At 58.4% G+C, this 57255-nt stretch carries 53 protein-coding genes and 1 tRNA gene (2 of these 54 running past the window's edge); 35 read left to right on the plus strand and 19 right to left on the minus strand.

Translation table 11 applies throughout. The features are described from left to right. The 3 genes from moaA to mobB form a co-directional block, all read left to right on the plus strand. Positions 1 to 882: the 3' portion of a GTP 3',8-cyclase MoaA gene (moaA, locus tag HMPREF1985_RS04590; protein ID WP_021771326.1), read on the plus strand. The gene continues 111 nt to the left of window position 1, outside the view; 882 of the gene's 993 nt are visible here — the last part of the coding sequence; its start codon lies off the left edge, out of view; the stop codon is at positions 880 to 882. Between the two features lie 64 nt (positions 883 to 946). Further along, a complete protein-coding gene (locus HMPREF1985_RS04595; RefSeq protein ID WP_021771327.1) occupies positions 947 to 1873 on the plus strand; it encodes an MOSC domain-containing protein in 927 nt (308 codons plus the stop codon). A 7-nt stretch (positions 1874 to 1880) separates the two neighbouring features. Then, positions 1881 to 2984, plus strand: coding sequence for a molybdopterin-guanine dinucleotide biosynthesis protein B (mobB, locus tag HMPREF1985_RS04600; RefSeq protein WP_021771328.1), 1104 nt, complete (start codon positions 1881 to 1883; stop codon positions 2982 to 2984). A gap of 235 nt (positions 2985 to 3219) precedes the next feature. Here mobB and HMPREF1985_RS04605 read toward each other — a convergent pair whose 3' ends face one another. The 5 genes from HMPREF1985_RS04605 to HMPREF1985_RS04625 are packed head-to-tail and all read right to left on the minus strand — an operon-like array spanning position 3220 to position 7418. Continuing rightward, the gene (locus HMPREF1985_RS04605) at positions 3220 to 3987 is read right to left on the minus strand and encodes an amino acid ABC transporter ATP-binding protein (RefSeq protein ID WP_021771329.1); all 768 of its coding nucleotides are present in this window, start codon (positions 3985 to 3987) and stop codon (positions 3220 to 3222) included. 12 nt (positions 3988 to 3999) lie between these two features. Continuing rightward, on the minus strand, positions 4000 to 4713 hold the full coding sequence (locus HMPREF1985_RS04610; protein WP_021771330.1) for an amino acid ABC transporter permease: 714 nt from the start codon (positions 4711 to 4713) through the stop codon (positions 4000 to 4002). Next, a complete protein-coding gene (locus HMPREF1985_RS04615; RefSeq protein WP_021771331.1) occupies positions 4703 to 5476 on the minus strand; it encodes an amino acid ABC transporter permease in 774 nt (257 codons plus the stop codon). The genes HMPREF1985_RS04610 and HMPREF1985_RS04615 overlap by 11 nt, the downstream gene beginning before the upstream one ends. A 56-nt stretch (positions 5477 to 5532) precedes the next feature. Continuing rightward, entirely contained in the window at positions 5533 to 6390 is an 858-nt protein-coding gene (locus HMPREF1985_RS04620) for a transporter substrate-binding domain-containing protein (RefSeq protein ID WP_040637103.1), read from the minus strand. A 26-nt stretch (positions 6391 to 6416) separates the two neighbouring features. After that, the gene (locus tag HMPREF1985_RS04625; protein ID WP_021771333.1) at positions 6417 to 7418 is read right to left on the minus strand and encodes a uroporphyrinogen decarboxylase family protein; all 1002 of its coding nucleotides are present in this window, start codon (positions 7416 to 7418) and stop codon (positions 6417 to 6419) included. 462 nt (positions 7419 to 7880) lie between these two features. Between HMPREF1985_RS04625 and fdhD the strand changes: the two genes are divergently transcribed. The 9 genes from fdhD (at position 7881) to HMPREF1985_RS04670 (ending at position 18870) form a co-directional block, all read left to right on the plus strand. Further along, on the plus strand, positions 7881 to 8678 hold the full coding sequence (gene fdhD, locus HMPREF1985_RS04630) for a formate dehydrogenase accessory sulfurtransferase FdhD (protein ID WP_021771335.1): 798 nt from the start codon (positions 7881 to 7883) through the stop codon (positions 8676 to 8678). Between the two features lie 130 nt (positions 8679 to 8808). Beyond that, complete coding sequence (gene fdnG / locus HMPREF1985_RS04635; protein ID WP_040637104.1) at positions 8809 to 11823, plus strand: formate dehydrogenase-N subunit alpha; 3015 nt, start codon at positions 8809 to 8811, stop codon at positions 11821 to 11823. A gap of 34 nt (positions 11824 to 11857) precedes the next feature. Then, positions 11858 to 12718 carry a formate dehydrogenase accessory protein FdhE gene (locus HMPREF1985_RS04640; RefSeq protein WP_021771337.1) on the plus strand — a complete coding sequence of 287 codons (861 nt, stop codon included), beginning with the start codon at positions 11858 to 11860 and terminating at the stop codon, positions 12716 to 12718. 40 nt (positions 12719 to 12758) lie between these two features. Then, positions 12759 to 13547 carry a 4Fe-4S dicluster domain-containing protein gene (locus tag HMPREF1985_RS04645; protein WP_040637106.1) on the plus strand — a complete coding sequence of 263 codons (789 nt, stop codon included), beginning with the start codon at positions 12759 to 12761 and terminating at the stop codon, positions 13545 to 13547. Position 13548: 1 nt separating this feature from the next. Next, positions 13549 to 14247, plus strand: coding sequence for a formate dehydrogenase subunit gamma (locus HMPREF1985_RS04650; RefSeq protein WP_021771339.1), 699 nt, complete (start codon positions 13549 to 13551; stop codon positions 14245 to 14247). A 147-nt stretch (positions 14248 to 14394) separates the two neighbouring features. Further along, positions 14395 to 15033 (plus strand): zinc ribbon domain-containing protein, encoded by a 639-nt coding sequence (locus tag HMPREF1985_RS04655; RefSeq protein WP_040637107.1) that lies wholly within the window; start codon positions 14395 to 14397, stop codon positions 15031 to 15033. A 93-nt stretch (positions 15034 to 15126) separates the two neighbouring features. Then, positions 15127 to 17058 (plus strand): methionine--tRNA ligase, encoded by a 1932-nt coding sequence (metG, locus tag HMPREF1985_RS04660; protein WP_021771343.1) that lies wholly within the window; start codon positions 15127 to 15129, stop codon positions 17056 to 17058. Next, on the plus strand, positions 17055 to 17840 hold the full coding sequence (locus HMPREF1985_RS04665; RefSeq protein ID WP_021771344.1) for a TatD family hydrolase: 786 nt from the start codon (positions 17055 to 17057) through the stop codon (positions 17838 to 17840). The genes metG and HMPREF1985_RS04665 overlap by 4 nt, the downstream gene beginning before the upstream one ends. A 202-nt stretch (positions 17841 to 18042) precedes the next feature. Next, positions 18043 to 18870: a 3D domain-containing protein gene (locus HMPREF1985_RS04670; RefSeq protein WP_021771345.1), complete on the plus strand. Its 828-nt coding sequence runs from the start codon at positions 18043 to 18045 to the stop codon at positions 18868 to 18870. A 48-nt stretch (positions 18871 to 18918) separates the two neighbouring features. On the opposite strand, the gene HMPREF1985_RS04675 is transcribed toward HMPREF1985_RS04670, so the two are convergent. Next, positions 18919 to 19359 carry a hypothetical protein gene (locus tag HMPREF1985_RS04675; RefSeq protein ID WP_021771346.1) on the minus strand — a complete coding sequence of 147 codons (441 nt, stop codon included), beginning with the start codon at positions 19357 to 19359 and terminating at the stop codon, positions 18919 to 18921. 229 nt (positions 19360 to 19588) lie between these two features. On the opposite strand from HMPREF1985_RS04675, the gene HMPREF1985_RS04680 reads away from it, so the two are divergent. Both HMPREF1985_RS04680 and HMPREF1985_RS04685 read left to right on the plus strand, forming a co-directional pair. Continuing rightward, complete coding sequence (locus HMPREF1985_RS04680) at positions 19589 to 20779, plus strand: MFS transporter (RefSeq protein WP_021771347.1); 1191 nt, start codon at positions 19589 to 19591, stop codon at positions 20777 to 20779. Further along, positions 20776 to 21207, plus strand: a complete 432-nt coding sequence (locus tag HMPREF1985_RS04685) for a very short patch repair endonuclease (RefSeq protein WP_021771348.1) — start codon at positions 20776 to 20778, stop codon at positions 21205 to 21207. The genes HMPREF1985_RS04680 and HMPREF1985_RS04685 overlap by 4 nt, the downstream gene beginning before the upstream one ends. Positions 21208 to 21348: 141 nt before the next feature. Here the strand turns inward: HMPREF1985_RS04685 and HMPREF1985_RS04690 are convergent, their stop codons facing one another. From HMPREF1985_RS04690 to gltX, 3 genes are all read right to left on the minus strand, one after another. After that, a complete protein-coding gene (locus HMPREF1985_RS04690) occupies positions 21349 to 22107 on the minus strand; it encodes a sulfite exporter TauE/SafE family protein (RefSeq protein ID WP_040637249.1) in 759 nt (252 codons plus the stop codon). 62 nt (positions 22108 to 22169) lie between these two features. Then, positions 22170 to 22244 (minus strand) — tRNA-Glu (locus HMPREF1985_RS04695). 27 nt (positions 22245 to 22271) lie between these two features. Beyond that, positions 22272 to 23729 carry a glutamate--tRNA ligase gene (gene gltX, locus HMPREF1985_RS04700; protein WP_040637108.1) on the minus strand — a complete coding sequence of 486 codons (1458 nt, stop codon included), beginning with the start codon at positions 23727 to 23729 and terminating at the stop codon, positions 22272 to 22274. Between the two features lie 189 nt (positions 23730 to 23918). On the opposite strand from gltX, the gene HMPREF1985_RS04705 reads away from it, so the two are divergent. The 5 genes from HMPREF1985_RS04705 (at position 23919) to HMPREF1985_RS04725 (ending at position 28870) form a co-directional block, all read left to right on the plus strand. Beyond that, the gene (locus HMPREF1985_RS04705; protein ID WP_021771351.1) at positions 23919 to 24806 is read left to right on the plus strand and encodes a LysR family transcriptional regulator; all 888 of its coding nucleotides are present in this window, start codon (positions 23919 to 23921) and stop codon (positions 24804 to 24806) included. A 144-nt stretch (positions 24807 to 24950) separates the two neighbouring features. After that, entirely contained in the window at positions 24951 to 25640 is a 690-nt protein-coding gene (locus HMPREF1985_RS04710) for a response regulator transcription factor (RefSeq protein ID WP_040637109.1), read from the plus strand. A 46-nt stretch (positions 25641 to 25686) separates the two neighbouring features. Further along, the gene (locus HMPREF1985_RS04715; protein ID WP_040637250.1) at positions 25687 to 27123 is read left to right on the plus strand and encodes a sensor histidine kinase; all 1437 of its coding nucleotides are present in this window, start codon (positions 25687 to 25689) and stop codon (positions 27121 to 27123) included. 92 nt (positions 27124 to 27215) lie between these two features. After that, positions 27216 to 28022, plus strand: coding sequence for a Cof-type HAD-IIB family hydrolase (locus tag HMPREF1985_RS04720; RefSeq protein ID WP_021771354.1), 807 nt, complete (start codon positions 27216 to 27218; stop codon positions 28020 to 28022). Further along, on the plus strand, positions 28019 to 28870 hold the full coding sequence (locus HMPREF1985_RS04725; RefSeq protein WP_021771355.1) for a histidinol-phosphatase: 852 nt from the start codon (positions 28019 to 28021) through the stop codon (positions 28868 to 28870). Before HMPREF1985_RS04720 ends, HMPREF1985_RS04725 begins: the two co-directional genes overlap by 4 nt. Before the next feature lie 615 nt (positions 28871 to 29485). Here the strand turns inward: HMPREF1985_RS04725 and HMPREF1985_RS04730 are convergent. Next, a complete protein-coding gene (locus HMPREF1985_RS04730) occupies positions 29486 to 30058 on the minus strand; it encodes a hypothetical protein (RefSeq protein ID WP_021771356.1) in 573 nt (190 codons plus the stop codon). An 8-nt stretch (positions 30059 to 30066) separates the two neighbouring features. Beyond that, positions 30067 to 30261, minus strand: coding sequence for a hypothetical protein (locus HMPREF1985_RS04735; protein ID WP_040637110.1), 195 nt, complete (start codon positions 30259 to 30261; stop codon positions 30067 to 30069). 165 nt (positions 30262 to 30426) lie between these two features. On the opposite strand from HMPREF1985_RS04735, the gene rfbD reads away from it, so the two are divergent. The 7 genes from rfbD to HMPREF1985_RS04770 all read left to right on the plus strand — a co-directional run bounded on the left by rfbD (position 30427) and on the right by HMPREF1985_RS04770 (position 37755). Next, positions 30427 to 31296, plus strand: coding sequence for a dTDP-4-dehydrorhamnose reductase (rfbD, locus tag HMPREF1985_RS04740; protein ID WP_021771358.1), 870 nt, complete (start codon positions 30427 to 30429; stop codon positions 31294 to 31296). 174 nt (positions 31297 to 31470) lie between these two features. Further along, a complete protein-coding gene (gene sstT / locus HMPREF1985_RS04745; RefSeq protein ID WP_021771359.1) occupies positions 31471 to 32718 on the plus strand; it encodes a serine/threonine transporter SstT in 1248 nt (415 codons plus the stop codon). A gap of 289 nt (positions 32719 to 33007) precedes the next feature. Next, on the plus strand, positions 33008 to 33985 hold the full coding sequence (locus HMPREF1985_RS04750; protein ID WP_021771361.1) for a hypothetical protein: 978 nt from the start codon (positions 33008 to 33010) through the stop codon (positions 33983 to 33985). Beyond that, entirely contained in the window at positions 33969 to 34679 is a 711-nt protein-coding gene (locus HMPREF1985_RS04755; protein ID WP_021771362.1) for a glycosyltransferase family protein, read from the plus strand. Before HMPREF1985_RS04750 ends, HMPREF1985_RS04755 begins: the two co-directional genes overlap by 17 nt. Positions 34680 to 34719: 40 nt before the next feature. Continuing rightward, complete coding sequence (locus tag HMPREF1985_RS04760) at positions 34720 to 36441, plus strand: O-linked N-acetylglucosamine transferase, SPINDLY family protein (RefSeq protein WP_021771363.1); 1722 nt, start codon at positions 34720 to 34722, stop codon at positions 36439 to 36441. 128 nt (positions 36442 to 36569) lie between these two features. Continuing rightward, complete coding sequence (locus HMPREF1985_RS04765; protein WP_021771364.1) at positions 36570 to 36851, plus strand: zinc-ribbon domain containing protein; 282 nt, start codon at positions 36570 to 36572, stop codon at positions 36849 to 36851. A gap of 115 nt (positions 36852 to 36966) precedes the next feature. Then, on the plus strand, positions 36967 to 37755 hold the full coding sequence (locus HMPREF1985_RS04770; RefSeq protein ID WP_021771365.1) for a basic amino acid ABC transporter substrate-binding protein: 789 nt from the start codon (positions 36967 to 36969) through the stop codon (positions 37753 to 37755). 93 nt (positions 37756 to 37848) lie between these two features. Here HMPREF1985_RS04770 and moaC read toward each other — a convergent pair whose 3' ends face one another. The 7 genes from moaC to HMPREF1985_RS04805 form a co-directional block, all read right to left on the minus strand. Next, the gene (gene moaC, locus HMPREF1985_RS04775; RefSeq protein WP_021771366.1) at positions 37849 to 38331 is read right to left on the minus strand and encodes a cyclic pyranopterin monophosphate synthase MoaC; all 483 of its coding nucleotides are present in this window, start codon (positions 38329 to 38331) and stop codon (positions 37849 to 37851) included. Between the two features lie 85 nt (positions 38332 to 38416). Beyond that, entirely contained in the window at positions 38417 to 39052 is a 636-nt protein-coding gene (locus tag HMPREF1985_RS04780) for an HAD family hydrolase (RefSeq protein ID WP_021771367.1), read from the minus strand. Beyond that, positions 39049 to 40428, minus strand: a complete 1380-nt coding sequence (locus HMPREF1985_RS04785) for a PTS transporter subunit EIIC (protein ID WP_021771368.1) — start codon at positions 40426 to 40428, stop codon at positions 39049 to 39051. Before HMPREF1985_RS04785 ends, HMPREF1985_RS04780 begins: the two co-directional genes overlap by 4 nt. Positions 40429 to 40439: 11 nt before the next feature. Beyond that, entirely contained in the window at positions 40440 to 41270 is an 831-nt protein-coding gene (locus HMPREF1985_RS04790) for a PRD domain-containing protein (protein WP_040637111.1), read from the minus strand. 24 nt (positions 41271 to 41294) lie between these two features. After that, complete coding sequence (locus HMPREF1985_RS11570) at positions 41295 to 41915, minus strand: PTS sugar transporter subunit IIA (protein WP_081695805.1); 621 nt, start codon at positions 41913 to 41915, stop codon at positions 41295 to 41297. 163 nt (positions 41916 to 42078) lie between these two features. Then, a complete protein-coding gene (locus HMPREF1985_RS04800; protein ID WP_021771371.1) occupies positions 42079 to 42858 on the minus strand; it encodes a cyclase family protein in 780 nt (259 codons plus the stop codon). 152 nt (positions 42859 to 43010) lie between these two features. Continuing rightward, positions 43011 to 44348: an MFS transporter gene (locus HMPREF1985_RS04805; RefSeq protein ID WP_021771373.1), complete on the minus strand. Its 1338-nt coding sequence runs from the start codon at positions 44346 to 44348 to the stop codon at positions 43011 to 43013. Positions 44349 to 44588: 240 nt separating this feature from the next. Here HMPREF1985_RS04805 and HMPREF1985_RS04810 point away from each other — a divergent pair, with 240 nt between their 5' ends. The 5 genes from HMPREF1985_RS04810 to narI all read left to right on the plus strand — a co-directional run bounded on the left by HMPREF1985_RS04810 (position 44589) and on the right by narI (position 51710). Continuing rightward, positions 44589 to 45269, plus strand: a complete 681-nt coding sequence (locus HMPREF1985_RS04810) for a Crp/Fnr family transcriptional regulator (protein ID WP_040637252.1) — start codon at positions 44589 to 44591, stop codon at positions 45267 to 45269. 157 nt (positions 45270 to 45426) lie between these two features. After that, complete coding sequence (locus tag HMPREF1985_RS04815; RefSeq protein ID WP_021771375.1) at positions 45427 to 49107, plus strand: nitrate reductase subunit alpha; 3681 nt, start codon at positions 45427 to 45429, stop codon at positions 49105 to 49107. Next, positions 49097 to 50521, plus strand: coding sequence for a nitrate reductase subunit beta (narH, locus tag HMPREF1985_RS04820; protein WP_040637112.1), 1425 nt, complete (start codon positions 49097 to 49099; stop codon positions 50519 to 50521). Before HMPREF1985_RS04815 ends, narH begins: the two co-directional genes overlap by 11 nt. Before the next feature lie 2 nt (positions 50522 to 50523). Beyond that, entirely contained in the window at positions 50524 to 51051 is a 528-nt protein-coding gene (gene narJ, locus HMPREF1985_RS04825) for a nitrate reductase molybdenum cofactor assembly chaperone (RefSeq protein WP_040637114.1), read from the plus strand. Further along, positions 51048 to 51710, plus strand: coding sequence for a respiratory nitrate reductase subunit gamma (gene narI, locus HMPREF1985_RS04830; RefSeq protein WP_021771378.1), 663 nt, complete (start codon positions 51048 to 51050; stop codon positions 51708 to 51710). The genes narJ and narI overlap by 4 nt, the downstream gene beginning before the upstream one ends. 220 nt (positions 51711 to 51930) lie before the next feature. Here narI and HMPREF1985_RS04835 read toward each other — a convergent pair whose 3' ends face one another. Continuing rightward, on the minus strand, positions 51931 to 52812 hold the full coding sequence (locus tag HMPREF1985_RS04835) for a helix-turn-helix transcriptional regulator (RefSeq protein ID WP_021771379.1): 882 nt from the start codon (positions 52810 to 52812) through the stop codon (positions 51931 to 51933). Positions 52813 to 53084: 272 nt separating this feature from the next. Here HMPREF1985_RS04835 and HMPREF1985_RS04840 point away from each other — a divergent pair, with 272 nt between their 5' ends. The 4 genes in view from HMPREF1985_RS04840 to HMPREF1985_RS04855 are tightly spaced (at most 23 nt apart) and all read left to right on the plus strand, a layout consistent with a single transcriptional unit that may run on beyond the window. Beyond that, complete coding sequence (locus HMPREF1985_RS04840; RefSeq protein WP_021771381.1) at positions 53085 to 54878, plus strand: L-fucose isomerase; 1794 nt, start codon at positions 53085 to 53087, stop codon at positions 54876 to 54878. A gap of 23 nt (positions 54879 to 54901) precedes the next feature. Then, positions 54902 to 56380 (plus strand): rhamnulokinase, encoded by a 1479-nt coding sequence (locus tag HMPREF1985_RS04845; protein WP_021771382.1) that lies wholly within the window; start codon positions 54902 to 54904, stop codon positions 56378 to 56380. Next, a complete protein-coding gene (locus HMPREF1985_RS04850; protein WP_021771383.1) occupies positions 56374 to 56814 on the plus strand; it encodes an RbsD/FucU family protein in 441 nt (146 codons plus the stop codon). The genes HMPREF1985_RS04845 and HMPREF1985_RS04850 overlap by 7 nt, the downstream gene beginning before the upstream one ends. Positions 56815 to 56835: 21 nt before the next feature. Next, on the plus strand, positions 56836 to 57255 hold the 5' portion of the coding sequence (locus tag HMPREF1985_RS04855) for a class II aldolase/adducin family protein (protein ID WP_021771384.1). It continues 267 nt past the right edge of the window; only the first 420 of its 687 coding nucleotides appear in the window; the start codon lies at positions 56836 to 56838; its stop codon lies off the right edge, out of view.

A 57255-nucleotide genomic window follows, 5' to 3' on the forward strand; every position in this document is an offset into this window, starting at 1 on the left:
CATGACGATATCCTGCGGTTTGACGAAATCGTCCGCGTCGTGCGCCAGCTCGCGCGCCTCGGCGTCAGGAAGGTGCGGCTGACGGGCGGCGAGCCGCTCATCCGGCGTGACATCACGAAGCTCGTCGCATCGATTCGCGCGGTCAGCGGCATCGAGAGCGTCGCCGTCACGACGAACGGCGTGCTGCTGCAAGAGCTCGCGGAGGGACTCGTGCAGGCGGGGCTTTCCGCCTGCAACATCAGTCTCGACACGCTAAGGCCGGAGACGTTTGCCTCGATCACGAGGCGCGATGCCTTTTCGCGCGTTGCGGCGGGCATCGAGGCGCTCGAAGCGGCAGGGCTTCGCGACATCAAGTTCAACTGCGTGCCCATCAAGGGCGTCAATGAGGAGGAGCTTCCCGCGCTCGTCGCGAAGCTTGTGAAGGATCGTCCGTACAAGTTCCGCTTCATCGAGCTCATGCCGATCGGCTGTGCCTGCGAGGCGGGCTTTGCGGGCGTGCCGATGGCGGACGTAGCGTTGCAGCTCATGCGTGCATTCGGCGCGCTGACGCCTGCGCCCGCACCGAAGGGCGTACATGGTCCCGCGCGCTATTACCGCATGGCGGGGTTTTGCGGCGAGGTCGGATTCATCGACGCGATGGAGCATAAATTCTGTGCCGCGTGCAACCGCGTGCGCCTCACGGCGGAGGGTTTCCTGAAGCTTTGCCTCAATGCGAGCACGGGACTCGACCTTCGGACGCTCCTGCGCGGCGGCATCACAGACGAGAATCTCGCACTCGCGCTAAGGAGCGCGATCTACAAAAAGCCGGAGGAACATTTTTTTGAAGAGGCGGGACACTACGCGAAGCGCGACAGCCGCGCCATGTACCAAGTCGGCGGCTGAGGCATGCGGAAAGACGGTTTGTGCGCACGGCATATGCGCATGTAGGATAAAGGGAGGATTCGCGATGGGACAGATCAAGGCCATTTGCACGAGTGAGACAAAGGGCACGCTGAAACATGTCGTACACAAGGCACTCTTTCATACGGAATGGGGCATTGTCGGCGACGCGCACGCGGGCGACTGGCATCGTCAGGTCAGCTTTCTCGGCCATGAGGAAATCAAGGCGTTTCGCCGCCGCGGCGTTCTCGTGAAGTTCGGTGCGTTCGGCGAGAACATCGTCGCGGATGGCTTCGATTTCAAGACGCTGCCCGTTGGAACGCGCCTTCGCTCCGGCGACGTCTGGTTTGAGATCACACAGATCGGCAAGGCGTGCCACAAGGCGTGCGCGATCCGCGAGCAGGTCGGCGACTGCATCATGCCGCGCGAGGGCATCTTTGGCCGCGTGCTGCACGGCGGCTGGATCGAGGAAGGCGATATGCTGGAGATCACCGAAGAGCCGATGCCGCTGGACGCCGCGATCATCACGGCGAGTGACAAGGGAAGCCGCGGCGAGCGCGAGGACAAGAGCGGCGGGAAGCTGAAGGAAATGCTTGAGGCGGCAGGCTACGCGGTCCTGGAGAAGGCGATCCTGCCCGACGAACAGGATGCGCTCGAACATAAGCTCAAGGAGTTTGCGGCGCTCGGCTTCGGCCTTATCGCGACGACGGGCGGCACGGGGTTTTCCGTGCGCGACGTGACGCCGGAGGCAACGCGCGCCGTCTGCACGCGCCTTGCTCCGGGCATCGCGGAGGCAATGCGCGCGTTCTCGATGGGGATCACACACCGCGCGATGCTTTCGCGCGCCGAGGCGGGCATCTGCAAGCGTTCCCTCATCGTCAACCTGCCCGGCAGCGAGAAAGCCGTCGAGGAGTGCCTCGGCTTCATCCTGCCTGAGCTCAGGCACGGCATCGAGATCCTGCGTGGCGAAGCGGGCGAGTGTGCAAGAAAGTAAGAGTGCCATGGATTTTTCGGATATAGCCCTGCTCCTCGTCGCGGGCGGCAAGAGCAGCCGCATGGGGCAGGACAAGCGGTGGGCCGCGCTCGGCGATACGGCACTTCTCGCACGGCTGGCGCAAAAGGCGGATCGGATCCCGTTTGCGGAGCGGCTCCTCTGCGTCGAGCGGGAAACGCCGGCGCTTCTTCGCCTCGCCGGGCAGCATGGCATGCGTCTCGTATGCGACGAACGGCAGGAAGCTGGCCCGATGGAAGGGCTGCGGCGCGGCCTTTCGGCGATGGGGACGGACTGGGGACTCGCGGTTTCCTGCGACATGCCGTTCTTTGCGTTTGAAGCAGCCTGCGATCTGCTGAGCGCGGCGCAGGAGAGCCCCGCCGCCCGTGCCGTACTGCCCGTGCAGGGGCGCAGGTGGCAGCCGCTCGCCGCACTCTATCACCGTGGGCTCGCCGCCGTGTTTTTGGCGGCACTCGCGCGCGGCGAGCGAAAGATCCGCGCGGCGGCAAGTGGCGCGGCGCACGTGCTCGTGCCGTTTGACGAAGCGCGCGAAAGCCTCTTTTTCAACGTCAACACGCCCGCCGACCTGCGCCTTGCCGCAGGCCGTATTGCAAACGAGGGGCGGCGCGTTCCGCTCGTGACGGTTTCGGCGCCGCAGTCGGGTACGGGCAAGACGACGTTCATCGAGCGCGTCCTGCCGATTCTCGCGGCGGCGGGGATTCGCGCTGGAGTCGTCAAGGGCGACGCCCACGGCTACCATCTCGACCGCAAGGGCAAGGACAGCGACCGGTTCCGCGCAGCGGGGGCGCGCGCGACGGCTGTCGTCTCGCCCAGCGGCTACTTCATCGAGCAGCGGACGGAGACGCGCGAGAGCCTTGCAGCGGTCGCCGCGCGTCTGAAGGATGTCGACCTCGTGCTCATCGAGAGCCGCAATCACGGTACGGCGCCGATTCTCTCCCTCTTCCGCGGCAAGGGCGAACCCATCGTCACGGACGAGGTGGCAGCGGCTTTCGCCAAGAGCGAGCGGCAGATCCCCATAGAAGGCGTCCGGGTATTCGACCTCGACGACAGGGAAGCGGCGGCGCGCACGATCCGCTTTCTCGCGTGCCGCTGAACCGCTGGACGCATCGGTTTTGGGCGATCTTTTGAAATGGCATGGAAGAGGCTCTGCCATTCGACTTGCGTCGAGGCAGAGCCTCTTTTTTCGGACCTACGTCAAGCACTGCGGACAGCGCGCCTCAGCATCCATCCGCAGCATTTGGAATCGCTCCTCTTTTTTCCCTGCATGCCGTTATGATACGCCAACCGAGCGTGCGGGGCGATGCCCATGCGCGTCTCTTTCGAGGGGATCAGATGAAGAGAGCTCCCTCCTCGTAGTCCTCCGGCAGGACGCGCTTTAGGAATCGCTTCGTACGTTCTTCTTTCGGACGCGTGAAGATTTCTTCGCTCGAACCCTCCTCGACGACGACGCCATCCGCCATGAAGATGACGTGCGTCGCGACGTCGCGTGCGAACTTCATCTCGTGCGTGACGACGATCATCGTCACGCCCTCCTCGGCGAGCTGCTTCATGACGGCGAGGACTTCGCCGACGAGCTCAGGGTCGAGCGCCGACGTCGGCTCATCGAAGAGGATGACGTCAGGCGCCGCCGCGACGGCGCGCGCGATGCCGACGCGCTGCTGCTGCCCGCCCGAGAGCTGCGCAGGGTAGTAGCCGGCGCGCTCCAGCAGTCCGACCTTTTCCAGCGCCTTGCGCCCGATCTCTTCCGCCTTTGCCTTATCCATGCCGCGCCCTGCCGTGAGGCCGAGCGTGACGTTCTCAAGTGCCGTCTTGTTCGCGAAGAGGTTGTAGTTCTGAAAGACGAATGCCGTCTTCTTGCGCACGGAGGCGATTTCCTTCTTGCTCGCCGAGGCGAGATTGATCTTGTCGCCCGCAAGCTCCATCGTGCCCCCATCCGCCTGCTCGAGAAAGTTCAGGCAGCGCAGGAACGTCGTCTTTCCCGAGCCCGACGGTCCGAGTATCGTGATGACGTCGCCGCGGTCGAGCTCCATGTTGACGTCGCGCAGGACTTCGTGATCGCCGAACGACTTGCGCACGCCCCGTATTTGCATTAGCATGAAACATTCCTCCTAATTCCAGTCATTCCCGCGGAATGCGCCGAGGCGAAGCTCGGCGAAGCGGTAGAGCACCTGCACGATGGAGCAGAGCACGAGGTAGACGACGAAGACGTCGACGTATGCCTCGATGTAGTTGTAGCCGTACGATGCCGAGACTTTGCCGATCGCCATGACATCTTTTACCGTCATGAGGAAGGCGAGCGACGTTCCCTTGATGAGGTTCACGGTCACATTGCAGATGTTCGGCAGCGCGACGACGAGTGCCTGCGGGATGATGACGCGGACGTACGTCGTGAGCTCGGAAAGCCCGATCGAAAGCCCTGCCTCAAGCTGCCCTTTCGGGATGGCAAGGAGCGCGGAGCGGAAGACTTCTGCGAGGAGCGCCGTCGTATTGAGCGAAAAGACGACGACGGCGTACCAGAAGGGCGAGACGCTTTCGAAGATGTTGAAGTCGAGCCCTGCCGCCTTGACGAGCACATTCAGGATGCTCGGCAGGAGGCTGTAGAGCAGGAGAATTTGCAGGATGATCGGCGTGCCGCGCACGAAGGAAACGTAGAGCCGTGCGATGCTGCGCGAGGCGGTGCTGCCGCGCAGGCGCAGGACCGCGAGGTAGAAAGCGGGGGCCGTCGCGATGAGCAGGGAAAGCGCCGTAAGCGAAAGTGTGACGCCTGCGCCCTGCCAGACTTCGAAGAAGGTCTTTTGCATGAATTCGTAGTCAAGCTCCATGCGCTTCGCCTCCTTTCATCCAATTCGGCAGGAACCCCGGTTTCTTTGCCGCATCGCGGACGGCAAACGACTGTCCCTTGTCCAAACGGCGCTCGAGCCGCGCGAATGCCTGCTCGATGAGCAGCGTCAGGATCCAATAGATCAGCATGCAGGCCGTGTAGGTTTCGATGCCGTACGCGCCGAAATTCTGCGCGATGATGAGGCTGCCCTGCCCGATGAGGTCGATGAGGCCGATCGTGTAGGCGAGCGCGCCCTCTTTCATGAGGTTGATCGTCGCGTTCCCGAAGTTCGGCAGCGCGATGACGGCGGCCTGTGGCAGGACGACGCGAAAGACTGCCTGCCAGGGCGAGAGCCCGATGCTGACGGCCGCCTCGTACTGCCCCTTCGGCACGGCGAGGTACGCCGCGCGGAAGACTTCGGAGATGTAGGCGGAAAAGAGAAGCGTGAACGTGAGGATCGCGAAGACGGCGCGGTGCACGGTGTTCGCGTTGAAACCGAAGAAAGAGAAGAGCAGCTCCGGCAGGCCGTAGAACACGATGAAGAGCAGGACGATGGACGGCGTGCAGCGCATGATGTAGATGTAGGCCTCGGCGATCGCGAAGAGCACGCGTTTTTTCGAAAGCTTCATCCATGCGAGTGCGATGCCGCCGAGCGAGCCGAGCACGATGCTCGTGATGGCGACGAGAAGCGTCACGTCCAAAAAGCGCAGCAAATCGGGAATGACCGCAACGATCATTGCGGGGTCAAACGCTCTGGTATCCATGCTTCCTTCCTCCTTTGCTGGCGGATAAAATCGGTGGTCGTGTCACTGGATATAGGTCACTGGATATAGTTCGAAAGGCTCTCGCCGAAATACTTCTGCTCGAGCTCCGCAATCTTGCCTTCGGCACGGAGCTCCTCGATTGCCTTGTCGTACGCATCCGCGAACTTCTGCTCTTTCTTGTTGAAGATCGGGTACGTCGGGATGCCCTTGTAGCGGATGTAGGTGAGCCTGTCGTTGAACTGATGATAGGGGGCGCTGTCCTTTTGGATGTTGTTCTTGTAGCTGAGTTCGACTTCGAGGTATCCGTCGTAGCGGCCTTCCATGACCCAGCTGTAGGCGTCGGAGACCTGGAATGATTCGGATGACGTCAGCTTGATCGGCGTATCTGCGTGTTCCTTGTTGAAGTCGTCGATGACCATGTAGCGCGCGTCCTGCGGCGCGATCGGTACGAGCTTGCCGCTGAACTGTGCGAAAGAGGGGAGGTCATGGATCTCGTTTTCCGTGTCCTTGCGTATGACGAGACCGATGACGCTTGCGCCGATGTTGTTTTTGGGGAAGACGTACTTCTTCTTGCGCGCATCCGTGATCCAGATGCCCTTCGTGCCGACGTCGTACTTGCCGGACTCGACGCCGATCAAAAGGTCGTCGTCGGAGGTCGGCGTGAATTCGAACTCGTACTGCGGAAGCTTTTTGGCGACTTCCTTCATGACGGCAACTTCGAATCCGTCGGACTCGCCGTTCTCATTGACGAAGTCGTAGGGGACGTAGTAGTTCGTGTGTGCGACGTGGATGACGCGCTTGCCGCCGTCTCCGCTGCCGCTGTCCTTTGCGCTGGAGCCGCAGCCCGCTGCGATGGCGAGCGCGCCCGTGAGCACTGCGAGAGCGAGTGCCTTGCCGAGGTTTTTGCGTTTCATGATGCTTCCTCCCATGATTTTTTAACTTATGTGCGGGCTGCTTCGCGCACCCATTCCAAATGCTTCCAGTCCATGTCGCGCGGCACGGTGCAGTCCGCGCCGAGAATCACGCCGCGTCGTCCTGCCGCCGCGAGCAGGCGATGCGTTTCCGCTGTGATCGCTTCCTTCGTGCCCTTGTAGAGCACTTCGCTTGCGAGGTTGCCGAAACCGCCGAGCACGGCGCGCCCCGCGAAGCGTTTCTGCCCCTCTTCGAGCGGGATGCCCTCGACGACGGCAGCCCAGTTGATCGTCTTGGCATCGTAGTCTTCGTACCACGAGAGATCGTTGCGATGGCCGGCATAGCCGCAGATGTGCAGGATGTTGTAGTCGCTCGCCGCGTTTGCCGCCGCGAGGATTTTCTTTTCGCCCGGCGCGAGCACCTCGTCGTAGACCGCACGCGTGATGCCGTCGCCGAGAAGGTTTTGCAGGCTGAAGTAGATGCCCGTCACGCCGGCTTCTTTGATGAGGCGGGTCGATAGGCGCGCGAGATCCGTGGAGAGGACGTCGAATGCTTCTTTGACGGTCTCCTTGTCTTCCTGGATGAAGGAGACGAGGAGCGCTTCGCCCTGTTCCCAGACGGGCTGCATGAAACGGAAGGTTGTATTTGCGGCGAAAATATTATAGAACATGGCGACGTCGTCGCCGTACGATCGGGTCAGCTCTTTTGCGTATGCGAGCTGTGCCGTAAACCACGGATCGTCGTCTGCGAGAGGCTTCAGTCCTCTGAGCTGGCGCACCTCGCGTGCCTGTTCGACCTGCTCGCTGCGATAGTGGAAGAATCCGTCCGTCATGATCTTGACGAAATCCGGGCGGAATCCTTCGATGTACGTTTTCTCGCCTGCGAGGAGATGTTTCGTGAGGGAGGGGTCACGAAACGCGTCCGCCCCGACCTCGTCGTCGAGAAAGTGAAACCAAAAGCCCGAGGGGACGCGGGCGACGTCTTTTCCGTCCATAGCCGCGAGGACGAGCTGTTTTTTGTTCTCTGCCATAATCAAGCCTCCGTAAGTTATAACATATAGAATAAATATGTTTCATTGGAATTATTCTACACGGGAAATACATTCTTGTCAACTAGGAAAAGGTCGGATTTATTTTTGAAGAAGAAAAGGCAGTAATTCATATATGATATCAGTAAAATCTATACAAAATGACTTCTTGAATAAATAAGGTTTGCATTTGTGATTAAAATCATATAAAATGCAAGAGAGAAAGGTGATACTATAAAAGTGTATATACGCTTTGTCTGAGCATCGTATACTGATGGGAGCATGGATACATTCAGCGCCTCCATCTTGAGGCAGCTTTTTGCCCGCACTTCGGTGAAAACCTCTGCGGCGCACCGCCATAGGGACGAAAAATCCACGCCAATCGGAAGGACTTCATTCTATCCGCGATTTCTTCTATTCTTCTATATTTGAAAGCACCGTGAGTCGTTGCGTGGAGGTATCCGCATGCAGGCAAGAGAACACGAACTCGTCGATTATCCCGTCCTTCGCTACGTCCGTGAGAAGGATTCGTTTGAGAAACATCACAAGTACACGTCAATCGAGTGCGCGCTTGACATCCGTCTGAACGGCAAGCCGTTCACGACGTCGTTCTGTTCACCTGGAGACCATGCGGATCTCGTTACGGGCATTCTCGCGCAGATGGGGCAGATCCGCACCTATGCGGATATCGTTTCCATGCAGATCGATGAAGCGGCGCTGCGGGCGGACGTCGTGACGACGGGAGAGGCGCAGGAATGGGCAAGGGGCAGTGCGGAGAATCCGCGCTATTTCCGCGCGCGTCAGATTTTAACCTGTGATCCCAAAACGATTTTCGAGCGTCCGAAGGACGTTCGCTTTCGCGCGCGCGACATTCTCGCCTGCGCCGACAAGCTGCTTTCGGAGCTCGCGGCGACGCACGAGAAGACGAATGGCGTCCACAGCGGCGTGATATGGGATCAGAAGGCAGAGCGGATCCTCGTCTTCCGCGAGGACATCGGTCGGCACAACGTCTTCGACAAGCTCTACGGCTGGTCGCTTAAAGCGGGCGTCGACATTCAGGATAAGATCATCATCTTCAGTGGGCGCTGCTCGTCCGAGATGATGATGAAGCTTGGGCGGATGGGGATTTCGACGGTCGCGGCAAAGTCCGTGCCGACGACACTTTCGCTCGCCCTTGCCAAGAAGCTCGGCATTACGCTCGTCGCGCGCATGGCGCCGGGGAGCTTCTGCATTTACACGAACCCGGAGCGCATCGTCCGCTGATGCCTTCGGGCTTTTGGCGTGCCTTGGACGAAGAGAAAGACAGAAGGGGACGCCAAACCATGCCATTGGGTATAATCATATTTTATGGTTATAGATAAATCCTGTGTATTTTGGAAAAGGAGGAATCATGATGGATCTGAGCAGACGTGACTTTCTGAAAGCCACTGGACTCAGCGGTCTCGCCGTGGCGCTCTCTGGACTCGGCCTCAACATGGCAAAGGTCCAGGCAGCAGCCAAGGAGTTCAAGCTCAAAGGGGCGCGCGAGTTTACCTCGATCTGCCACTTCTGTGCCTGTGGCTGCGGCGTCATTGGCTATGTCAAGGACGAAAAGCTCATCAACCTCGAAGGCGCGGTAGATAGTCCGATCAACCGCGGCGCACTCTGCAGCAAGGGTCTCGGCTACGGGCAGATCCCGAACTCGGACCAGCGCGCGACAAAGCCGCTCTACCGCGCACCGGGCAGCGACCACTGGGAGGAGATCTCGTGGGAAGAGGCCATCGATCGGAGCGCACGTGCGCTCAAGAAGGCGCGTGACGAGGGCTGGAAGCAGACGGAAGTCATCGACGGAAAGACCGTTGACGTGCACCGCACGGATGCAATCGGATTCGTCGGCGGCTCGCAGATCAACAATGAGGAGTGCTATCAGAACATCAAGATGGCGCGCGCACTCGGTGTCATCTACATCGACAATCAGACGCGCGTCTGTCACGCGACGACGCCGCCTGCGATGAATGCAGCGTTCGGCCGCGGCGCGATGACGAATCCGTGGGGCGACCTCAAGAACTCCAAGCTCATTTGGATCGAGGGTTCGAACCTCGCCGAATGTCATCCGATGGGGCTCAAGAACGTCATGAAGGCGAAGGAGAACGGCGCGACGATCGTTCACGTCGACATTCGCTACACGCGCACGTCGAAGATCGCTGATCACTTCTTCCAGCTTCGTCCGGGCACGGATATTGCCTTCCTCGGCGCACTCATCAACTATATCATCACGAACAAGAAGTACAACGAGGACTACATCCGCCGCAATACGAATGCCTGCTGCATCCTGCGCGACGACTACAAGCTGGAGGACGGCATTTTCTCCGGCTATGATCCGGAAAACCGCACCTACAACATGGAGACGTGGGGCTATGCGCTCGGACCTGACGGCAAGCCGCAGAAGGCGCAGGATCTCTTCGCGCCGAACACGGTCATGAGCCGCCTCAAGGAGCACTATTCGCGCTACACGCCGGAGCAGGCGTCTGCCATCACGGGCATGCCCGCCGAGGACATTCAAAAGGCGGCGGAGATCTTCTCCTCGCACAGCCCGACGGTCATGATGTACGCACTCGGCATGACGCAGCATACGATTGGCGTGCAGAACATCCGCTGCTTCACGATCCTGCAGCTCCTCATGGGCAATATCGGCGTGCCGGGCGGAGGCGTTGACGCGATGCGCGGGCAGCCGAACGTGCAGGCCTCGACGGACTTCGGCATCATGTACCAGTACTTCCCGGGCTACATCGCGTATCCGACGGAGAAGACGAACACGATGGAGTCGTGGACGAAGGTCTCGGGCACGCAGAATCGCCGGTGGCTCATCAACATGCTCAAGGCGTGGTTTGGCGACTACGCGACGGCGGAGAACGACTATGGATTTGGGCTCATCGGCGTCCGCAACAGCCACCACAACGATTCGATCTACGGCATGTTCGAGGACGCGTACCGCGGCACGGTCAAGTGCCTCTATCTCTGCGGACAGAACCCGCACGTCACGAACGCGAACGCGGGCATGGTGCACGACGGCATGTGCAAGATGGATACGGTCATCGCACAGGATATCTTCATCAATGAGACCGCCGAGTTCTGGAACCGTCCCGGCGACAATCCGAAGGACATCCAGACGGAGGTCATCTTTCTGCCGGCCTGCTCCTACCTCGAGCGCCGCGGCACGATCACGAACTCGATGCGCCTCATCCAGTGGCGCATGGAAGGGCCAAAGCCGCTCGGCGACTCGAAGCCGGACTACGAGATCAACAACCTGCTATGGCGCCGCATCGCCGAGCTATACAAGGATTCGACCGATCCGAAGGACGCGATCATCAAGCGCATCGACGCGACGTGGAACTACTCCGACGATCAGACGGTCGAGGATATCCTAAAGGAAATCAATGGCCGGGATCTTGCGACGGGACGCCTGCTCGCAGGCATTGGCGAGCTCAAGGACGACGGTTCGACGAGCGCCGGCATGTGGATCTACACGGGCGTCTACGGAAACGGCGAGCACCTCGCGCAGCGCCGCGGGCAGGAAGACGAAGGCGACATGGGGATCTACCCGAAGTTCGCCTTCGCTTGGCCGGACAACATCCGTATGATCTACAACCGCGCGTCGTGCGACGAGAACGGTCAGCCGGTCGATCCCGCGCATAAGATCGTTTGGTGGGATGCGGCGGAGAACCGTTGGAAGGGCTATGACCGCCCCGACGTCGGGAGCCTCACGGCTGCGCCTGGCACGCCGGGCGGCAACAGCCCATTCCGCATGACGGGCGAGGGCTACGCGCGTCTTTTTGCAGCGGACTACGCCGACCATAACCCGGACGGCACGACGCGCCTGCACTCCTACACGCCGGTCGATGGGCCTGTCCCCGAGTTCTACGAGCCGGTCGAGAGCCCGACGAAGAACGCGCTGCACCAAAACGAGCGCGCGCAGTTCAACCCGTGCGTCATCTATCCGCGCATGCCGGAGCGTCAGCGCATCGGCACGCCGGACGAATTCCCGTACGTGCTTTGCTCCTCAGGCATTGCCGAGCATTGGTGCGGCGGCACGGTCACGCGCAACATCCCGTGGCTCAACGAGCTCGTCAAGGAGCCGTTTGTCGAGATGAGCACCCAGCTTGCCGGCAAGCTCGGCGTCAAGGCGGGGGACAAGGTCAAGGTCAGCTCCGCGCGCAGCGAGGTCGTCGTCAAGGCGATGGTTACGGACCGCGCGAAGCCGCTTACGGTCAACGGTGCGGAGACGCACACGGTCTGGATGCCGTATAGTTGGGGATTCAAGGGACTCTCGAAGGGACCGAGCACGAATTACCTGACGATCGACGCGCTCGACCCGAATGTCAACGAGCAGGAGTTCAAGGCCTGCCTCGTCAACATCCAAAAGGCATGACAGCGTATCACTAGGTGATTTTTAGGAGACTTTTATGAAACAAGCCAGGAAATCCCCGATGGAGTCGTATTTGAAGGCGCATCCGTACTTGAAGGAAACGGCAGAGCTCTACCTCGCGATGGGGAAGGCAATCAAGGCGGCAGCAAAGCCGCTCGCGTTTCCCGCGCGCAAGGCGCTCGCCGAATTGGCAAAGGGAGCTTTCCCTGTCCTGCAGCAGTTTGGACTGCAGGCAGAGACCGTCAGGACGGCAGCTTCTACGCTTCCTGCAGCACTTGCGGCGCTTGCGAGGATTCCCGCGCCCTCTAAGATGCAGGACGCGCTCGCTGCGTGGGCGATTTGGGCAAAGCGTGCGAAGGCGGAAGAAAGGCAAGCGTTCTTCGACAATCTCCTGCGCCAAGAGGATCAGGAGATTCGGGATTTCGCTTCACGTGAGAAGCTCAGCGAGCCCATCCTTCGGACGGTCGGCTGGGCGATTCTCGCGGCGCTCGTGCCGGACGACGTGAAGTCGGCAGAGCTTTGGGAAGAAGTCGGTTGGCAGCATAACTACTGCCCCGTCTGTGGGCGAAAGCCCGTCATGGCACAGCTTCGCAAGGAAAAAGAGGGACGCGCACGCTTCCTCGCCTGCGACGGCTGCCATACGGTATGGCCGTATGCCCGCATCGGCTGCGCCTACTGCGGCAACAAGGATCTGAGGAAGATGCACATTCTTGAGCCGGAGGGCGAGGAATCGATGCGCCTCGACGTCTGCGACGTATGTCGTACGTACCTCAAAACCTATCAGAAAGAGGGCGAGGAGGACGTCTACCTGCACGACTGGGCCACGCTCCACCTCGATATGATTGGCGAAGAAAAAGGTCTCCGCAAAGAAGGAAGCGTCTTGCTCCCCAGTGAGTGAGCACGCGCCAGTTTCGTAACACCACGAAAGGAGAACAACCATGGCACAAGAAATTGCTATGTTGCACGATGTTGCACGGTGCAGCGCTTGCCGCGCGTGCATGGTCGCCTGCAAACAGTGGCATGACCTGCCTGCGGATATGTCGACCCCCTTCGAGGGGCAGTACCAGTCCCATAAAACGCTCACGCCGACGACATGGAACCTCATTCAGATGAATGAGCGTGTCGACAAGGAGGGAAAGCTCCACTGGGACTTCTCGAAGATCCAGTGCATGCACTGCGGCGATCCTGCCTGTGCGGACGGCTGCCCCGAGGATGCGATCGAGCGTCAGGACAACGGCTGCGTCGTCATCCATCAGGACAAGTGCGTCGGCTGCGGCTACTGCGCGATCAACTGCCCGTTCGGCGTCCCGAAGATCAACAAGGAAACGAACAAGTCGACGAAGTGCGACCTCTGCTACGACCGCATTGCAGAGGGCATGGAACCTGCCTGCTCAAAGACCTGCACGGCAGACGCCATCAACTTCGGCACGAAGGAAGAGATGCTCGCGCTCGCCCAGAAGCGACTGGATGGCCTGAAGCCCAATCATCCCGATGCGAACATCTACAACCCGGAAGGCGTCGGCGGCGTCCACATGCTCTACGTGCTTCCCGAAAAGCCAGAAGTCTACGGCTTCTTCAAGCCCGATGCGAAGACGCCGGCATCGATCGACGTCTGGAAGGATGTCGTGAAGCCGGTCGGACAGGTTGCGGCAGCCGCCGCCGTCGTCGGCGTGCTCGGCCTCGCTGCCATAAAAGGCATGTCGGGCGGCAAGAAAGGGGGAGAATGAGATGAGTGAAATTGTAAACAAGAAATACATCAAGCGCCACAAAAAGGGCTTTATCTATTTCCACTGGATCAACGCGATTTGCTTTGGCGTTCTCTTCCTCACGGGCCTTCCGCTTTGGGTGCACGCCCTAAAGCCTGTCTACGAGGCACTCGGTCCCGCGCACTTGCAGATCATCCACCGCATCTTTGCGGTCATCTTCATCGCAAACCCGATCATCGCATTGCTCTTCACGGCGCGTGAGGGCGTCGGCACGCTGATCCGCGAGATATTCCGCTTCGACGGCGACGATGTGAAATTCCTCGTGAAGTTCCCCGGCGAGCTCCTTGGCAAAGAGCCGGAGGGCATGCCGAAGCAAGGGTTCTACAACGGCGGCGAGCGCATGAACATCGCGCTTCAGATGCTCATTTGGCTCTGCCTCGTCGCTTCGGGACTCGTCATGTGGCTCGGCGGCGGCTTGATCGACAACAGCATCCGCGCTTGGATGATCCCGCTTCACAGCATTGCGGCGGGCATCGGCTTTGCTGCAGCGATCGGCCATATCTACCTCGCCATCGGCGTCAACCCGGATTCCTTCCAAGGCATGAAAGACGGCACGGTCAAGGCGAGCTACGCTGAGCACCATCATACGAAGTGGTGCGATGCGCTCGTCCGGAGCGGCAAGGTCTCGCAGGCCGAGCTCGATGAGGCGGTCAGGCACTGAGCCGACGGAGACAGCCACAGCGTATTTTCTGAGGAAATCCCTGCTTCGGCAGGGATTTTTTTTTATGCGCCGAATATTCTACATGGAATATAGTCCTTGATTTCGATGGTTCTTATCGTTTCGGTGCGAGGAAAGGAGGGAAGGCGTATGATTTGCAGGAAATGCGGCTGCCTCATTGAAAGGGGCGCGAAGACGTGCATGTTCTGCGGCGAGCCGGCAGAGGCCGGAAAAGAGGATCTCATCACGCGCGCAATGGGCGATGTGGAAGGCGCTTCGCGCGAGCTGCCGCCGCTCGTGCCGCTCGCGCCGCTTGCGCCCGTCCCCGCGACGCGCGAGGAAACGATCACAGAACTCCGGCGGCTGAAAAAATACTTCGCGCAGATCGACGGAACGTACGACGTGCTCGAAGATCTTTGGGCGAAAGAAACGGCTTGGAAAGAGCCGTCGCTGCTCCACTGGCTGATCGGCGGCGGGCTCGGCGCGGCACTTCTTTATGTTCTCATCGGAATCCATCTGCCGTACGCGTTCCTCTCGCTCTTCTTCATCGTTTGGGGCGCGATCACCGTCATGGGGTACGTCCGTGGTGGGCGCAGCTACGAAAAAGGGCGCTTGCAGTACGAACGCGATGTGCGCGTGCTTGAAAACGAGATTCGCGCCTACTACAACCGTGCCGACCGATGCTTCCTGCCGCTCGACTATACGGGGCAGGCCGTCCTGCGGGAGCTCATCGAAGGGCTCGACTCGGGGATGATCGCCTCGTTTGAGGACTATCGAATCAATCATTGAAGCGGAAGCGCGCGAAGTCACGCACAGCTGCGCGATCAGATCCGTTGGCATGGCTTGCCGGCGTTCCATTCGCGCCGGCAAAGGAGGATTTTCATGAGCAAGAAACCATTTTACATCACGACGCCGATCTACTATCCGAGTGCGAAGCTCCATATCGGGCACGCCTACTGCACGACGATTGCCGACAGCATCGCGCGCTACCATCGCCTCGCCGGCGACGACGTCTTCTTCCTGACGGGATCGGACGAGCACGGCCTCAAGATCCAGCAGTCTGCAGAGGCGGCGGGCATTACGCCGATCGCGTACACGGACAGGATCGTGGCGGGCTTTCAGAACCTTTGGAAACGCCTTCATATCAGCAATGACGACTTCATCCGTACGACGGAGGCGCGCCATGCGCGCGTCGTGCAGGAAATCTTCCGCCGCATCTACGAGAAGGGCGACATCTACAAGGGATCGTACAAGGGACTTTACTGCACGCCGTGCGAGAGTTACTGGACGGAGCATCAGCTCGACGAGAACGGCTGCTGCCCCGACTGCCATCGCCCTGTGCAGGAGGTATCGGAAGAGGCGTACTTCTTCAAGATGAGCAAGTACGCGGACCGCGTGCTCGCCCACATCGAGACGCATCCGGATTTCATCCAGCCCGTCTCACGCCGCAACGAGATGATCAATTTCATCAAGCAGGGACTCGAAGATCTCTGCATCTCGCGCACCTCGTTTGACTGGGGCATCCCCGTTCCAGGCGACGAGAAGCACGTCATCTATGTCTGGTTCGATGCGCTCACGAACTATTTGACGCCGATCGGGTTCCTCGATGACGCGGAGAAGTTCGCGAAGTTTTGGCCTGCCGACCTCCATCTCGTCGGCAAGGAAATCGTGCGTTTCCATACGATCATTTGGCCGTGCATCCTGATGGCACTGGATCTGCCGCTGCCGAAGAAAGTCTACGGCCACGGCTGGCTCATCGTCGACGGCGACAAGATGAGCAAGTCGAAGGGGAATGTCGTCGATCCGATTGGGCTCATTGACGAATTCGGCGCGGATGCGATCCGCTACTTCCTGCTGCGCGAAATCAACCTCGGACAGGACGGAAACTTCTCGCGTGATGCGCTCATCGCGCGCATCAATTCCGACCTCGCAAACGATCTCGGCAATCTTCTGCATCGCACGCTGAGCATGGCGCTGAAGTTCCAGGGTGGCATGCTCGCGGCGCCGGAGGGGGAGAGTGCGGCCGACCGAAGCCTCAAGGCCGATGCAGCGGATACGGTCGCGTTCTTCCGTGCGAATATGGAAGAGATGCAGCTTTCGGCAACCATCAAGAAGGTTTGGGCATTCATCAGCCGCGCGAACAAGTACATCGATGAGACGGCGCCGTGGGCGCTCGCGAAGGATCCCGCCAAAAAGCAGGAACTCGCGAACGTGCTCTACAACCTCGCCGAGGCGCTTCGCGTGATCGGCGTCCTCATCTCCCCGTTCATGCCCGAAACGGCAGCGCGCATTTGGAAGCAGCTTGCGCTGAAGGGCTTCGGCTCCGTGCAGCTTGCGGACATCGAGCCGTGGGGCGGCATCCCGGAAGGACATAAGATCGGCGTGCCCGAGCAGCTCTTCCCGCGCATCGAAACGGAAAAGGAGGAGGCTCCTGTGTGGGCAGGAAAAACGGTCGGGAAAGGGAAACAGCCCGAAAAGGGAGAAAGGGAAAGCGCGAGCGAAATCACGTTTGAGGAATTCCACAAGATCCAGCTCCGCGTCGTGCGCGTCCTTGACGCAGAGATCGTGCCAAAGACGGACAAGCTGCTGAAGCTCACCGTCGACCTTGGCGACGAACGCCGCCAGGTCGTTTCCGGCATCGCGCAGCACTACAAGCCGGAAGAACTCATCGGCAAGAACGTCGTCATGGTCGTCAACCTGAAGCCCGCAAAGCTGCGCGGCGTCGTCTCGCAGGGCATGATCCTCGCGGCGGCGCAGGGGGAGGATCTCAAGGTGCTCTCGGTCGATATGCCCATTGGCACGGAGGTGCGATGATGGCAGAGCTCGTCGACAGCCATACGCATCTCAACAGCACGAAGTTCCAAGACGATGTGGGCGAGACGATCGAGCGCGCGCATGCGGCGGGCGTCACGCGTCTCATCAATATGGGCGATACGCTTGCGTCTTCGGCGCGTGCCGTCGAGCTTGCAGCGCAGTACGGCACACGCGGCGTCTACGCCGCCGTCGGCATCCATCCGGAGGAAGCGTTTGAGCTCACTGGGAAGGAAGACGCGCAGCTCGCCGATTGGACGCGCGCGGAACATGTCGTCGCGATCGGCGAGATCGGGCTCGATTACTACTGGGAAAAGGACGAGGAACGGCGCGCGCTCCAGCGCCGCATCTTCGTGCGCCAGCTCGACCTCGCGCGCCAGCTCCACCTGCCTGTCTGCATTCATGACCGTGAGGCGCACGGCGATACGCTCGCGATTCTCAAAAAGGAAGGACGCGGCATCGAAGGCGTGCTTCACTGCTTTTCGGGCAGCCTCGAAATGGCTAAGGAGACGGTGAAGCTCGGCTACCATCTCGGCGTCGACGGACCGCTCACCTACAAAAATGCGGCGAAGCTTCCCGAAATCGTGCAGAAGATACCGCTCGAATGGCTGCTCGTCGAGACGGATGCGCCGTACATGACGCCCGTGCCATTTCGCGGCAAGCGGAATGAGCCCGCCTACGTGCGATACGTCGCAGAGAAGATGGCAGCGTTTCGCGGCATTCCGTTTGAGGCGGTTGCGGAGGCGACGACGGCGAATGCCGTGCGGCTCTATCATCTTGCGTGAAGTTCCGAAAAAGCCAAAAGTGGCGAGAGACTAGCTGAAAATGCCTCTCGCCACTTTTCGTTTCCCATTTTTCCATATAAAATTCAGCTAAAAGTGGGAGAATACCACCAGCAGTTCAAATGGACTGCTATTTGCCGCGTGAGGTTTCGCATGGGGAAAGGCGCGAGACTCTCACAAAATATCTGCCTTTAGGGGGGATTCAATGCGTTTGCAAACGCTTCTGCACGTCAAAAAAGCAAGGCAGGTGACGCTGTGTGCGACACTTTCCGCCATGATGCTTATGACGACGGGCTTTACGAGAGCCGGCGTTCCGACGGGGATGCAGCGCGTCGACGTTCGGGTCGACGGACGCACGATCACGACGACAACCGTATATGGAAATCCAAACGATATACTTGATCGCGTCGGCGTCAGGCTCGGCGCGGACGACACGTACGATCTGAAGAAAGTTGACGACAGGCGATCGGAGATTCTCGTGCATCGAGCCGTTCCCGTCACGATCGACTACGAAGGTACGAAGCGGAACGTCATGACGACGCGCAAGTCCGTCGCACAGGTGCTCCTCGATGCCGGCTATGCGCCGGAGGACATCGAAGTTACGAGCGGCATGGACGCGGACGTCGCAGAAAACATGACGATTGTGGTACGTGACAGCGAGGCGAAGCGGAAGGCTGTCGAGCTCGCGCGCCAGCAGGAACTCGAGCGCCAGCGCGCTGCGATGGTCGAGACTTCGCGCGGCATGCAGCGCTACAGCGCCGCATACATGATGGAAGCGACCGCGTACCTTCCGAATGACGGCGGCGGCAGCGGCGTCACGGCCTCGGGCATGATGGCGCAGCGCGGCGTCGTCGCCGTCGACACGGACGTGATCCCGCTCGGAACGCGCCTCTACATTCCCGGCTACGGCGAGGCGATTGCCGGTGACACGGGCGGCGCGATCAGCGGCAACCGCATCGACCTCTGCATGGAGGACTACGGCGAAGCGATTCAGTTCGGACGCCGCGATGTGACGGTTTACGTTTTGGAATGAATTGACATAGATAAAGGAGGCACCCAGTCGGGGCGCCTCCTTTTGCGTTTAGTTCTTTTTGATGACAGCAGGGGTGCCGTCCGCTTCGGCGCGCTCGATGAGGCGCTTCAGCCGTTCGATGTTTTTCTTATGGCGATCGATGGCAAATCCGATGCGCGTGTGCTCCTCTTCGGTGAAAACCGGATTTTCGTACGATGCCTCGATGCGCGAAAGGCGCGCTTCGACGGTTTTCAGCTCGTCCTCAAGCGGGCGCTTGTGCGCGAGCGCGAAGCCGTAGACACCACGAATCTGATCCTCGACGTAGGTGGCATATCCGGGTTCGCCCGACGCTGCTTCGAGCCACTTCGCGACGTGGTAGATGATATCGTAAGGGCTTTCGGCGCGATGGATCATGTCGAGCATTTCCATTTTGATCTGCTGCTCGCGGCCATGCGGCTCATGGCGCACATCGGGCTGATTCGGTTTCGTTGTTTCTTCGCTCATGCTCATACCTCCTCGTGACCATTATAGCAGAATTTCCCAAGGGGTCTACGCCGAATCGCATGGGCATGCGTGCCATGCGCAAATGCTTGCGGCGCAGCCTTTCGGGCAGAACCGTTTCCAGGCATCGCCTGCCGGTTGAAGGTTTGCGCTTTCCATGCTATAATAGCGTATGGTTTTATCTCGCCCGGCATAGGCTGGGCGTCATTTTTTACCGCGGAAAAGAGGAAGAAAGCACGTGGCAGAGAGCAGGGCCGAGCGCCTTTGGACGCCGGAATTTTTGAGCATGGGCGGGACGAATTTTCTCGTCTTCCTATCACAGTACGTCATGGTCGCGGCACTGCCGGTCTTTATCATGGATTCGCTCGGCGGCGGCGAGATGGAGGCAGGGCTCGCGATGACTTTCTTCCAGGCGGGCACCGTTTTCTGCCGCCCGTTCGCAGGACGTCTCATCGATGGCGTCAACAAGCGGCACCTGATGCGTGCGGCAACGGCGCTCTTCCTGTTCATCATGATCGGTTTTGACCTCTTTCATACGGAAGAGGGACTCTACGGACTGCGCTTTGCGCACGGCGTAGCCTTTGCCATTGTGACGACGGCGGCAGCGGCGATGGCGGCGATGGTCCTGCCGCTCACGAAGAAGGGAACGGGCATCGGATACTTTGCGCTCTCGACGAATCTTGCAATGGTCGTCGGCCCGTTTATCGGGCTCGTGCTCATCGGAAACCTCGGCGCGGAGGCCTTTTTCGCCTTTATGATCGGCATCGGCGTCCTCACGCTCCTCCTTGCCAATGCACGCCGCCTGCCCGATGAGGTCGTCCTGCCCGCCAGAAAACGGGAGGGCGTGCATCTTTCGGATTTCGTCGCAAAGGAGGCGATCCCGCCATCCTTGATCGGCGGTCTTGTGTTCTTCGCCTACGGCGGTATCATCACATTCATTCCACTCTATGCAAAAAGTCTCGGCCTTTCGAGCGAGACGAGTATTTTCTTCGCTGTTTTTGCCGCCGTCATCGTGCTCACGCGCCCCGTTGTCGGACGCATCTTCGACGCGCACGGCGCGGACTTTACGGTATATCCCGGCTATATCTTCTTTGCGGTCGGCATGATTGTTTTCAGCCAGGCTGCGGGCGTCATTGGGCTCCTCGTCGCTGCCGCCATGCTCGGCGTCGGCTTTGGCGCGCTGAGTCCTGCATTTCAGACCATGGCGGTGCGCAGCGTGCCGCTTGCGCGGAGCGGCGTCGCGACGGCGACGTACTTCTGGTCGCTCGACATCAGCGTCGGGCTCGCTGCCGTCCTGCTCGGCTTCGTCGTTTCGGCGCTCGGCTACGCGATGCTCTACGGCATCGTGGGCGTTGCCGTCATCGTCTTCTCTGCGCTCTGCTACTTCCTGTGGCGCCGATTGCGTGCGGGCGGGACGAAAGCCGCATGAAACAAAGGAAAAATGTGGTGCGGCGAAGCAAGGAAGAGCAGCGGAGCTATACGATGTCGCGCATACGCGGCGCGGACACCCGCCCGGAGAAGCTGCTCCGCAAAGCCCTTTGGCACGCAGGGCTGCGCTATCGGAAAAATTGGCGTGCGCTTCCCGGAACGCCGGACATTGCACTGACGAGACAAAAAATCGCCATCTTCGTCGATGGCGATTTTTGGCACGCGCACGGGCATGAAAAAAATCCCGGCGAGCAGGTGAAAGGGAACGCTCCTTACTGGAAAAAGAAGCTCACACGCAACGTCGAGCGCGACCGCGAGACGAAGGACGCGCTCACCGAGCTGGGCTGGCTCGTCCTGCGCTTTTGGGAGAGCGAGGTGAAGAAGGACCTTGACGCCTGCGTCGCGCGCGTGCTCGCCTATGCGAGGTGAAGGGCGGAGCATCCTGCGAGCCTTTGCCCGTCTTGGGCGATTGGGTGGACTGCTTTGGCAAATGAGGAGAGCAAGATGAGCATGATAAATGGAACTTGCGAATCGGATGCGCAGGATATTGCGATTGGCAAAGTAACCGTCTCACCGCATGGCGAGCATGATGATGCCGCCGATGGTGGGCAGGGCGACGATGGCGGCTTTCAGCACGGGGCGCGGCGCGAGGTGCGTGGCCTTCGCGCCGAACCATGCGCCGATCATGAGGCCGAGGAGTGTCTGGAAGAAGATCGCCATGTCGAGGCGGCCGTTTGCGAGGTAGCCGAGGCCGCCTGCGGCGGAGATCGGCAGGATGACCATCATGCAGGTGCCGATGGTCTCAAGGAGCGGCACGCCGAAGACGACCATGAGCGCAAGCTGGATGTAGGCGGCGGCGCCGATGCCGAATGCGCCGGCTAGAAAGCCGTTTGCGATACCGATGAGGATGCCGTAGACCCAAAGCTTTTGCCCCGTGAGCAGGGTATGGCGCACGGGAAAGTGCGCGCTGAGCCATGCGCTGTGGTAGATTTTGACGTAGAGGATGACGGCGCTTGATAGGATCATAATCGCCGTCATGAGACTCAGGATCCGTGCGGGCATGATGTTCGAGACGTTCGCGCCGAGGATCGAGCCGATTGCGCCGCCCGCGCCGAGGATCGCGCCTGTTTTTACGATGACTTCGTGCTGACGGAAGTGGCTGATGGCACCTGAGAGCGTCGTGAAGACCATCGAGGCGAGCGCGACGGCGAGCGCCGTATGGATCGGAACGCCGAAGCCGACGGTCAGAAGCGTGATGACGACGCCCGCGCCGCCTGCGCCGACAAAGCCGATGAACGCGCCGAGTGCGAGCATGGATAAAAACAGCATGACAGGCTCCTTTCCGAGCATCAAACAGAAAAAGCCAAGACAAAGTCTTGGCTCAAATTGCATGGTGACACCTATGGGATTCGAACCCATGAACCCGGCGTGAGAGGCCGGTGTCTTAACCGCTTGACGAAGGCGCCAAAGTCTTAGCAACGACATCTATTATATTATATCTCGTTGAGGTTGGCAAGACTTTTTTTGAGGCGTTCAAGGGAGACGTTCCTGCCGAGCAGCGTGAGGATTTCCGTTGCGCCGCCGGGGGTCACGGCCTTTCCTGCTGCTGCAATGCGCAGCACCCACATCGCAAGCCCTTTCTTGATGCCCGTCTTCTCGATGTAGGCGTTGAGCTTTTCGTAGAGTGCGGCATTGTTCCAGTCGTCGTCGCTGACCGTCTCGAGCAGGCCGATCATGGCGGGGAGAAGCTCCTTCGCCTTTTCCGGCGTGGCTTTGTTGCGCTTGTTCGTGTAAAGCGCGGCGTCGAATGCGGGCTGGCTGGTGAGAAACGCGATTTCCTGCGGCAGCTCAGAAAGGTGCGTGATGCGCGTCTTCAGGAGCGTGCAGAGCGTCGCGTAAGCCGATTCGAGATATTCGGGCAGGTCGCCGAAGTAGGGGCGCGCGAGCTTTTGGAATGCCTCGTCCTCCATCGCCTTCAGGTACTCGCCGTTGATCCAGCCGAGCTTTGCGTAGTCGAATACCGCTGGCGACTTCGAGAGCCCATCGAGGCGGAATGCTTCGATGAGTTCGTTCATCGAGAAGATCTCCTGGTTCGTCGTTTTTGGATTCCAACCGAGGAGTGCGACGTAGTTCGTGATGGCCTCGGGGAGGTAGCCTGCCTTTACGAGGTCTTCAAAGCTCGTCGCGCCGTGGCGCTTCGATAGCTTCGAGATGCTGCCGTCCTCGTTCTTGCCCATGACGGGCGCGAGGTGGATGAAGGTCGGCACATCCCAGCCAAAGCTTTCGTAGAGCAGGATGTACTTCGGGGTCGAGGTGATGAACTCCGCGCCGCGCATGATGTGCGTGATGCCCATGAGGTGATCGTCGATGACGTTGGCGAAATTGTACGTCGGCATGCCGTCGCGCTTTAAGAGGACTTGATCCTCAAGCTCCGCGTTTTGGATCGTGATGCTGCCGTGGAGCACGTCGAAGAACGTCGTCGCGCCTGTCAGCGGCATTTTTTGGCGGATGACGTAAGGGTCGCCTGCCGCGAGGTGCGCGTCGATGACGTCCTGCGGGAGATCGCGGCACGTGCGGTCATAGCCGCTGAATTCGCCTGCTGTGTGATCCTCCTCTGCGCAGAAGCAGTAGTAAGCGTGCCCGCTTTTTACGAGCTCCTCTGCGTATTTCTTGTAGAGATCCGTGCGCTCGCTCTGCACGTACGGCCCGCAGTCGCCGCCGAAGCCCGGCCCTTCGTCGGGATGGATGTGCGCGAGATCGAGCGTGCGGCGGATGAAGTCGACGGCATCCGCGACGTAGCGGCTGCGGTCGGTGTCCTCGATGCGCAGGATGAAGTCACCATGCTGCGCCTTCGCGTAGAGGTAGCCGTAAAGCGCCGTGCGCAGGTTTCCGATGTGCATGTAGCCCGTCGGGCTCGGAGCGAAACGGGTGCGAACTTTCTGCTCTGCCAAGATAAGATTCCTCCTAATAGACCAATACGATTTTCTTCATTATAGCGCGGTTGTTCGAAATTAGCTACAGGCAAGCAGGAAAAGAAAAGGTTGCCTAGACCTTTGAAATATGTATAATAAGGGATAGGACATATAGGAAATATGTGAATCTGATATAGGAAAGTCATATCCGAAGAGAGAGGATCGTTCATGGAAATCAAAGACATGCGCGCGTTTTATGCGATTGTCGAAGAAGGAAATATCAGCCATGCGGCGCAGCGGCTCGATATCGCGCAGCCGGCGCTCTCGCGGCAGATGAAGCGGCTTGAGATGTCGCTCGGCGTGCAGCTCTTCGAGCGCGGCAGCAGGCGCATCCGCCTGACGGACGCAGGAAGCGCGCTCTACGCGCGCGTCGAGCACATTCTCGGCATGGTCGACGGCACGGTGCGCGAGATCACGGAAATCGGCTCCGGTGTCGCAGGCTCGGTGCGCATCGGCACGATCACGACGTCGGGGGCAATGCTCCTGCCGGAACTCATCACGGAGTTTCACAACCGCTACCCGCGCGTGACGTACCAGATTTGGGAAGCGGAAGGCGCGCGCATCATGGAACTCCTCGACAACCATGTCATCGAGATCGGCATTACGCGCACGCAGGTCGATGCAAAGGGCTACGACTCTATCGTGCTGCCGAATGAGCCGCTCGTCGTCATCATGGACCGCACACACGAGATTGGGCGTGCAGCGGATACGGTGCGGCTCACGGAACTCATGGATGCATCGCTCATTATCCCGCTTCGCTGGAAGAGCGTTTTCGTCACAAATTGCCGCAAGGCGGGCTTCGATCCGAACGTGGTCTGCGTCAGTGACAGCATCGTGCAGGATCTCCTGCTCGTGAAGATGGGCGTCGGGGCGGCGCTCCTGCCTGTTTCCTCGAAGACGCTCTTGACGGACGGCAACCTCATCTGCAAGCGCCTCGTCGAGCCGGAGATGCGCACGCATACGGTCGTCGCGTGGCTCAAGAACCACACGCTCTCCTCGTCGTGCGAGCGCCTCATACGCCTCTTTCGCGAGCTTTATATACAAAGAAAACCATGAAAGAACCAATAAAAAAACGCAAAAAAATACGTAAAAATCAGAGGCTTTTAATATTTTCATGATAATATGGATGCGATACAACGGATTTTGTTTTTTATCGTATATCCTTATCGTATATATTGTATGTTTAGGAGGAATTATTCGATGTCAGAACCCATTCGGATTTTTATTGTGGAGGATGAACGCCGCATCGCCCGTTTTTTGCAGATCGAGCTGGAGCATGAGGGCTTTTCGACGGAGATCGAGGAGGACGGGGCACGCGCATTTGAACGTCTCATGCAGGAGAGCTACGATCTCATCCTGCTCGATGTCATGCTGCCCGGCATGGATGGCATCACGATCTGCAAGCGCGTGCGCGAGGTATCGGATGTGCCGATCATCATGCTGACGGCAAAGGATGAGGTCGAAGACAAGGTCAACGGACTCGACTGCGGCGCGGATGACTACATGACGAAGCCGTTTGCGATGCAGGAGCTTCTCGCGCGCATCCGCAATGCGATGCGCCGCCATACGACGACGGATCATCTGCCGATCGATGAGAAGCTGCAGATCAGCGATCTCATCATGTACCCGGCACGCTACGAAGTGCAGGTCGGCACGGAACCCGTGCAGCTCACGCGCAAGGAGTTCTCCCTCCTCGAATTCATGCTGCGCAACAAGCGGCGCGTGCTTTCGCGCGATCAGATCCTTCAGCAGGTTTGGGGCTACGACTACAGCGGGGACACGAATGTCGTCGACGTTTATATTCGCTATCTGCGCGCTAAGATCGACGAACGTTTCCAAAAGAAATACATCTACACGATCCGCGGCGTAGGCTATGCGGTCAAGGATTGAGACGATCGGGCGCAGGGCTTGGATCTTTTTCGATCACGTGACGCAGATGCGCATCTCGGTCAAGATCACGCTTCTCTACGCCGCGATTCTCTTTATCGTGCTCCTGATCACGAGCGGCATTATGGGACTCGGGATCTACTTCTCGTTTTACCATCAGGCCGAGGTCGATATCACGTTCTGCATGGAGCGTATGAACGAGCGCCTTAAGACACAGCCGAACCTTCGCGATGTGCTGTCGCAGGACGATGCGCTCCTGCCGGGCGTCGTGCTGCGCGTGACGGATATGACGGGAAAGGTCGTCATGGAAAATGACATCATCTACCCGACGCTTCAGTCCATCGCGGAGCACAAGGTCATCAATCCGCCGATTTGGGCGAATCCCAATATGGAGGTCTCGGAATTTCCGCACCTTACGATCTACCATGCACAGGCCGATGTGTGGAGCGAAGGAAGGATGTACCGCGTCCACTTCCTGAAGACGATCACGGCGGATAAAAACTTTCTCGATAACTTGCAAAAGATCCTCTTTATCATCTTGCTGATGGGACTCGTGCTCGCCCTTTTGACAGGCTACGCGATGAGCAAGCGCATCCTGCATCCGATCCGCGCGATGATCCTCGCGACACGCAAGATCGAAGTCGAACGCCTCAATCATCGCATTGCCGTGCCGCCCGTGCACGATGACCTGCGAGAGCTCGCGGAGACGTTCAACCATATGCTCGATCGCCTTGAGACCGGCTTCAAGCAGCAGCAGCGTTTCGTCTCCGATGCCTCGCATGAGCTTCGGACACCGGTCACGGTCATCCTCGGCTACTCCGATATGCTCTCGCGCTGGGGACGCTCGGATGAAAACGTGCTGGAGGAGGGAATCGAATCGATTCGCTCCGAGGCGGAAGACATGCAGCAGCTCATTGAAAAACTGCTTTTCCTCGCGCGTGCCGACCAAAATCGGCAGGTGCTTCATAAGGAGCGCGTCAATCTCGCGAAACTCTTGCGCGATACGGCTCGCAAGCTCCAGCTCGTCACGAAGACGCACGGGATCACGCTCCTCAAAAATGACGAAGGGACAATCTTTGCCGATCGCGTGATGATTCTTCATATGATCCGCATTTTCCTCGAGAACAGCATCAAGTACACGCCGGAAGGCGGCCATATCACGATCGCTTCCGTGCGCTCGGCAGATGGGAAATCGATCGAGGTGACACTTGCCGACGACGGGATCGGCATCGCAAAGGAAGACCAGGAGAAGATCTTCATGCGGTTCTACCGCGTCGATGCGTCGCGGACGAAGAAGGCGGGGAGTCCCGGCGGCACGGGGCTCGGTCTTTCAATCGCCCGCTGGATCGCCGATCAGCACGGCATCGCGATACGCCTCGAAAGCGAGCTCGGCGCGGGCACGAAGATTCATCTCACGGTTCCGCTTGTGGGCGAAGCGGATCGTGCTGCCGCAGATGCGGAAGAAAAAACGGAAAGCAGCGCATAGGGCGTTCCTCTATGCGCTGTTTTTTGTGCCTTGTGGCGAATGGGCGGGATTTGCTATAATGATCTTGTCTTTGGGACTTGTGAGGTGAGGGCATGATCAAAATTATTTTTTCAGACATGGATGGGACGCTGCTCGACGCAAATGGGAACGTGCCGGATGGATTTGCCGAAGTGGCAGCCGATCTGGCGCGGCGCGGCGTGCTTTTCGCCCCGTCTTCCGGTCGGCAGTACGATTCCCTGCGCGACAGTTTCGCGCCGTTTCCGCAGGATTTTCTCTACCTCGCGGAAAATGGGACGGTCGTCAAGCACAAGGATAAGCTCGTATTTCGCAGCCTGATGGATAAGGGCATTGCGGAAGAGATTCTCGCACGCGTCGAGCAGATGCCGGAAATCTACGGCGTCTTTTGCGGCACGAAGAGCGGCTATGTGCGCGAAGATGAATACGTTCCTGGCTTTCGGGACGAACTTCACCAATATTACACGAACACGACGGAGCTCCCCACGCTTCGCGACGTGCCGGACGAACCCGTCAAGGTATCGGTCTACGATCCGACGGGGCATGCCGATACGAGGATCTATCCCTACTTGAAGGAATTTGAGGATCGGGTGCAGGTCGTGCTCGCGAGCAAGAACTGGCTTGATGTCATGCGATTTGGCGCCAATAAGGGGGCAGCGGTGCGCGCCGTGCAGGAACGCTTCGGCATCGCGCCGGACGAATGTGCGGCGTTTGGCGATTACCTCAATGACACGGAAATGATGGGCGCGGTCACGTATAGCTTCGCGATGGCGAACGCACATCCGAAAATCAAGGAAATCGCACGCTACGAAACGGCGAGCAACGTGGACGGCGGCGTGCTGAAAGGCATTCGCCGCCTCATGGAAGAAGGGCTGATCCGATGAGATGTGATTACCACATGCACTTTGAAAAGGGGGCGTATGACGAGAATTGGGCCGAGGGGTTCTTCGATGCGGCGAAGAAGCGCGGGCTCGGCGAGATCGGCATCTCGGAGCACAGCCATACATTCCCCGAGTTCGAGCCGCTCTACTATGAGAATCTGATCCTGGATGACAGCTTTGTCGGCTCCTTTCAGAAGAAGTGGCTCAAGACGAACAAGTTCAAGTATACGATCGACGAATACTTCGCGTTCATGCGTCGCCTGCAAAAGAAGCACGCCGTCAAGATCGGCATCGAGGTCTGCAATTTCCAGGATCAGAAGGCCGTCGCGCAGATCCTTCGCCGCTATCCGTTTGACTACATCATCGGATCGGTTCACTTCCTGCACGGCTGGGCGTACGACTCCGCCGAGATCAAGTCGGAGTGGGCGAATCATCCGCTCGAAGAACTGTACGGCTGGTACGCCGAGGAAGTCGAAAAGCTTGCGGCGTCAGGGCTCTACGACGTGCTCGGACATCCGTTCAACATACGCCTCTTCAAGAATATTCCCGACTTCGATGTGCGTCCGTACCTTGAGCGCGTCGCGAAGGCGATGCGCGCGGCAGACATGGTGGTCGACGTCAATACGGGCACGCGCTACCGCTACCCGATCAAGGAGATTTCGCCCTATGCGGACTTTATGCGGGTCGCGGCGAAGTACGATCTGCCGATCATCACCACGTCCGATGCGCATCAGCCCGAAGACTGCGGTCGATACAACGCGGAAGCGGTCGATTATGCGAAGTCGTTCGGCTACGAGGGAACGATCCGATTCGATGGAAGAAAACGCGCATTTGAGCCGTTCGATCCGTGAGGGAGTTGCGCTCTGCCGGTTTGCTGCATCATGTCGTGCGATAGGATAAAAAATATACGAAACGCTTGACAATAGTAGGACGATTGTCTATACTATAACTAAGGAATGGGAGCAGGATTCAAGAGTTCCTTTCTGAAGGAAGTGTTGGTTCTGTATGAGGCAATAGTGACGTTACGGACGTGGCGTCGCATGATTGTCTAGCTAGACCCCGCAACCGCGCAGGACAAACACAAAACCTGCAGCAGCTCATGCGATGAGACCGCTGGAGAAAACTTGGTTTTCTCGTATATCTTCTTGGTATATCGCTCGAAGCTGTGATCGTGCGAGGAGAGATGATCATGATGGTGCTGCTTCTGCGCGAATGTGTACAGCCGCGTGCTCGCGTATGAAAGACAGCTTGCAAGGGGTAGCGGACTTGATGGTCGTAGATGGCCGCCGCTGCTTGCCATGAGATGGTCGACCTTTCTCAAGCTGACCGCAAGTCGAATGGGTGTAAGGTAGTAGCGATTTAGCTCGATAGCCGTATGAATGTGCGGAGCTGCCGAAATCGCCCGTAACGCATTTATTGCAAAGTAAAGGGCATCGCTTATGCGATGCCCTTTTGCTTGGCCTTTTTTAGTGTTTCATCTGAGACGGCGCTTTCGGGATGTCGAGCTCGACAGCCATGACCGCCTCTGCGCGCTTCCGCATGTCGGCAGACGATATGCGCGACCAAACCTTCTGAACGGTTTTTTTGAATGCGTCGCCGGCCGGTTCGTCGACCGACTCATTCTCGACGTAGTCGCGCAGGACGTACTGGAATCCCTCGTTCATCGGAACGTCGCGCTGGGCAAGCAGGATCCGAAGGTTCGAGTCGACGAGGTAGAGATGCAGGATGCCTTCATCGAGACTCTTGCCCGTCGGCTGATGCTCCGCAGGGATTGCGTGCAGGGAGAGCGGGGCGTCGCCCCAGCCCTCCTTGAATATGCCGTCGATCTGGTAGAGCAGGAAGAGGATGCCGTTCTCCTTGTAGAGCGCAAACTCCATCGCACCCGTACGAAATGCCTCATGTGCGATCACGTCGGTATGGGCGAGCTGCAGGATGAACATCGTGCCGTTCGCGTCGACTTGAAAAAGTCCGCCGTCTCCTTGCTCGTGGATGGCCAAGGGGAATGTTTGTCCGATTTCAAAACGCGTGTAGTTGCTCATGCCTCTCCTTAGCGAGCACAGTAGCTTCCACAGCCGCGGCGTGGGCCGCAGTAACCGTAATCGCTGCCAGAGCTTGTGTAGCAGCTTGCGGACGAATCGCAGTAGCCGCTGTCATTCGGCTGGCAGTACGCATCCGACTGTGCCGCATAAGTCGGCACGGCGATTGCGATGAGAACACCAAGAATAAGCAATACTTTTTTCATTGTAATCTCTCCATTCGATTTTTTTCCTATTATACCATAGTTCGGAATAAAAGAAAATGTACGCATAACTTTTTTTTCTTGGCAGGAAGATTTGCGCAAGAACCGAATAGGATAGGGGAGCAGAGAAGACACAAGGCAATCGATTCAAATGGAGAGGAATGCGATATGAAGATTTTGGTCACGGGCGCTACGGGACAGCTTGGACATGACTGCGTGCTCGCGCTGCGGGAGCGCGGCCATGAAGTGCGCGGCGTATCGAGCCGCGAATGCCCCTTGACAGACGAGCGAGCGGTGCACTCCTGCATCGAGGCATTCCGTCCGAACGCCGTGATCCACGCTGCCGCATATACGGCGGTCGACAAAGCGGAGGATGAGCCTGCGCTTTGCATGGCGGTCAACGCAACGGGCACGGAGCACGTTGCCGCCGCCTGCCGTGCGGCAGGCGCGACGCTTCTCTACATCAGCACGGACTACGTGTTCCCCGGGACGGGCACGGCGGCGTACGAGGTCGGTGCGGAGAAAGGACCGCTGAATGTCTACGGCAAGTCGAAGCTCGCGGGCGAGGAAGCCGTCATGCGCCTTTGCCCGCAGTCGTTCATCGTGCGCATTTCATGGGTTTTTGGCATAGGCGGCAAGAATTTCATTCGCACGATGCTGAAGCTCGCCGAGACGCATGAGGAGGTTTCCGTCGTCGACGACCAGGTCGGATCGCCCACCTACACGCGCGACCTTTCCAATTTGCTCGCCGATATGATCGAGACGCGCCGCTTTGGCATCTACCATGCGACGAATGAAGGCTTTTGTTCGTGGGCGGAGGTCGCGGCAGAGGCCTTCCGGCAGGCGGGCAGGAAGACGCGCGTCATTCCCGTCCCTTCGACGGCGTATCCGACGAAGGCGAAGCGTCCGCGCAATTCGCGCCTCAAGAAGGATTCCCTCGACCGCGCGAATTTTTCGCGGCTGCCGCGATGGAAGGACGCAATCGGGCGCTACCTCATCGAGCTAAGCGAAGCGCGCGGATTGGATGGAGCGGACTGAGCGCATCGCGCGGATCAGGCGTCCGCGCATGGCACGCGTGCCCGCATTTGGCGCATGCCCAGGATCGGGCAGGCCGAAAAATCCAGTGCCACGCTTGCACGGGCAGATTGTTTGGTGTATACTAACAAGCGTACTTTATCCGTATGCAATAGACAGTCTGTAAGGAGGATTCTTATGTTTAGGACCATCGGGCGAAAGTACCGGGAAACCGCTCTCATCAAGCTCATTGCTGTCGGACTCATCGTCGGCATCATCATCGCGCTCGTTTTCCCCGGTGCAGTGCCCGTCATTTCGATTTTCGGCGATCTCTTCGTCCGTGCGCTCAAAGGCGTCGCACCGATTCTCGTCTTCGTGCTCGTCATGAATGCCATGGCGCAGAAGAACGCCGATGCGAGCGCATCGATGAAGCCAATCGTGCGCCTCTATATCGTCGCGACGTTCATCGCGTCGCTCGTCGCCGTCGGTTTCTCGTTCGCGTTTCCGACCATGCTTCACCTGCAGGTTGCGGACGCGCATCTCGCACCGCCGTCCGGCATCGCAGAGGTGCTTCACAACCTCATCATTTCCATCGTCGACAACCCGATCCATGCGATTGCAACGGCGAACTATATCGGCATCCTCGCATGGGCGCTGCTCTCCGGCATCGCGCTCCACGCGGCGAAGGATTCGACGAAGGAAATGATCCTGGATCTTGCGAAGATGGTCACGAAGCTCGTCCACTGGGTCATTCGCTTCGCTCCGTTCGGCATCATGGGACTTGTCGCGAGTTCCATCGAGCAGAACGGCATCGATGCGCTCATCGGCTACGCGCGCATTCTCGGCGTGCTGCTTGGCGCGTTCTTCTCGGTCGCGCTCATCATGAACCCGATCATCGTCTACCTGCACATCCATCGCAACCCGTATCCGCTCGTTTGGGTGACGCTTCGTGAAAGCGGGCTCTACGCGTTCTTTACGCGCAGTTCGGCGGCGAATATCCCCGTCAACCTATCGCTTTGCAAGCGTCTCGGGCTCAATCCGGATACGTACTCGATCTCGATCCCGCTCGGCGCGACGATCAACATGAGCGGTGCCGCGATCACGATCGCGGTGCTCTCGCTCGCTGCTGCGCATACGCTCGGCATTTCCGTCGACTTGCCGACCGCGCTCCTGCTCTGCATCATCGCGACCGTCGGTGCCTGCGGCGCATCGGGCGTTGCGGGCGGCTCGCTGCTGCTCATCCCCGTCGCCTGCGCGTCGTTCGGCATTTCGAACGACATCGCGATGCAGGTCGTCGGCGTCGGCTTCATCATCGGCGTGTTGCAGGATTCGTGCGAGACGGCGCTCAATAGCTCGAGCGACGTTCTCTTCACGGCGACAGCGGAATACGCCGAGCGCGCGAAGGAGGGCACGCTCCGAGCCGAGGACATGGTGCCGCATAATTAAAATCGCCAATCGCTGCATTGGACTATTGAAATGGGAAATGCCCTCCCGTTCCGCTGGAACAGGAGGGTGTTTTGCATGGTGCGTTCGTCCACGCAATAAACGTGGCTCACCTTGTGCGGAACGTGTCCCATGCGTCCTAACCGGCATGCGTTTCTTTCCATTCCTTATAATCAGTCTATATGGCAGCATGATAAAGCTGGATTTTTCCATATTCGGCTGACGCAGGGGCGCGAATGGATGCCATTTTATGGTATAATGAAAAGGATAGCATGATTTAGGAGGCGATTTTGTGGCTGAGGCGATACGGCCGGAGCTGCTGCAGTTCCTTCAGGGCGAAGTCCCGCCTGCACGCGTGCTCGTCATCGAGAGTCTTTCTTACTTGCCCCGGCTCAGGCAGATGTATCCCGAAGCGGCGCTCTTTGCCGTGGCGGCAGATGGCTCCGCCTTTTTGGATCCTGCCTGCGCGAATCTTTCCGTCGTCTTTACGGAACTCAACTACATCGAAGAAGCGCTTCCCTTTGCGCATGAGTCCTTCGATTACATCATCGCCGATCTTGCGCTTGAGCAGGCGGGCAACCCACAGGATATCGCGGCGGGATTTTCCCTCTTTCTCAAGCAAACGGGAAGCCTCCTGACGAGCTTTCGCAACATTCGGCACTGGTCGGTCCTCAAGGACTTGATGGAAGGGCATTACTACCATGTCGTCTCGCGTCTCTTTGCGCGGTGCGAGTTCGAGAATCTCCTATATGCCTCGTTTTACAAGAGCGTTCGCATTATTCCGCAAACGCGTTTTGCGGATGACGGGGACGATGTTGTGGAGCGGCTCATGGCCGCAGGCTTTGAAAATGGCCGCGACGATCTCAATACGGAATTTTGGCTCGTGCGCGCGGATCGCTCCATGCCGGAGATGTCGCTCCTCAAATCGCTTTACACGAAGGGAGATCGAGCGGAGCTGTCGCGCCTCCTGCACCGCATTGAGTATGCGGTCGGCGAGGAGACGGCCGCGCGTGACTTTTGGGCGCTTTATCGAACGCTCGGGCTTTTCCCCGACTACGTTGCACAGTTTGTGCAGGAAGCCGTGTATCATCACGTGCCGTTTTACCGTGTGCTCCTTCGCCACAGCGAAGGTTTTGCATCGGAACTTCTTGCGATTCTCACGGCAGCGCAGGAGGACGCAGGAGAAGCGAACCGAGAGGCATTGAACCTCCTGCACCAGGAGGCCGTGCTTTTAGCGGAAAGGGAAATTGGCGATGGCGGAGCGCAATGACAGCGCGCGCAGGCTTGACGAAGGGAAGGTCGCCTTCGTTACCTGCGTCAATGATGAAGCATGGTACCAAGAGGCGCGCGCTTATATGGAGAGCCTCGATGTGCCTGCCGGCATGAAGACGGAATTCATCCCCGTGCGCCAGGCGGCATCGATGTGTGCGGGCTACGAGGAGGGACGGCTCGCATCGGATGCGAAGTACAAGGTCTACCTGCATCAGGATACGCTCGTCGTCAATAAGTCGCTCATCGCGGATCTCCTCGATCTCTTTGCCGATGCGACGATCGGCGCGGTCGGCGTCATCGGCTGCCGCAGCCTGCCGAAGAGCGGGATATGGTGGGACGGCATGCGCAACTATGGGCGTGTCCTGCACGCCTGCGAGCCGGAAAGCGTCGTCGATTCCGAGTGCATGGAGCCGGACGGCGACTATATGGAAGTCGAGGCGGTCGACGGGCTGTTTATCGCGACGCAGTGTGATATTGCGTGGCGAGCCGATCTCTTTACGGGCTGGCATCTCTACGATACATCGTACTGCAGGGAGCTTCAGCGGCGCGGCTTTCGCGTCGTCGTGCCGAACCAGAGCGCGGATTTTTGGTGCATCCACTGCCCCAAGGAAAAGCCGCTCGCCGCTTCGTATCGGACGTATCAAAAGGTTTTTCTGCGCGAGTACGGCGCAGAGCTGCACCCCGAGGTCTAGCGGGGGAGGATATCGCACAGGAGAAAGGGAATCGATCGATATGGCGGATGAGAAAATGAACTGGCTGACGCTCGCGGATCGTTTTGCGGCGGACGGCGACCTGAAGGGAATGCGTGCCTGTGCGCGGGAACTTTGGGCGAAGGCGGCGACGGCGCTCGACGGCGCGGCACTCATGGCAGAGGCGGCGCTCTACGCAGGCGAATACGACGAGGCGGCGACGCTCGCGGACGAAGTCCTGAAGGCGCGTCCGCGCCATTTGCGCGCGCGCTTCGTCCTTGCGGGGCTGGCGGCGCAGGAATTCCGCCTCGACGATGCGCTGCCGCGCCTTGCAGGGCTTGCGGAAGAAGCCGGCCGAGGACGCATTGCGCTCGACCCAGACGATCCGTATGCGCAGGTGCTCACCCGTCTCCTGCGGCAGGTGTACGGCTGGCTCGCCGACTCGTACTATCTCGCGGCGGAGCCGGAGCAGGCGGCGCAGGCACTCCTTTCCTGCAGCCGGCTGCAGGATACGCCGGAGGGAGAGGCGGACATCTACAGCAAGTACCTCTTCATGCGCAACTATCGCGACCAGTCTCCTGCGGCAGCGAGACGGGAGGCGGAAGCCTATGCGGCGATGCAGAAGGTGACGCCGTATGCGCATCAGAACGTCCGAAAACTGCCCGGAAAGAAGCTCAAGATCGGCTACATCTCGCCTGACTTTCGCCAGCACGCTGTCGCGAGCTTCGTCAGCCCCCTGCTGAAGTGCTTCGACGGGGATCATTTCTCCGTCTATTGTTATGCGCTCGGCAGACAGGATGCGGTGACGAAGCGCCTTCGGACGGGACCTGTCTGCTGGCGCGACCTGCGCGGCAGGAGCCCACGCACGGCGGCGCGCCTCATCGCGGAAGACCATATCGACATTCTCGTTGACTTATCGGGACACAGTCAGGGGAACGCGCTTCCCATCTTGGCGCATCGCCCTGCGCCCGTGCAGGTTTCCGGCATCGGCTACACGAATACGACAGGGCTTTCCGTCATCGATTACTTCCTTTCCGATGAGACGTGCCTGCCGACGGGCGACAGCGCTGCGGCAGGGTTCACGGAGGAGATTCTGCGCCTGCCGCATTCCCACCTTTGCTATCAGCCCGGCGCCGTGCGCGAAATCCCTGCTGCCGGCATGGAAGCGCCTGTCCTGCGGAACCATTACGTGACGTTCGGCAGCTTCAACAACATCGCAAAGGCCACGGACGAAACGCTGCTATTGTGGCGCGGCATTCTCGATCAGGTGAAGGGATCGAGACTCATCCTAAAGGGGAAGATGTGCAGCATACCGTCGGGGCGCGATCTCCTCACGGCGCGGCTCAGGAAGCTCGCGTTCGACCTCTCGCGCGTGGAACTTCGCCCGTACAGTCCAGACTACCTCGAACAGTACCGCGATATCGATATCGCGCTCGATACGTTCCCCTATAACGGCGGCCTCACGACGTGTGAGGCGCTCTACATGGGCGTGCCGGTCATCACGCTGCGCGGGCGCACGCACGGATCGCGGTTCGGCGCGAGCATCCTGAAGAATGCAGGCGTGCGCGAGCTCGTCGTTGAAAATGACCTCAACTACGTGCGCCGCGCCGTCCAGATCGGCACAAGCCCGGAACTTATCGGCGCGTATCATTCGGGCCTCCGCGCCAATCTGTTGAAGTCGGATCTCATGAATGCAAAGCAGTATATGGAAGAGTTGGAAACCTCTTTTCGCTTCGCATGGTGCAAATTCTGCGAAACACGATAAAATGCTTGCTTTTTTGATGAAAGACGGCTATACTGTTATGCGTAGGCGTTCCATTTTCTTGGCATTTTGATTTGCATGGAGAAGCGGACATCTAGGATCAGGATTCATTTAAGTAAGGGGAATAAGGTATGGCTTTTGAAGATCAGACACTCGTGTGCAAAGAATGTGGCAAGGAATTCATCTTCACCGCTGGTGAGCAGGAGTTCTATGCGGAGAAGGGATTTGAGAACAAGCCGGCGCGCTGCCGTGACTGTCGGGACAAGCGCCGCCGCAGCCGCGAAGGCGGCGAGGAGCGCCAGATGTACCGCGTGACGTGCGCGGACTGCGGCAAGGAGACGGAAGTCCCCTTTGAGCCGAAAAACGATCGTCCGGTCTACTGCCGCGATTGCTTCAACAAGAGAAGAGCGTAATCTTACGGTCTTTGCAGCATAACAGCAAGGGAAGCAGAGCTCGGAAGAAATTCCGAGCTTTGTTCCATAGCGGGCGAGCCCTTGCGGTGCGCCGATAGAAGAAAGAGGGATATGCATGAAGAGGAAAAGAATTCTTGCACTCATCGCGGCGATGGCGTTCGCCATGCTCGCACTCGCGGGCTGCGGCGGCAATCCGAATGCGAGCAGCTCGGCTTCGGGTTCGGGCGCGAAGGTGCTCAAGGTCGGTTCGTCGATCGACTTCGCGCCGTTCGAGTTCCAGGACGAGGGGCAGAAGGACTATCAGGGCTTCGATATGGATCTCATTCGTGCCATCGGCAAAGAGATGGGTTATGAGGTCGAGATTCAGAACCTCGGCTTCGACGGGCTCATTCCCGCACTTCAGGCAAAGAACGTCGATGCCGTGATTTCGGGCATGACAATCAACGATGACCGCAAGGCGAACGTGCTCTTCTCCGAGCCGTATTACCAGTCGGGGCTTACGATGGTCGTCCGTGAGGACGAAGAGGGCATCAAGACCTTCAATGACCTCAAGGGCAAGAAAGTCGCCGTCCAGATCGGCACGACGAGTGCCGAGGCAGTCAAGAAGCTCGGCGGCGTCGAGGTCAAGGAACTCAACACGCCGGCGGATTGCTTCATGGAGCTCAAGGGCAAGGGCGTCGATGCCGTCGTCAATGACCGTCCCGTCAACGACTACTTTATCCACAAAAGCGGCACGACGGGCGTCAAGCAGCTTGAGGAGCGTCTGACGAGCGAGGACTACGGCATCGCGATCGCGAAGGACAACGCGGAGCTTCAGAAGAAGATCGACGAGGCACTCAAGAAGGTCAAGGAGAGCGGCGAGTACGACAAGATCTTCGCCAAGTGGTTCGGCGAGAAGAAGTAATCGAATCCGCGCAAATGGAGAAAAGGCGTTATGCAGAATACGTTCCTGCATAACGCCTTTTTTGGATGGCGCGATGCGCCGCTGAATATATCTTCAGCGGACGAACACGCCGCTTTTCCCGCCGCTCTTGCGCTCGAGGTGGATGAGGTCTAGCTCCATGCGCTTGTCGATCGCCTTGCACATGTCATAAATCGTAAGCAGTGCGACGCTCACCGCGTGCAGTGCCTCCATCTCGACGCCCGTCTGTCCCGTGACCTTGACCGTCGCGCGTGCCTCGACGGCGCATTCCGCATCCAGCATCTGAAAGTCCACGCTGCACTTTGCGATCGGCAGCGGGTGGCAGAGCGGGATTACGCTGCTCGTCGCCTTCGCCGCCAGGATGCCTGCAATGCGCGCCGTGCCGAGTACATCGCCCTTCTGCGCCGTGCCCTGCTCGATGGCTTCATATACCTCCGGGCTGACCTTGATGCGCCCTGATGCGGTTGCCTCGCGGTGCGTCTCCGCCTTGCCGCTGACATCGACCATGATGGCATTGCCCGCCGCATCGAAATGGGTGAGTTTGTCCTGTGTGCTCATCCTGAAGACTCCTTTTCTATATCCTTCTGAAGTTAAAGTATAGCAGAAAGGCAAGAAGAAGGAAATAAAACTTGTTCGGTTAGAATTACGGTTCAATCCGATCAAAACTCTCGGCGATCCAATCTGCATGGGAGAGATCTTGATTGCCGGAGTTCGGGTTGTGATAGGCGATGCAGGTCATGCCGGCGGCCTTTGCCGCCGCGATGCCGGCGGTCGCGTCCTCGATTACGGTACAGTGTGCAGGCACAATGCCGAGGGCATCCGCTGCTTTGCGGTAGATCGCGGGATCCGGCTTGCTCCGCGGGAGCTCTGCACCGCTGATGATGGCAGTAAAGTAGTGACGTAGACCGAAACGCCGCAGCACCATTTCGATAATGTTCCGCCCCGTGGAGGAGGCAACGGCGAGCAGATTGCCTTTCGCGTGGAGGCGCGCAATGAGCTGTACGACGCCGGGGATTGGCACGATGTCGGCAGCATGTGTCAATCGGTCGATGTAGAGCTGATGCTTGTAGTCTGCGAGCTCCTTCCATGTCAATTCGGTTGGGCAGTCGGCAAGGGCATCAGAGAACAGCTCCTTGCTTGTGCGCCCGGCGTACTGTTCGAGGCGGCTTTTCTCAAACGGGATGCCAAAATGGTGAAAGGTCTCCATCTTCGTCGCCGTGTGAAGCGGCTCGCTGTCGATGATGACGCCGTCCATGTCAAAGATAAACGCACGCTTCATGCTTCTTCCTCCTCCTTCGGATCCTCAAAGCCGATCACAAGCGCTGCCGCAAAGGTGACAACGGATGAGATGAGCAGGGTGATGAGTGCATATACGATGTAGTTCTCATCCTCGCTGACCCACATTGCCATGCTGAGCAGGCCAGGTGTGACGTAGATGAACGCCTTGAGCTTTACGATCCCCGCAAAGAGCGCCGCCGCACCACTGCCGAGCATACAGGCGTACATGGGACGCTTCAGCTTCAGGTTGACACCGTACATGGCAGGCTCCGTGATGCCGCCGAGATAGGCGGTCATACCGGATGAGAGGGCGAGCGAGCGGAGCTTCTGATTCTTCGTTTTCCACGCGACCGCCATCGCAGCAGCCGCCTGCGCCATGTTCGAGCAGAGTGCCACAACGCGGATGACGGGGTCAAAGCCCTGCTGCGCGACGAGCATGATGCTGATCGGGCTCAGCGCCTTATGCATGCCGATGGATACGAGCCATGGATAGAGGGCTGCGAGTGCCGCGAGTGCAAAGCTGCCCAGCAGGCCGTAGACAAACATGCTGCCGTCCGCAATTGCCTGCGAGATAACGTTGCCGACCGGGCCGATGCAGATGAGTGCGAGCGGCACACTGATGAGCGCGACGAGCATCGGCTCGACAAATATCTTTACCATGGCAGGCGTAATGCGCTTCACCGCACGCTCGATGTAGGACATGATCCAGACAGAGAGCAGCACAGGCACAATCGTCGACGAGTACTTCGCCAGCATAATGGGGATGCCGAGGAACTCCACGGGGTTCCCCTTTGATACCATCGCCACCCATGTCGGATGGATCATGGCGAGACCGATGAATGCGCCCATATACGGATTGCAGCCGAACATTTTTGCCGAGGAGAAGCCGATAAAGACGGGCATGAAGTAGAAGCCCGTATCGAAGATCATGTTGAGAAATACGTAGGAAGAGGACGATTTGTCGAGCAAGCCGGTCATCACCAGAACGAGCAGCAGCACCTTGCCCATACCACAACCGGCAAGGAGGGGCACAACAGGAGCGATAGAGCCTGTGATCGTTCCGAGAATTCTGTTGATGAGTGTTTTCTCCTCGACGGCCTTCGTCTCCGCCTTGGGCGCTTTCTCCTGTTGCAGTGCAGGTACCGCGGCGACCAGTGCGGCATAGACACGATCCACATCGTTGCCGATGACGAGCTGGTACTGCCCGCCCTTCTTCACGAGGCTGAGCACCTCCGGAATCGCTTGTGCCTTCGCATCATCCGCCTTCGCCTCATCCTTCAGCGAAAACCGCAGCCGCGTCGCACAGTGTACAAGCGATGCGACATTTTCCGATCCGCCGACGGCGTCTAGAATCTCCGCAGTCAAATTTTCCCGCATACGATTACCTCCTAGGAATGAATCAAATTGATCAGATGAAGCAGGAGATAGCCCTGCTCACCATTTGTGATGCTCTTGCCCGTCTCCTCTTCGAGATAGGCAGCAATCTGCTGCACGCATGCGTAGGCATCCTTATGCTCGCTCTTGCCCCATGTGAAAAAATAGCTTTTCTCCTGCACCATCGTCTCGGCTGTCACCAATGTCCAAAGAAAGAGCTGCAGGTGCCGCAAAAGGCGATCGTAGGGAAGACCCTTTTTTCGGTAGGCCTCCGGAAAGGCTGCCTCAATAATCGCGAGGATGTTCCGTATCATGCGCGTCACCTTCATCGTATCCACCATGCGATGATTCATATATGCATTGACGATATGAAGCGTGATAAACCCAACCTCATCCTCTGAGATTGTGACATCAAGGAAGCTTTGGATGATAGGCACCGCAAGCTGCGCAAGACGAAATTCCTCGGGATAGAGCAGACGAATTTCAGGCAGCAGCGGATTGACACATCGCACGCCCGCTTTTTCGCGTGCAAGCGATACGCTGATATGATCCGTCAGGGTGAGGTAGATCGTCTCGTCGATCGGCCGCCCCGTATCGTCCTGAATCGCCTTCAGAATGTCCCCTGCGATCTCCAAGTAGACGCTGGGCAGATCGCCGATGATCTCACCGAGCCTATTCTGTACCTGTTTGTCTTTCAGCACGAAGAGTTTCTCCACAGCCGTTTCTGAGATCGTGTCACCGACATGCGCCCCAAAGCCGAGGCCCTTGCCGATGGCCACAACCTCTGCGCCGGTCTCGTCGCTGGCCAAGACCACATTGTTGCTGTATACACGCAAAATCTTCAAAGGCAGCCTCCCTCCTTCGCGCATTTAAAAAGAAAATGCCTCCGCCATCGCCGCGACCGTTCTCGGCGGCCGCATCTGAAACGGCGGAAACTCCTTTTCGTTTCCTGCCACCATGATGACGGTCGAATCGTATCCCGCCTCGCGTATCTTCGCGCGGTCGAACGTCAGGAGCGGGTCCCCCGCCTGTACGGCCTGTCCGGCAAATACGAGCACATGGAAGCCTTTCCCGTTCATCTCGACCGTATTGAGCCCCACGTGGATGAGCAGGTCCATCCCCGCGGCACTGACAATACCGACGGCATGTCCCGTGGGAAATACCATCTTCACCGTTCCGCTCACGGGTGCATAGACTGTGCCGTCCGTGGGACGAACGGCACAGCCGCCCCCGAGGCTGCCCGAAGCAAATGCCTTATCCTCCACTTGTCCCAAAGGGATCAGCTCTCCCTCCACAGGAACATAGACCACATTTTCCTGCACCTCTTTTGGACGCTTTGCCTGCGGTCCCCTTTTGAACATCTGAAGAAAAGACATCTGAAAAACGACCTTTCCATACAACAAAAAACAGACATCACCATACGCCTGCGCTCTGCGCAGAGATCGCGGTAATGCCTGCCGAACAGTAACACCTTTGAACTTTATACTCATTATAACGACTTTCTGTGTTTTGTCAAGGTATTTCGACAGAACCTGTTCACCTAGGTGAATGGCAAAGGCAAATGGCAAAAAGGAATAAAAAAGGAATAAAAGGAAAGAAAACGGAAGGGCGTCCGATTGCCGGTCGGACGCCCTTCTTTTTCTTTTGGTGGGATTACTTCGATTGCTTCTGCTTCGGCGTGATGGCAAAGACGCGGACGGGAAGCCCCGTTGCGCCTTCGATGTTCGGCCATGCGGCGAAGAGGAGCGCGCCGACGGGCGCGACGCGGTCGAGGTTTGCAAGGACTTCGATCTGGAGCTTGCCGCTCTTTAGGACGTAGCGCTCGCAGGCGAGGTCGCCTGCCTTTTCCGCAAGTTTGCTCGCGTCGGTGTCGAGCGTCTCATGCCCGTTTGCCGCCGCGTTTCGCGTCTCGTAGATGTACTTGAGCGCCTCCATCGACCAGCCGGGCGCGTGCTCGGAGCCGTCTGCGCCCGCGCCGGAGAGTTTCTCCATGTTCGGCCAGTTCTTGTACCAGTCCGTGCGCAGGGCGACGAATGCGCCGTCCGGGATCGCGCCATGCGCGGCTTCAAATGCCTTGATGTCGTCTGCGGTGATGGCGTAGTGGACATTTTTTTTGACCTTCTCGCTGATGTCTAAGACGACGAGCGGATAGATCATCTGCTTTGTGCCGTACGCCTCGGAGAGCGATGCGTTTCGGATGAAGTGACCGGGAAAGTCGATATGCGTGCCGAACTGCCCCGGAAACTTGAACGTCTGGATGAGGCAGTCGAGCATCGGATTGCCCCAGTCGAAGACGGTCTTTGAAAGCTCGACCGAGCCTGCGGGGATGCCCGGCCAGTACGGGCTGTCATTGTTGAGCGGGTGGCTGAGATCCACCCATTCGTACGCGTCTGAGTGAAGTTCCTGCAGTACGTTCCAAAGATTGTGTTCCATCGTGAACCGTCCTTTTCTATGAAAATACAGAAAAACGATACGCTCTATTTATGATAGGGAAGTTTTCCTGCTTTGTCAATCCAGTCTGTGCGAATGCGTATATAAGAAAGCCCTGACCACGTCGGCCAGGGCTTTGAATCTGCACAGAGGAGTCAGCACTTGATGCCGGATCCCTTGCGCGCGTAGAAGAACCAAGTGATGAGGATCGTGCTCACGGCGAAGCCGATGATGCAGTAGAACGCCGGAATGACGCTCGAAAAGGTCGCGTACGACCAGCCGAAAATCTTCGGGATGAAGAACGCTCCGTATGCCGCAATCGCCGCCGTGAAGCCTGTGACGAGCGAGGCGTGGAACGGGTTCGTGAAGATGTACGGAATCATGCGGAAGGAAGCGCCGTTGATGAAGCCCGTCGTGAGGAAGAGCAGCAGGAAGGCGCCGAAGAAGAGCGGGAAGCGGTGCGCCTGAAGCCCCAAGAGGACGAGGATCGTCGCGCCGAGCATGATGAAGAGGGAAACGAGCGTGACCTTCGAGCCGCTGTCCAGCTTGTCGGCGAGGAGACCGCCGACGGGACGGATGCCTGCGCCGATGAACGGGCCGAGGAAGGCGGCGTAGGAGAAGGAAACTTCAGGGAACTCTTTCGATACGAGGAGCCCGAGCGCCGCCGAGAATCCGATGAACGAGCCGAAGCCGCAGGTATAGATCCAGCACATGAGCCAGGTGTGCTTGTTGCTGAAGATCGAAAGGATGCTCTTCGGACTCTGTTTCGGCAGAGGCAAATTGTCCATGAATTTCAGGATGAGACCGAGTGTGATGATGGTCGGGATGATCCAAAAGAAGCAGACGTTCTGCACGTACATCATGCCCTCAGGACCCGAGACGCCGGGACCAAAGAACGAGGAGAGGTTCCAGCCAAGCAGGATCGGTGCCGTGAGGTAGATGAGCGAGACGCCGAGGTTGCCGACGCCCGCGTTGACGCCGAGCGCGAATCCCTTGTTCGCCTTCGGGAAGAAGAAGCCGATGTTCGCCATGGACGCGGAGAAGTTTGCGCCCGCGATGCCGATGAAGGAGACGAGCAGGACGAATGTGTCATAGGATGTCGTCGGATCCTGCAGGGCACGGCCAAGGCCGAAGAGCGGGAGGAGGAGGAGCGCCGTCGTGACGAAGCAGCTATTTTTTCCGCCCATGAGGCCGGGCAGGTAGGTGTAGAAGAGACGTCCCGTCGCACCGACGAGACCAGGAAGCGCGGCAAGCGTGAAAATCTGCTCATCGCTGAACGCGAAACCGATGAATTTCAGCTTTGCCGCGACGGTTGCCCAAAGCGTCCACGCTACGAAGGACAGAACCAGCGCCCATGTCGAGGTGTAGAGGTTCTGTGTCGCGATTTTCTTGCCGTAACGCTCCCAAAAATCCTTGTTTTCCGGATCCCAATGCGCGAGGATTTCCTTGCGCGAGGGGTTGGGTCCGAGTGCGGCGAGATGCTGTTCTGCCATATCCAACTCTCCTTAGAAATAGATAAGAACCATACAATCGCGCAATATTATAATAGAAGACGATCCATTTGTATGTAAAAAAAATCACTTTTGTAACATATATTACGGCATAGGAAAAATTTGTACGCTATCCTATTAGAAAGTGTCTCTTTGTATAAAAATACGGATGGAATGACGCGTTCAGAAAAACCAACATTTTGGCGTGAGTAAACGAGGCGGAGGAAATTCGATATGAAGCAGATGGATATGGAGGCGCTCGTGCGCCGTTTCTATGAGCTGCCGGGCAAGATTGTCAAGCTGCACGATGGCGAGTACCTGTTCCGCGAGGGCGATGCGGCGCGCTATTTCTACATCGTGCGGTCGGGGCAGGTGTTCATCACGAAGTATGCGTCGTCGGGACGCGTGCTCTCCCTGCGGCTCGCCTCGCGCGACAGCATCGTCGGGGAACTCGCGCTCTACGAACAGAAGCCGGCTTATATCTTCAATGCCATCGCGCAGAGTGCGGCAGAGGTTTACGCCATCGAGTACCCCGTCCTGCAGGACTACCTCGAAAGGACGCCGAAGCTCGCGACGAATTTGCTCAAAATTGTCGGTGCGCACATGCGCAAGCAGCATTCGAAGTTTCGCGATCTTTTGCTTTACGGCAAGAAGGGCGCGCTTTACTCGACGCTCATTCGTCTTGCGAACAGCTACGGCAGACAGGAGGAAGACGGCATCCTGATTTCGGTTCCGCTGACGAATCAGGAGCTTGCCAACTATTCGGCGACGGCACGCGAGAGCCTCAATCGCATGCTCAGCGAGCTTCGCCGCGCAGGCGTCATCGAGTATCGCGAGCACCTGATCTTCATTCGCGATCTCGACTATCTCAAGGAAGCAATTCAATGCGAGAATTGCGGATGCGAAATTTGCAATATCAAATAATAAATAGGATTAGGGAAATACCGCCAAAGGATCGTTTTGGCGGTATTTTTATGAAGAATCAGCAAATAAATTTGTGATATGCATCCTATATGTGATGTTTATTACATTTCATCGAATTAAAAACCGATAAAATGATAGGCGATTAGGAGGGGATAACGTGAGCAGCGTTTTTACGAAATTCAAGCATCTGATCCCGGTCCAGAAATCCTCGACCGGGCATCAGCAGCTGCATGAAGGCGGCCGCGAGTGGGAGGACACTTACCGCGACCGCTGGTCGTTCGACAAATGCGTCCATTCGACGCATGGCGTCAACTGCACGGGCTCGTGCTGTTGGAATATCTATGTCAAGAACGGTCTCGTCGCATGGGAGAATCAGGAGCACAACTACCCAGAGACGAGCCCGGACATGCCGGACTTCGAGCCGCGCGGCTGTCCGCGCGGTGCGACGTTTTCGTGGTATCTCTACAGCCCGCACCGTGTGAAGTACCCGTACCTGCGCGGCGAGCTTGCAGAGCTTTGGCGCGAGGCGCGCAGGAGCCATAAGACGGCGTATGCCGCATGGCAGAGCATCGCAAACGACCCGGCCAAGACGAAGCGCTATAAGGAGGCGCGCGGCAAGGGCGGCTTCGTGCGCTCCAATTGGGAGGAGGTGTCGGAGCTCATTGCGTCATCGCTTCTCCACACGGCGTACAAGTACGGGCCGGACCGCAACTTCGGCTTCTGCGTCATCCCCGCAAAGGGCATGCTCTCGTATGCCGCAGGCGCGCGCTTCATGCAGCTCATGGGCGGCGCAGGCCTTTCCTTCTACGACTGGTACGCGGATCTTCCGCCTGCGAGCCCGCAGGTCTGGGGGGATCAGACGGACGTGCCGGAGTCGTCGGACTGGTTCAACGCCGGCTATATCATGACGTGGGGCTCGAATGTACCGCTCACGCGCACGCCGGATGCGCATTTCCTCCTCGAGGCGCGCTACCGCGGCACGAAGGTCGTCTCCGTCGCGCCGGACTACGCGGAGTCGACGACGGCCGCCGATGCGTGGATTTCGCTGAAGGTCGGCAGCGACGCGGCTTTCGCGATGGCGATGGGACACGTCATTCTGAAGGAATACTATTGGGGGGAGCCGGCGGAGTTCTTCACGGACTACGCGCGCCGCTACACGGACTTCCCGTTTCTCGTCCGCCTCGACAAAAAGGACGACGGGACGTATCAGCCCGGCCGCTTTCTCAATGCAGAGGATATGGGGCGCAAGGAGAAGCACGCCGGCTTCAAGTATTACGTCATCGACGAGATCACGGGCAAGATGGCCATCCCGAACGGCACGATGGGCGACCGCTGGGACAACAAGAAGAAATGGAACCTCCGCGAGGAGAACCGCGATACGGGCGAGAAAATCGTGCCGCAGCTTTCCGTGCTCGGCGGCTTTGACGAGGTCGTCACGGTGGATTTCCCGTATTTCGGCAACGAGCGCGAGGATCGTGTCCTGAAGCGCTCCGTCCCGGCAAAGTACGTCAGGACGGCAGGCGGCGAGGTACTCGTCACGACGGTCTACGACCTCACGCTTGCGAACTACGCAATCGACCGCGGCATCGGCGGAGACTGCGCGAAGTCGTATGAGGACGACGAGCCGTACACGCCGCACTGGCAGGAGAAGTACACGGGCGTCCCCGCTGCGACGTGCATCCACACGGCGCGCGAGTTTGCCGACAATTCCCTCAAGACGAAGGGGCGCACGATGGTCATCATGGGCGGCGGCATCAATCACTGGTTCCATGCCGATATCGTCTACCGCACGATCTTGAACCTCCTGCTGTTCACGGCTGCTGAAGGACGCAATGGCGGCGGCTGGGCGCACTACGTCGGGCAGGAGAAGCTGCGCCCGGCAGAGGGCTGGGCGCGCATCATGTCGGCATCGGACTGGCAGGCACCGCCGCGCCTCCAGAACGCGACGTCGTTCTACTACTTCGCGACGGATCAGTGGCGCAGCGACGAGGTTGACGTGCGGGACCTCAAGTCGCCGCTTGTGGATGCGCGCTACCGCCATCCTGCTGACTACAACGTGCTCGCGGCGCGCCTCGGCTGGCTGCCGTCGTACCCGACGTTCAAGAAGGGCGGGCAGCAGCTTCACGACGAAGCGGCGGCAAAGGGCATCGACGTCAAGAAGTACATCGTCGAGTCACTGAAGGACAAGAGCCTTGAATTTTGCGTGCAGGATCCAGATGCGCCTGAGAACTTCCCACGCAATCTCTTTGTTTGGGCGGCGAACCTTTTGGGCTCATCTGCAAAGGGCAACGATTTCTTCAATAAGTACTTGCTCGGTACGGAGCACACCGTTTTCGCAGAGGAAGAGGGGCCGACGCGTCCACGGGAAATCCATTGGCGCGAAACGGAAGAAAACGAAAAGCCGGGCGGCGCGGCGGAAGGGAAGCTCGATCTTCTCATCGACATCGATTTCCGCATGGCGGGCACGGCGCTTTACTCCGACGTTGTCCTGCCTGCTGCGACTTGGTACGAGAAGGACGACCTTTCCTCGACCGACATGCATCCCTTCGTCCACCCGTTCCAGGCGGCAGTCGATCCGCTGTGGGAATCGCGTACGGACTGGGACACGTACCGCACGCTCGCAAAGGCGGTCTCGAAGGTCGCGAAGGAAGCCGGGCTCAAGCCGTATCAGGATGTCGTCGCACCGCCGATTGCGCACGACAGCGAGGGCGAGCTCGCGCAGCCCTGCGGCCGTGTCCGCGACTGGTCAAAGGGCGAGTGTGAGCCGATTCCCGGCAAGACGATGCCGGGGCTCGTGACGATCGAGCGCGACTATACGAAAACGTACGAAAAGTGGATCGGGCTCGGCCCAGGCGCCGGCACGCGTCAAGGTGCGCATGGCGTTTCGTGGGATTCTGCCGAGCAGTACGAAGAGGTGCGCCGCCGCAACGGCATGATTGAGAACAAGGACTATGTCTCCTACGGATGCCCGTCCATCTATACGGCGCGGCAGGCATGTGATGCGGTGCTCGGGCTCTCGTCGACGACGACGGGCAAGGCAGCCGTGAAGGCATGGCATACGGTCGAGGAGAACACGGGGCTAAAGGATCTCGCACGCATTTCGGAAAGCCGCGAAAACGAGCGTTTTACGTTTGAGGAAATCGCCGTCCGGCCGAAGGAGTCCATCACGAGCCCGATCTTTACGGGCAGCAACAACGGGCGCCGCTACACGCCTTTTACGACGAACGTCGAGGAGCTCGTGCCGTTCCGTACGATAACGGGACGCCAGTCGTTCTACCTCGACCACGAGACGATGCAGGAGTTCGGCGAGGCGCTCGCGACGTACAAGCCGATCCTCGACTATCGCCCGATCAAGAAGCTGCTCGGCGAGACAAAGGAAATCACGCTGAAGTATCTGACGCCGCACAACAAGTGGAGCATACACTCGATGTACTTCGACAGCCAGCAGATGCTCACGCTCTTTCGAGGTGGGCAGACGGTCTGGATGAACGAGAAAGATGCCGCTGAGATCGGCGTCAAGGACAACGACTGGATCGAGCTTTACAACCATAACGGCGTCGTCACGAGCCGCGTTGCGGTTTCCCCGCGCCTGCCGCAGGGCGTTCTCTTCATGCACCATGCGCAGGACCGCCACATCAACGTCCCCGGCTCGAAGATCACGGGCACGCGCAGCGGCACGCATAACACGCCGACGCGCATCCACATGAAGCCGACGCACATGATCGGCGGCTACGGCCAGCAGAGCTACGGCTTCAATTATTACGGCCCGACGGGCAACCAGCGCGATATTTACGTCGTGGCGCGCAAGATGCAGGAGGTTGATTGGCTTGAAGATTAAAGCGCAAGTATCCATGGTCATGAATCTTGACAAGTGCATTGGCTGCCACACGTGCTCCATCACCTGCAAGAACGTATGGACCAACCGCGAAGGTGCGGAATACATGTATTTCAATAACGTCGAGACGAAGCCGGGCGTCGGCTATCCGAAGCGTTGGGAAGATCAGAAGAAGTGGAAGGGCGGCTGGAAGCTCGACAAAAGCGGCAACCTCGGACTTGCGACGGGCTCGAAGGCGACGCGCCTCGCCAAGCTCTTCTTCCATCCCGAGCAGCCCGAACTCGACGACTACTATGAGCCGTGGACGTATGACTACGAGACGCTCATTCACGCAAAGCGCAGGAACCATCAGCCCATCGCTCGCCCGCGCTCGCTCATCACGGGCGAGCGCATGGAGATCCAATGGGGACCGAACTGGGAAGACGACCTCGCAAGCGGGGAGTCTGCCCGCCGCGACGTCAACCTCGAAGCGATCGGACAGAAGATTTCGCTCGAGTTCCATGACCTTTTCATGAAGTATCTGCCGCGCATCTGCAACCACTGCCTCAATCCGGCGTGCGTTGCGGCGTGCCCATCGGGCGCCATCTACAAGCGCGATGAGGACGGCGTCGTCCTCGTCTCGCAGGACGGCTGCCGCGGCTGGCGCCACTGCGTCCCCGCCTGCCCGTACAAGAAGGTCTACTTCAACTGGAAGACGAACAAGGCGGAAAAGTGCGTCTTCTGCTTCCCGCGCCTTGAGGGCGGGCTTCCGACCGTCTGCGCCGATACGTGTGTCGGCCGCATGCGCTACATGGGCGTCCTGCTCTACGATATGGACAAGGTGCTCGATGCGGCGCAGACGAAAAAAGCGGGCGAAATCTACCACCGCGTCCTCGACCTCCTCGCCGATCCGAGCGATCCCGCTGTCGTCGGGGCGGCGAAGAAAGAGGGCATCACGGACGCATGGATCCGCGCGGCACAGGATTCGCCCGTCTATCGCCTCATCAAGGAGTGGAAGCTCGCGCTGCCGCTTCACCCCGAGTACCGCACGCTGCCGATGGTCTGGTACGTGCCGCCCCTCTCGCCGATCGCACGGCGCGTCGAAGCGGACGTCTACCTGCCGGACGCAGAGGAAATGCGCATCCCCGTCGCTTACCTCGCCCAGCTCTTCACGGCAGGCAATACGGCAGAGATGGCACTCGTCCTGCAGCGCCTCCTCGAAATGCGCTGCGTCATGCGTGCGGAGATGACGGGCGAGGAATTGCCCGCGCATCTCGCCCTGCCGGCTGAGGCATACAAGAAGATGTACCGCCTGCTCGGCATCGCGAAGTACAAGGAGCGCTTCAACATCCCCGCAGGATTGCAGGGCGTTTCGCAGGAAAAGCTCCGCGAGATGCAGGGCGGCGGAAACTACACGTGCCCGATGGGGGGGTGCTGACCATGGCAGTCGCAGGCTATACGAAAACGCTGGCCATCGTTTCGCACCTGCTCGAATACCCGGATCCCGCATGGTGGGATGAGCTGCCGGCGTACAAGGCGGCAGTAGAGGAAATCGAGTCACAGCAGGCGCGCGGGCTCCTCTCTGAGTTCATCGATTACGTCGAGGGTGAAGGGAAAAAGGCGTATGAGGAACAGTATGTCCGATCCTTCGACTTCTCCATGAATACGAACCTATATCTCACGACGCAGGAACGCACGGACTACGGCAAGCAGTCGGAGGAAATGCACCGCTACAAGGTGCTCTTTCTCGAAAACGGCTATGACGTCAACCGCCAGCTCCCGGACTATTTGCCCGCGCTCCTCGAACTCGCGGCATCCCTTCAGGCAGATCACGCGAAGGACGTGCTTACGAGCATCAAGCCGCGCGTGGAGCTTCTTCGCTCGCGCTTCATTGAGGCGAAGCTCGCGCAGTCCTTCCTCATGGATTTGGTGCTGATGGAAACGGCAGGATTGGAGGTAGCATCATGAACACATTTTTCTATGGCGTCCTGCCGTATATCGCGCTCGTCATCCTCGTCGGCGGCACCATCGTCCGCTACACGATGCGCGAGCGCAACTGGACGACGAAGTCGAGCCAGTTCCTTGGCCGCGATGGCATGAAGTGGGCAGGCCCCCTCTTTCACCTCGGCCTCGTCATGGCATTCGGCGGGCATGTCATCGGCGTCTTGATTCCGAAGTTCGTCACGGAGACGGCGGGCATCAACGAGCATTCCTACCATATGATTGCGCTTCTCGGCGGTATCCCCGCTGCCGTGCTCTTTCTCGGCGGCTTCATCGTCCTCTCGCTGCGCCGCTTCGGCAAGGCACGCATGAAGGTCAATACGAGCAACACGGACCGCCTTCTGTACCTCGTGCTCTTTTTGACGATCCTATCGGGCACGCTCGGCACGGTCATGAATATCAGCGGGGCGTTTGATTACCGCGAATCCATTTCGCCGTGGTTCCGCTCCGTCCTCATGCTGCATCCGGACGTCCCGCTCATGGACAAAATCCCCGCGATCTTCCAGATCCACATGCTCATGTGGATGCTCACGGCGATCCTATTCCCGTTCTCGCGCCTCGTGCACTGCCTGAGCGTTCCGTTTGAGTACATCGGCCGCGCGCATATCCTCTATCGCAGAAAGTAAGCAAGTGCGGGCGGCATGAATCCTTCCGGCCCTGCGCCGATGCGTGGACATGGACGACGGAGCGGATCCGTCGCTTGATGCGTTGGCACGAAACGAAATTCCAAAAGAAAAGACGTGTTTTTCTGACCTGGCTCCCAAATGTTAGACGCAGCGGATCTAACGTTTGGGAGCCATTATCATGTTTGCGGGAAAAAGATGCGTCAGGATGGAGGCACGGAATCTATCCGTGCGTTCTAAGATCTGCCTTGCGGAATTTCCCCGGGGATATCTTCTTATAGCGGCGGAAGGTTTTGATGAAGTAGCTGACGTCATGGAAGCCGCAGTCGTAGGCGATCGCCGTAATGGGGGCATCTTCGTTTTTTAGCTTGGTGCACGCCATTTCAATGCGATAGCGCGTGAGGTATTCAATGGGACTGCGATGCGTCATGCGCTTAAAGAATTTGCAGAAGTAGTTCGGGGATAGGCCGGCAGCATCTGCCATATCATCGAGCGAGATGGATTCTGCGTAGCGCTCGTCGATGAGATGCAAAGCGCGTTTGATCTGGATGATATGCTGGCGGTCAACTTGCTGCTCCTGCTCGCTGAATTGCGGCTGATGGAAAAGCCCTTCCTTGAAGATCACGCCGAAAAAGGCATAAAGCATTCCGAGTACGAGAAATTCATAACCGTTTTTTTGCTCGCGAATGGCATGAAAAAGCAACTCTACGATGGATTGGATTCCTGAACGACCATGCGGCAAGTAGTTATTCACGCGAAGTTCGTGCGAGAGGACGGCATCGATTCGGTCTTTCCCGCTGATGTCATTCTTGAGGAATTTTTGCAAGTCGAAAACGACACATTCGTAGAGGCAGTCGGATGAATCAGGATGGCCGCCATGGATGATGCCGTCCCGAATGAACACGACATCGCCGGCTTCCGCGTGGACCGTTTGCTCGTTGAGGGAAAGGACAAAACGGCCTTGTATGATATGGAGTATTTCGAATTCCATGTGCCAATGGTAAGGCATGTAAAAGCGTGGATGCGTGCGGTCCACGTAGTAGAAGGCAATGGGGAAATCGAATCGGCCGCGTTGCTGGATCTCGTTATAGCTATCGTGCTTCATTGGATGCCTCACTTTCTATATAGGATAATATTGTTATACTTTAGAGTAATATTTTTTTATTTCCATTAGATTATGTTATGAGTTGATAAGCATTCCTGCTTAAGATTCTTATTATTGAGAAAATTCATTAGAGTAAAATTCTCCTATTTATTGTGAGTATAACACAAGAACGGAACCTTCTGCAATGCTATACTATACGCAAGAACAAAGGAGAATAAGAAAAAATTCTCCAAATCCCACCAACGGAAGAGAATGGAGAGGAGCGATCTCAAATGGCAAAGAGCAGACTGGTTGGTGCGTATCCGGTTATCGGCATCCGTCCGACGATTGATGGAAGGCGCGGCGTCCTCGATGTACGCGGCTCGCTTGAAGAACAGACGATGGGCATGGCAAAAGCCGCAGCAGAACTTTTTGAGAAGAATCTAAAGTATACGAACGGTGAGCCTGTCCGCGTCGTCCTCGCGGATACGACGATTGGACGCGTTGCCGAAGCGGCGGCGTGCGCGGCAAAGTTCAAGCGGGAATGCGTGGACATCACGCTGACGGTCACGCCGTGCTGGTGCTACGGATCCGAGACGATGGATATGGATCCCATGACGATCAAGGGCGTTTGGGGATTCAATGGGACGGAACGGCCGGGCGCTGTCTACCTCGCGTCGGTTCTCGCGAGCCATGCACAAAAAGGTCTTCCTGCATTTGGCATCTACGGGCATGACGTGCAAGCTGCAGATGCGAAGGGAATCCCCGAGGATGTGCAGGAAAAGCTGCTGCGCTTCGGACGCGCAGCAGTTGCGGCAGCGACAATGCGAGGCAAATCGTACCTGCAGATCGGATCGATCACGATGGGGATAGCAGGCTCCATCATCAACCCGGAATTTTTTGAGGAATACCTCGGAATGCGCGTCGAATCCGTCGATGAAGTCGAGATCATTCGGCGCATGACGGAAGGCATCTACGATGCAAAGGAATACGAGAAGGCTCTCGCATGGACGAAGGAGCATTGCAAGGAAGGCTTTGACAAGAACCCCGATTTCGCGCGCAAGACCGATGCAGAGAAAAAGAAAGCATGGGAGTTCGTCGTCAAGATGATGTGCATCATCAAAGACCTTTACAACGGCAATCCGAATCTCCCGAAGGGCTGCGAAGAGGAGATGGTCGGACACAATGCCATTGCGGGCGGATTCCAAGGACAGCGGCAATGGACGGACTTTTATCCGAATTGCGATTTCCCGGAAGCCTTGCTCAATTCGTCTTTTGACTGGACGGGCGCGCGTGAGAGCTATGTCCTCGCGACGGAAAACGATACGCTGAATGGCGTTTCGATGCTGTTCAATAAGCTGCTCACGAATCGTGCACAGATCTTTGCCGATGTGCGTACGTATTGGAGCCCGAAGGCCGTCAAGGAAGCCACGGGGTATGATCTCGAAGGCGTTGCAAAGGAAGGCAAGGGCTTCATCCATCTGATCAATTCCGGTGCAGCGTGCCTTGATGCCTGCGGCGAAGCAAAGGATAAAGACGGAAATGGCGCCATCAAGCCCTTCTGGGAGATGACGCAAGCCGATCAGGACGCATGTCTCGAAGCGACGGAATGGTGCCCGGCGGATAATGGATACTTCCGTGGGGGCGGATTCTCTTCCCGTTTCCTGACGCGCGCGGAAATGCCTGCCACGATGGTTCGCTTGAATCTCGTCAAAGGGCTTGGCCCCGTCCTTCAGCTCGTTGAAGGCTACACGGTCAATCTGCCGGAAGAGGTGTCGGACAAGCTATGGAAGCGCACCGACTACACTTGGCCCTGCACTTGGTTCACGCCGCGATTGACGGGAAAGGGCGCATTCCGTTCGGCATACGACGTCATGAACAACTGGGGCGCGAATCACGGCGCGATCAGCTACGGGCATATTGGCGCGGATCTCATCACGCTCTGCTCGATCCTTCGCATTCCGGTTTGCATGCACAATGTGCCGGAAGAGAAGATTTTCCGCCCGGCAGCATGGAATGCGTTCGGCGAGGATAAGGAAGGGCAGGATTATCGCGCTTGTGCAGCCTACGGGCCTATGTATAAGTAAGAAAAAGGCAGGGAGGGCTTTTTATGGCAAAGACGAAACGGGTCTTGGCTGTGGATTTCGGCGCTTCCAGCGGGCGGGTCATGTGTGCGGAGTTTGACGGAGCGCGCATCGCGCTCCGCGAGCTTCACCGCTTTTCAAACGATCCCGTTATCGTGCGGGGCACGATGTATTGGGATGTCCTGCGGCTCTTTCACGAGATCAAGCAGGGGCTTTTAAAGGCGAAATCCGTCGGGCCTATCGACAGCATGGCCGTCGACACGTGGGGCGTTGACTTCGCCCTTTTGGATGAGATGGGGAACCTGCTCGAAAATCCGGTCCATTATCGTGACAAGCGAACGAGCGGGATGCTGGAGGAAGTGTTCCGTCATATTTCCGCGGCGGAGCTCTACGCGGCAACGGGCAATCAGCTCATGGAGATCAATACGGCATTTCAATTGCGCGCCGTGCAAAGGCGCAGGCCGGACTTGCTTGCGCGCGCCGAAACCCTGCTCATGATGCCGGATCTGTTCCATTATATGCTGACCGGGGAGGCGTGCGCAGAGGTTTCCATCGCTTCCACGACGCAGCTCATGGACGCGCAGACGCAGGATTGGTCGCAGGAGGTCTTGAAAGCACTGGGACTGCCGCCGTCGCTTTTCCCGCATATCGTTCCGTCAGGGACTCGGATCGGGCGCCTCGATGCTCAAATTGCGGAAGAGCTCGGCATTGAGCGAATCCCGGTCATTGCTGTAGCGGGACATGACACACAGAGTGCGATGGTTTCCGTGCCGACAAAGAAAGAAAATTTTGTCTTTTTGTCCTGCGGGACGTGGTCGCTGCTGGGAACCGAGCTTCGCGATCCGATCCTCACCGAAAAAGCGCGGCTCGCAGACTATACAAATGAGCGCGGCTATGGCGGCAGGGTATCGTTCCTCAAGAACATCATCGGGCTTTGGCTGGTGCAGGAAAGCCGCCGCCAATGGATGCGTGAGGGACGCAGCTATGCGTTTGGCGAGCTCGAACAGATGGCAGGGAAAACGAAGCCGTTTCAGTCGCTTGTCGATCCCGATGCGCCGGAATTTGTGCCATCGGGCGATCTGCCGAAGCGCATCCGCGCCTATTGCGAGCGGACGCATCAGCATATACCGCAGAGCGAGGGCGAAATCATTCGCTGCATAGATGAGAGCCTCGCACTCAAATATCGGGCAGCGCTTGCGCAGTTGGAAGACTGCGTGCCGGAAACGCGGGGAGCAGAAATCCATATCCTCGGCGGAGGCGTGCAGAGCGGTTTGCTTTGCCAAATGACAGCGGATGCTTGTGGGCGAAATATCTTGGCGGGCCCGATCGAGGCGACGGTCATGGGCAATGTGCTCGTACAGCTTTTGGCGTCGGGAGCGCTTGGAAGTCTCGAAGAGGCGCGGCAGGCCGTGCGAGACTCGGAACCGTGCCGCACGTATGTGCCGGCGGATCCGGCTGCGTGGGATGCCGCCTATGAGAAATGGAAGGAGATCGTAGCATGCTGAAAGGAATTCCCAAAATTTTGTCGCCGGAGCTGTTGCGCGTCCTCGCCGAAATGGGGCACAGCGATCGCATCGTGATCGCGGATGGCAATTTTCCGGCGGAGTCCATCGGAAAAAACGCGGTCGTGGTGCGCGCTGACGGCCATGGCGTGCCGGAGCTTTTGGATGCGATCTTGCAGCTTTTTCCGCTCGATTCGTACACCGAGCATCCCGTGAACCTCATGGAGGTCATGCCCGGCGATCCCGCGAAAACGCCGATTTGGGATACGTACCGTGAAATTGTCACACGCCATGACACGCGCGGCGCGAAGGCAATCGGCACGATCGAACGCTTCCAATTTTACGAAGAAGCACGAAAGGCTTATGCGATCGTGACGACGAGCGAGATGGCAATTTACGCGAATATCATGCTGCAAAAAGGCGTCGTTACGGAGTGACGGGAGACGGGAGACAGGAAAATGGCATACGAGAAGATAAAGGATGAAATTTGCGACGTCTGCCACAAGATGTGGCAGCTTGGCTGGGTCGCAGCGAATGACGGCAATGTGTCCGTGAAGCTGCCGGACGGAACGCTGATGGTGACGCCGACCGGTATCAGCAAAAGCTTTATCACGCCGGAGAAGCTCGTCCATATCGATAGGGACGGCAAGATCTTAGAGGCAGAGGAGGGGTATCGTCCGTCATCGGAGATCAAAATGCACCTTCGCTGCTACAAGGAACGTGAGGATGTCGGGGCGGCGCTTCATGCACACCCGCCGACGGCGACAGGATTTGCCGTCGCGCATGTTCCTTTGGATCGCTACGACATGATCGAGACCGTCGCGACGCTTGGCTCGATCCCGATCACGCCGTATGGGACGCCGTCGACGCAGGAAGTG

The organism is Mitsuokella sp. oral taxon 131 str. W9106 (assembly GCF_000469545.1).
Taxonomy (GTDB): Bacteria; Bacillota; Negativicutes; order Selenomonadales; family Selenomonadaceae; genus AWVT01.

Bases quoted from the DNA above. Each gene is read 5' to 3' on its own strand.
- HMPREF1985_RS04765 (WP_021771364.1), top strand. From the start codon at position 36,570: ATGGCTTTTGAAGATCAGACACTCGTGTGCAAAGAATGTGGCAAGGAA.
- HMPREF1985_RS04615 (WP_021771331.1), bottom strand. From the start codon at position 5,476: ATGGATACCAGAGCGTTTGACCCCGCAATGATCGTTGCGGTCATTCCC.
- HMPREF1985_RS04835 (WP_021771379.1), bottom strand. From the start codon at position 52,812: ATGAAGCACGATAGCTATAACGAGATCCAGCAACGCGGCCGATTCGAT.
- HMPREF1985_RS04810 (WP_040637252.1), top strand. From the start codon at position 44,589: ATGGATATGGAGGCGCTCGTGCGCCGTTTCTATGAGCTGCCGGGCAAG.
- HMPREF1985_RS04850 (WP_021771383.1), top strand. From the start codon at position 56,374: ATGCTGAAAGGAATTCCCAAAATTTTGTCGCCGGAGCTGTTGCGCGTC.
- HMPREF1985_RS04670 (WP_021771345.1), top strand. From the start codon at position 18,043: ATGCGTTTGCAAACGCTTCTGCACGTCAAAAAAGCAAGGCAGGTGACG.
- HMPREF1985_RS04605 (WP_021771329.1), bottom strand. From the start codon at position 3,987: ATGCTAATGCAAATACGGGGCGTGCGCAAGTCGTTCGGCGATCACGAA.
- HMPREF1985_RS04640 (WP_021771337.1), top strand. From the start codon at position 11,858: ATGAAACAAGCCAGGAAATCCCCGATGGAGTCGTATTTGAAGGCGCAT.
- HMPREF1985_RS04705 (WP_021771351.1), top strand. From the start codon at position 23,919: ATGGAAATCAAAGACATGCGCGCGTTTTATGCGATTGTCGAAGAAGGA.
- narJ (WP_040637114.1), top strand. From the start codon at position 50,524: ATGGCAGTCGCAGGCTATACGAAAACGCTGGCCATCGTTTCGCACCTG.
- HMPREF1985_RS04780 (WP_021771367.1), bottom strand. From the start codon at position 39,052: ATGAAGCGTGCGTTTATCTTTGACATGGACGGCGTCATCATCGACAGC.
- fdhD (WP_021771335.1), top strand. From the start codon at position 7,881: ATGCAGGCAAGAGAACACGAACTCGTCGATTATCCCGTCCTTCGCTAC.
- HMPREF1985_RS04720 (WP_021771354.1), top strand. From the start codon at position 27,216: ATGATCAAAATTATTTTTTCAGACATGGATGGGACGCTGCTCGACGCA.
- HMPREF1985_RS04805 (WP_021771373.1), bottom strand. From the start codon at position 44,348: ATGGCAGAACAGCATCTCGCCGCACTCGGACCCAACCCCTCGCGCAAG.
- HMPREF1985_RS04655 (WP_040637107.1), top strand. From the start codon at position 14,395: ATGATTTGCAGGAAATGCGGCTGCCTCATTGAAAGGGGCGCGAAGACG.
- HMPREF1985_RS04710 (WP_040637109.1), top strand. From the start codon at position 24,951: ATGTCAGAACCCATTCGGATTTTTATTGTGGAGGATGAACGCCGCATC.
- HMPREF1985_RS11570 (WP_081695805.1), bottom strand. From the start codon at position 41,915: ATGAGTATAAAGTTCAAAGGTGTTACTGTTCGGCAGGCATTACCGCGA.
- HMPREF1985_RS04595 (WP_021771327.1), top strand. From the start codon at position 947: ATGGGACAGATCAAGGCCATTTGCACGAGTGAGACAAAGGGCACGCTG.
- HMPREF1985_RS04785 (WP_021771368.1), bottom strand. From the start codon at position 40,428: ATGCGGGAAAATTTGACTGCGGAGATTCTAGACGCCGTCGGCGGATCG.
- HMPREF1985_RS04675 (WP_021771346.1), bottom strand. From the start codon at position 19,359: ATGAGCATGAGCGAAGAAACAACGAAACCGAATCAGCCCGATGTGCGC.
- HMPREF1985_RS04645 (WP_040637106.1), top strand. From the start codon at position 12,759: ATGGCACAAGAAATTGCTATGTTGCACGATGTTGCACGGTGCAGCGCT.
- HMPREF1985_RS04840 (WP_021771381.1), top strand. From the start codon at position 53,085: ATGGCAAAGAGCAGACTGGTTGGTGCGTATCCGGTTATCGGCATCCGT.
- HMPREF1985_RS04725 (WP_021771355.1), top strand. From the start codon at position 28,019: ATGAGATGTGATTACCACATGCACTTTGAAAAGGGGGCGTATGACGAG.
- fdnG (WP_040637104.1), top strand. From the start codon at position 8,809: ATGGATCTGAGCAGACGTGACTTTCTGAAAGCCACTGGACTCAGCGGT.
- mobB (WP_021771328.1), top strand. From the start codon at position 1,881: ATGGATTTTTCGGATATAGCCCTGCTCCTCGTCGCGGGCGGCAAGAGC.
- HMPREF1985_RS04625 (WP_021771333.1), bottom strand. From the start codon at position 7,418: ATGGCAGAGAACAAAAAACAGCTCGTCCTCGCGGCTATGGACGGAAAA.
- HMPREF1985_RS04760 (WP_021771363.1), top strand. From the start codon at position 34,720: ATGGCGGATGAGAAAATGAACTGGCTGACGCTCGCGGATCGTTTTGCG.
- HMPREF1985_RS04770 (WP_021771365.1), top strand. From the start codon at position 36,967: ATGAAGAGGAAAAGAATTCTTGCACTCATCGCGGCGATGGCGTTCGCC.
- HMPREF1985_RS04845 (WP_021771382.1), top strand. From the start codon at position 54,902: ATGGCAAAGACGAAACGGGTCTTGGCTGTGGATTTCGGCGCTTCCAGC.
- narI (WP_021771378.1), top strand. From the start codon at position 51,048: ATGAACACATTTTTCTATGGCGTCCTGCCGTATATCGCGCTCGTCATC.
- HMPREF1985_RS04665 (WP_021771344.1), top strand. From the start codon at position 17,055: ATGATGGCAGAGCTCGTCGACAGCCATACGCATCTCAACAGCACGAAG.
- HMPREF1985_RS04730 (WP_021771356.1), bottom strand. From the start codon at position 30,058: ATGAGCAACTACACGCGTTTTGAAATCGGACAAACATTCCCCTTGGCC.
- HMPREF1985_RS04690 (WP_040637249.1), bottom strand. From the start codon at position 22,107: ATGCTGTTTTTATCCATGCTCGCACTCGGCGCGTTCATCGGCTTTGTC.
- rfbD (WP_021771358.1), top strand. From the start codon at position 30,427: ATGAAGATTTTGGTCACGGGCGCTACGGGACAGCTTGGACATGACTGC.
- HMPREF1985_RS04685 (WP_021771348.1), top strand. From the start codon at position 20,776: ATGAAACAAAGGAAAAATGTGGTGCGGCGAAGCAAGGAAGAGCAGCGG.
- HMPREF1985_RS04715 (WP_040637250.1), top strand. From the start codon at position 25,687: ATGCGCATCTCGGTCAAGATCACGCTTCTCTACGCCGCGATTCTCTTT.
- HMPREF1985_RS04800 (WP_021771371.1), bottom strand. From the start codon at position 42,858: ATGGAACACAATCTTTGGAACGTACTGCAGGAACTTCACTCAGACGCG.
- HMPREF1985_RS04735 (WP_040637110.1), bottom strand. From the start codon at position 30,261: ATGAAAAAAGTATTGCTTATTCTTGGTGTTCTCATCGCAATCGCCGTG.
- HMPREF1985_RS04620 (WP_040637103.1), bottom strand. From the start codon at position 6,390: ATGAAACGCAAAAACCTCGGCAAGGCACTCGCTCTCGCAGTGCTCACG.
- metG (WP_021771343.1), top strand. From the start codon at position 15,127: ATGAGCAAGAAACCATTTTACATCACGACGCCGATCTACTATCCGAGT.
- HMPREF1985_RS04755 (WP_021771362.1), top strand. From the start codon at position 33,969: ATGGCGGAGCGCAATGACAGCGCGCGCAGGCTTGACGAAGGGAAGGTC.
- sstT (WP_021771359.1), top strand. From the start codon at position 31,471: ATGTTTAGGACCATCGGGCGAAAGTACCGGGAAACCGCTCTCATCAAG.
- moaC (WP_021771366.1), bottom strand. From the start codon at position 38,331: ATGAGCACACAGGACAAACTCACCCATTTCGATGCGGCGGGCAATGCC.
- HMPREF1985_RS04650 (WP_021771339.1), top strand. From the start codon at position 13,549: ATGAGTGAAATTGTAAACAAGAAATACATCAAGCGCCACAAAAAGGGC.
- HMPREF1985_RS04610 (WP_021771330.1), bottom strand. From the start codon at position 4,713: ATGGAGCTTGACTACGAATTCATGCAAAAGACCTTCTTCGAAGTCTGG.